Source organism: Streptomyces jumonjinensis (assembly GCF_009600885.1).
Lineage (GTDB): Bacteria > Actinomycetota > Actinomycetes > Streptomycetales > Streptomycetaceae > Streptomyces > Streptomyces jumonjinensis.
The window spans coordinates 59,592-116,135 of the sequence record NZ_VCLA01000197.1; the positions used below are offsets into that span (position 1 = coordinate 59,592).

56 protein-coding genes, 1 tRNA gene and 1 pseudogene (2 of these 58 running past the window's edge) are annotated in these 56,544 nt (G+C 69.0%); 28 read left to right on the forward strand and 30 right to left on the reverse strand.

The features are described from left to right. Positions 1–446, reverse strand: the 5' portion of a protein-coding gene (locus tag FF041_RS39725) for an HTTM domain-containing protein (RefSeq protein WP_228388817.1). It extends 871 nt beyond the left edge of the window; only the first 446 of its 1,317 coding nucleotides appear in the window; its start codon is at positions 444–446; the stop codon falls past the left edge of the window. After that, complete coding sequence (locus tag FF041_RS33875; protein ID WP_194292283.1) at positions 443–1,306, reverse strand: DUF5819 family protein; 864 nt, start codon at positions 1,304–1,306, stop codon at positions 443–445. The genes FF041_RS39725 and FF041_RS33875 overlap by 4 nt, the downstream gene beginning before the upstream one ends. 112 nt (positions 1,307–1,418) lie before the next feature. Between FF041_RS33875 and paaA the strand changes: the two genes are divergently transcribed. The 6 genes from paaA to FF041_RS33905 all read left to right on the forward strand — a co-directional run bounded on the left by paaA (position 1,419) and on the right by FF041_RS33905 (position 6,526). Then, positions 1,419–2,405: a 1,2-phenylacetyl-CoA epoxidase subunit PaaA gene (paaA, locus tag FF041_RS33880; protein ID WP_153526280.1), complete on the forward strand. Its 987-nt coding sequence runs from the start codon at positions 1,419–1,421 to the stop codon at positions 2,403–2,405. Continuing rightward, positions 2,402–2,692, forward strand: coding sequence for a 1,2-phenylacetyl-CoA epoxidase subunit PaaB (gene paaB, locus FF041_RS33885; RefSeq protein ID WP_153481767.1), 291 nt, complete (start codon positions 2,402–2,404; stop codon positions 2,690–2,692). The genes paaA and paaB overlap by 4 nt, the downstream gene beginning before the upstream one ends. Beyond that, entirely contained in the window at positions 2,689–3,405 is a 717-nt protein-coding gene (gene paaC / locus FF041_RS33890; RefSeq protein ID WP_323371254.1) for a 1,2-phenylacetyl-CoA epoxidase subunit PaaC, read from the forward strand. The genes paaB and paaC overlap by 4 nt, the downstream gene beginning before the upstream one ends. A gap of 122 nt (positions 3,406–3,527) precedes the next feature. Then, positions 3,528–4,052 (forward strand): 1,2-phenylacetyl-CoA epoxidase subunit PaaD, encoded by a 525-nt coding sequence (gene paaD / locus FF041_RS33895; RefSeq protein ID WP_323393567.1) that lies wholly within the window; start codon positions 3,528–3,530, stop codon positions 4,050–4,052. After that, complete coding sequence (locus FF041_RS33900; protein ID WP_153526282.1) at positions 4,053–5,108, forward strand: 2Fe-2S iron-sulfur cluster-binding protein; 1,056 nt, start codon at positions 4,053–4,055, stop codon at positions 5,106–5,108. It abuts the gene before it with no gap. 263 nt (positions 5,109–5,371) lie between these two features. After that, a complete protein-coding gene (locus FF041_RS33905) occupies positions 5,372–6,526 on the forward strand; it encodes an acyl-CoA dehydrogenase family protein (protein ID WP_323393499.1) in 1,155 nt (384 codons plus the stop codon). A 194-nt stretch (positions 6,527–6,720) separates the two neighbouring features. Here the strand turns inward: FF041_RS33905 and FF041_RS33910 are convergent, their stop codons facing one another. The 6 genes from FF041_RS33910 to FF041_RS33935 all read right to left on the reverse strand — a co-directional run bounded on the left by FF041_RS33910 (position 6,721) and on the right by FF041_RS33935 (position 12,713). After that, positions 6,721–7,065 (reverse strand): rhodanese-like domain-containing protein, encoded by a 345-nt coding sequence (locus tag FF041_RS33910; protein WP_153481762.1) that lies wholly within the window; start codon positions 7,063–7,065, stop codon positions 6,721–6,723. Between the two features lie 155 nt (positions 7,066–7,220). Then, a complete protein-coding gene (locus FF041_RS33915; RefSeq protein ID WP_323393501.1) occupies positions 7,221–8,054 on the reverse strand; it encodes a J domain-containing protein in 834 nt (277 codons plus the stop codon). Positions 8,055–8,087: 33 nt separating this feature from the next. After that, on the reverse strand, positions 8,088–9,545 hold the full coding sequence (locus FF041_RS33920) for a DUF2252 domain-containing protein (protein WP_153526370.1): 1,458 nt from the start codon (positions 9,543–9,545) through the stop codon (positions 8,088–8,090). 300 nt (positions 9,546–9,845) lie between these two features. Next, entirely contained in the window at positions 9,846–10,511 is a 666-nt protein-coding gene (locus FF041_RS33925; protein WP_153526283.1) for a response regulator, read from the reverse strand. 83 nt (positions 10,512–10,594) lie between these two features. Next, on the reverse strand, positions 10,595–12,349 hold the full coding sequence (locus FF041_RS33930) for a sensor histidine kinase (protein ID WP_323393503.1): 1,755 nt from the start codon (positions 12,347–12,349) through the stop codon (positions 10,595–10,597). 280 nt (positions 12,350–12,629) lie between these two features. Next, positions 12,630–12,713, reverse strand: a tRNA-Leu gene (locus FF041_RS33935). 588 nt (positions 12,714–13,301) lie between these two features. Between FF041_RS33935 and FF041_RS33940 the strand changes: the two genes are divergently transcribed. The 6 genes from FF041_RS33940 (at position 13,302) to pknB (ending at position 22,020) form a co-directional block, all read left to right on the forward strand. Further along, entirely contained in the window at positions 13,302–14,147 is an 846-nt protein-coding gene (locus FF041_RS33940; RefSeq protein WP_153526284.1) for an FhaA domain-containing protein, read from the forward strand. Positions 14,148–14,157: 10 nt separating this feature from the next. Then, complete coding sequence (locus FF041_RS33945; protein WP_153485132.1) at positions 14,158–14,682, forward strand: FHA domain-containing protein FhaB/FipA; 525 nt, start codon at positions 14,158–14,160, stop codon at positions 14,680–14,682. Positions 14,683–14,814: 132 nt separating this feature from the next. Next, positions 14,815–16,422, forward strand: coding sequence for a PP2C family protein-serine/threonine phosphatase (locus FF041_RS33950; RefSeq protein WP_153526372.1), 1,608 nt, complete (start codon positions 14,815–14,817; stop codon positions 16,420–16,422). 25 nt (positions 16,423–16,447) lie between these two features. Beyond that, entirely contained in the window at positions 16,448–17,857 is a 1,410-nt protein-coding gene (locus FF041_RS33955; protein WP_153526285.1) for an FtsW/RodA/SpoVE family cell cycle protein, read from the forward strand. Positions 17,858–17,983: 126 nt separating this feature from the next. After that, complete coding sequence (locus FF041_RS33960) at positions 17,984–19,444, forward strand: peptidoglycan D,D-transpeptidase FtsI family protein (protein ID WP_323393506.1); 1,461 nt, start codon at positions 17,984–17,986, stop codon at positions 19,442–19,444. A 539-nt stretch (positions 19,445–19,983) separates the two neighbouring features. Then, positions 19,984–22,020: a Stk1 family PASTA domain-containing Ser/Thr kinase gene (pknB, locus tag FF041_RS33965; protein ID WP_153526286.1), complete on the forward strand. Its 2,037-nt coding sequence runs from the start codon at positions 19,984–19,986 to the stop codon at positions 22,018–22,020. A 122-nt stretch (positions 22,021–22,142) separates the two neighbouring features. Here the strand turns inward: pknB and FF041_RS33970 are convergent, their stop codons facing one another. The 6 genes from FF041_RS33970 to FF041_RS33995 form a co-directional block, all read right to left on the reverse strand. Continuing rightward, positions 22,143–22,832, reverse strand: coding sequence for a class E sortase (locus FF041_RS33970; RefSeq protein ID WP_323393508.1), 690 nt, complete (start codon positions 22,830–22,832; stop codon positions 22,143–22,145). Between the two features lie 63 nt (positions 22,833–22,895). After that, a complete protein-coding gene (locus tag FF041_RS33975) occupies positions 22,896–24,086 on the reverse strand; it encodes a class E sortase (protein ID WP_153526287.1) in 1,191 nt (396 codons plus the stop codon). Further along, a complete protein-coding gene (locus tag FF041_RS33980; protein ID WP_153485137.1) occupies positions 23,981–24,643 on the reverse strand; it encodes an aminodeoxychorismate/anthranilate synthase component II in 663 nt (220 codons plus the stop codon). The genes FF041_RS33975 and FF041_RS33980 overlap by 106 nt, the downstream gene beginning before the upstream one ends. Continuing rightward, positions 24,640–24,843: a hypothetical protein gene (locus tag FF041_RS33985; protein WP_153526288.1), complete on the reverse strand. Its 204-nt coding sequence runs from the start codon at positions 24,841–24,843 to the stop codon at positions 24,640–24,642. The genes FF041_RS33980 and FF041_RS33985 overlap by 4 nt, the downstream gene beginning before the upstream one ends. Before the next feature lie 57 nt (positions 24,844–24,900). Continuing rightward, positions 24,901–25,740, reverse strand: coding sequence for a class E sortase (locus FF041_RS33990; protein WP_153526289.1), 840 nt, complete (start codon positions 25,738–25,740; stop codon positions 24,901–24,903). A gap of 24 nt (positions 25,741–25,764) precedes the next feature. Next, the gene (locus FF041_RS33995; RefSeq protein WP_194292284.1) at positions 25,765–26,532 is read right to left on the reverse strand and encodes a DUF881 domain-containing protein; all 768 of its coding nucleotides are present in this window, start codon (positions 26,530–26,532) and stop codon (positions 25,765–25,767) included. A gap of 140 nt (positions 26,533–26,672) precedes the next feature. Here FF041_RS33995 and crgA point away from each other — a divergent pair, with 140 nt between their 5' ends. After that, positions 26,673–26,930, forward strand: coding sequence for a cell division protein CrgA (gene crgA / locus FF041_RS39730; protein ID WP_323371974.1), 258 nt, complete (start codon positions 26,673–26,675; stop codon positions 26,928–26,930). Positions 26,931–27,346: 416 nt separating this feature from the next. Here crgA and FF041_RS34005 read toward each other — a convergent pair whose 3' ends face one another. Continuing rightward, positions 27,347–28,255, reverse strand: coding sequence for a rhomboid family intramembrane serine protease (locus tag FF041_RS34005; RefSeq protein WP_153526291.1), 909 nt, complete (start codon positions 28,253–28,255; stop codon positions 27,347–27,349). Positions 28,256–28,378: 123 nt separating this feature from the next. Next, positions 28,379–28,912, reverse strand: a complete 534-nt coding sequence (locus FF041_RS34010; protein ID WP_323393510.1) for a peptidylprolyl isomerase — start codon at positions 28,910–28,912, stop codon at positions 28,379–28,381. Between the two features lie 327 nt (positions 28,913–29,239). Here FF041_RS34010 and FF041_RS34015 point away from each other — a divergent pair, with 327 nt between their 5' ends. After that, the gene (locus tag FF041_RS34015; RefSeq protein WP_323393512.1) at positions 29,240–29,932 is read left to right on the forward strand and encodes a DUF5324 family protein; all 693 of its coding nucleotides are present in this window, start codon (positions 29,240–29,242) and stop codon (positions 29,930–29,932) included. A gap of 103 nt (positions 29,933–30,035) precedes the next feature. On the opposite strand, the gene FF041_RS40475 is transcribed toward FF041_RS34015, so the two are convergent. Continuing rightward, a complete protein-coding gene (locus FF041_RS40475) occupies positions 30,036–30,263 on the reverse strand; it encodes a DUF6344 domain-containing protein (RefSeq protein ID WP_153526292.1) in 228 nt (75 codons plus the stop codon). A 991-nt stretch (positions 30,264–31,254) separates the two neighbouring features. Here FF041_RS40475 and FF041_RS34025 point away from each other — a divergent pair. Next, complete coding sequence (locus tag FF041_RS34025; protein WP_153526377.1) at positions 31,255–33,156, forward strand: protein-arginine deiminase domain-containing protein; 1,902 nt, start codon at positions 31,255–31,257, stop codon at positions 33,154–33,156. 160 nt (positions 33,157–33,316) lie between these two features. Here the strand turns inward: FF041_RS34025 and FF041_RS34030 are convergent, their stop codons facing one another. The 5 genes from FF041_RS34030 to FF041_RS34050 all read right to left on the reverse strand — a co-directional run bounded on the left by FF041_RS34030 (position 33,317) and on the right by FF041_RS34050 (position 38,191). Further along, the gene (locus FF041_RS34030) at positions 33,317–34,330 is read right to left on the reverse strand and encodes a CU044_5270 family protein (protein WP_153526293.1); all 1,014 of its coding nucleotides are present in this window, start codon (positions 34,328–34,330) and stop codon (positions 33,317–33,319) included. After that, complete coding sequence (locus FF041_RS34035; RefSeq protein ID WP_323393518.1) at positions 34,327–35,025, reverse strand: RNA polymerase sigma factor; 699 nt, start codon at positions 35,023–35,025, stop codon at positions 34,327–34,329. The genes FF041_RS34030 and FF041_RS34035 overlap by 4 nt, the downstream gene beginning before the upstream one ends. 78 nt (positions 35,026–35,103) lie before the next feature. Continuing rightward, positions 35,104–36,024, reverse strand: a complete 921-nt coding sequence (locus FF041_RS34040) for an alpha/beta hydrolase (protein ID WP_153526294.1) — start codon at positions 36,022–36,024, stop codon at positions 35,104–35,106. A gap of 191 nt (positions 36,025–36,215) precedes the next feature. After that, positions 36,216–37,406, reverse strand: coding sequence for an isoaspartyl peptidase/L-asparaginase family protein (locus tag FF041_RS34045; protein ID WP_228388818.1), 1,191 nt, complete (start codon positions 37,404–37,406; stop codon positions 36,216–36,218). Positions 37,407–37,543: 137 nt separating this feature from the next. Then, positions 37,544–38,191 (reverse strand): LysE family translocator, encoded by a 648-nt coding sequence (locus FF041_RS34050; protein WP_153526295.1) that lies wholly within the window; start codon positions 38,189–38,191, stop codon positions 37,544–37,546. Positions 38,192–38,446: 255 nt separating this feature from the next. Between FF041_RS34050 and FF041_RS34055 the strand changes: the two genes are divergently transcribed. Then, complete coding sequence (locus FF041_RS34055; protein WP_323393521.1) at positions 38,447–39,784, forward strand: aminotransferase-like domain-containing protein; 1,338 nt, start codon at positions 38,447–38,449, stop codon at positions 39,782–39,784. Here the strand turns inward: FF041_RS34055 and FF041_RS34060 are convergent. Then, positions 39,774–39,965 (reverse strand): hypothetical protein, encoded by a 192-nt coding sequence (locus FF041_RS34060; protein ID WP_323393523.1) that lies wholly within the window; start codon positions 39,963–39,965, stop codon positions 39,774–39,776. The genes FF041_RS34055 and FF041_RS34060 overlap by 11 nt on opposite strands. 120 nt (positions 39,966–40,085) lie before the next feature. Here FF041_RS34060 and FF041_RS34065 point away from each other — a divergent pair, with 120 nt between their 5' ends. Further along, the gene (locus FF041_RS34065; protein WP_153526297.1) at positions 40,086–40,574 is read left to right on the forward strand and encodes a hypothetical protein; all 489 of its coding nucleotides are present in this window, start codon (positions 40,086–40,088) and stop codon (positions 40,572–40,574) included. 65 nt (positions 40,575–40,639) lie between these two features. Here the strand turns inward: FF041_RS34065 and FF041_RS34070 are convergent, their stop codons facing one another. The 4 genes from FF041_RS34070 to FF041_RS34085 form a co-directional block, all read right to left on the reverse strand. Then, positions 40,640–41,173: a hypothetical protein gene (locus FF041_RS34070; RefSeq protein WP_153526298.1), complete on the reverse strand. Its 534-nt coding sequence runs from the start codon at positions 41,171–41,173 to the stop codon at positions 40,640–40,642. Between the two features lie 16 nt (positions 41,174–41,189). Continuing rightward, positions 41,190–42,467 carry a NucA/NucB deoxyribonuclease domain-containing protein gene (locus FF041_RS34075; protein ID WP_153526299.1) on the reverse strand — a complete coding sequence of 426 codons (1,278 nt, stop codon included), beginning with the start codon at positions 42,465–42,467 and terminating at the stop codon, positions 41,190–41,192. 52 nt (positions 42,468–42,519) lie between these two features. Next, positions 42,520–43,863, reverse strand: a complete 1,344-nt coding sequence (locus tag FF041_RS34080; RefSeq protein ID WP_228388819.1) for a hypothetical protein — start codon at positions 43,861–43,863, stop codon at positions 42,520–42,522. A gap of 162 nt (positions 43,864–44,025) precedes the next feature. Further along, entirely contained in the window at positions 44,026–45,231 is a 1,206-nt protein-coding gene (locus FF041_RS34085; protein ID WP_153526300.1) for a hypothetical protein, read from the reverse strand. A gap of 741 nt (positions 45,232–45,972) precedes the next feature. Between FF041_RS34085 and FF041_RS34090 the strand changes: the two genes are divergently transcribed. Next, complete coding sequence (locus tag FF041_RS34090; protein ID WP_153526301.1) at positions 45,973–46,884, forward strand: hypothetical protein; 912 nt, start codon at positions 45,973–45,975, stop codon at positions 46,882–46,884. A 924-nt stretch (positions 46,885–47,808) separates the two neighbouring features. Here the strand turns inward: FF041_RS34090 and FF041_RS34095 are convergent. Beyond that, on the reverse strand, positions 47,809–48,618 hold the full coding sequence (locus FF041_RS34095; protein WP_194292285.1) for a helix-turn-helix domain-containing protein: 810 nt from the start codon (positions 48,616–48,618) through the stop codon (positions 47,809–47,811). Positions 48,619–49,162: 544 nt separating this feature from the next. Here FF041_RS34095 and FF041_RS39740 point away from each other — a divergent pair. The 3 genes and pseudogenes from FF041_RS39740 to FF041_RS40660 form a co-directional block, all read left to right on the forward strand. Continuing rightward, entirely contained in the window at positions 49,163–49,456 is a 294-nt protein-coding gene (locus FF041_RS39740) for a hypothetical protein (RefSeq protein WP_228388820.1), read from the forward strand. Further along, positions 49,447–50,598 carry an MAB_1171c family putative transporter gene (locus tag FF041_RS34105; protein WP_194292286.1) on the forward strand — a complete coding sequence of 384 codons (1,152 nt, stop codon included), beginning with the start codon at positions 49,447–49,449 and terminating at the stop codon, positions 50,596–50,598. Before FF041_RS39740 ends, FF041_RS34105 begins: the two co-directional genes overlap by 10 nt. Then, a pseudogene (locus tag FF041_RS40660) lies at positions 50,582–50,677 on the forward strand (hypothetical protein); the annotation flags it as partial. The gene FF041_RS34105 and the pseudogene FF041_RS40660, both read left to right, overlap by 17 nt. A 9-nt stretch (positions 50,678–50,686) precedes the next feature. On the opposite strand, the gene FF041_RS40480 reads toward FF041_RS40660, so the two are convergent. Continuing rightward, on the reverse strand, positions 50,687–50,866 hold the full coding sequence (locus FF041_RS40480; protein WP_323393526.1) for a hypothetical protein: 180 nt from the start codon (positions 50,864–50,866) through the stop codon (positions 50,687–50,689). Positions 50,867–50,874: 8 nt separating this feature from the next. Here FF041_RS40480 and FF041_RS34110 point away from each other — a divergent pair, with 8 nt between their 5' ends. Next, a complete protein-coding gene (locus FF041_RS34110; protein ID WP_323393570.1) occupies positions 50,875–51,771 on the forward strand; it encodes an amidohydrolase family protein in 897 nt (298 codons plus the stop codon). Positions 51,772–51,798: 27 nt separating this feature from the next. On the opposite strand, the gene FF041_RS34115 is transcribed toward FF041_RS34110, so the two are convergent. Then, entirely contained in the window at positions 51,799–52,677 is an 879-nt protein-coding gene (locus FF041_RS34115; protein ID WP_153526304.1) for a helix-turn-helix transcriptional regulator, read from the reverse strand. Positions 52,678–53,039: 362 nt separating this feature from the next. Between FF041_RS34115 and FF041_RS34120 the strand changes: the two genes are divergently transcribed. From FF041_RS34120 to FF041_RS34145, 6 genes are all read left to right on the forward strand, one after another. Then, complete coding sequence (locus FF041_RS34120) at positions 53,040–53,348, forward strand: transcriptional regulator (RefSeq protein ID WP_153526305.1); 309 nt, start codon at positions 53,040–53,042, stop codon at positions 53,346–53,348. After that, on the forward strand, positions 53,348–53,746 hold the full coding sequence (locus FF041_RS34125; protein ID WP_153526306.1) for a MerR family transcriptional regulator: 399 nt from the start codon (positions 53,348–53,350) through the stop codon (positions 53,744–53,746). The genes FF041_RS34120 and FF041_RS34125 overlap by 1 nt, the downstream gene beginning before the upstream one ends. Before the next feature lie 92 nt (positions 53,747–53,838). After that, positions 53,839–54,348 (forward strand): WhiB family transcriptional regulator, encoded by a 510-nt coding sequence (locus FF041_RS34130; RefSeq protein WP_228388836.1) that lies wholly within the window; start codon positions 53,839–53,841, stop codon positions 54,346–54,348. 410 nt (positions 54,349–54,758) lie between these two features. Next, the gene (locus FF041_RS38355; protein ID WP_194292288.1) at positions 54,759–55,595 is read left to right on the forward strand and encodes a hypothetical protein; all 837 of its coding nucleotides are present in this window, start codon (positions 54,759–54,761) and stop codon (positions 55,593–55,595) included. Positions 55,596–55,656: 61 nt separating this feature from the next. Beyond that, on the forward strand, positions 55,657–56,316 hold the full coding sequence (locus FF041_RS34140; protein ID WP_323393530.1) for an ATP-binding protein: 660 nt from the start codon (positions 55,657–55,659) through the stop codon (positions 56,314–56,316). Further along, positions 56,316–56,544, forward strand: the 5' portion of a protein-coding gene (locus FF041_RS34145) for a DUF4326 domain-containing protein (protein ID WP_153526309.1). Its footprint extends 101 nt past the window's final position; the window shows 229 of its 330 coding nt (coding positions 1–229); the start codon lies at positions 56,316–56,318; its stop codon lies off the right edge, out of view. The genes FF041_RS34140 and FF041_RS34145 overlap by 1 nt, the downstream gene beginning before the upstream one ends.

The window sequence follows — 56,544 nt, forward strand, 5'->3', positions numbered from 1 at the left end:
ACCCGGCCGCAGCGGGTCATGACCAGATAGATCGCCATCAGATGGATGACGTTGTCGCCGCCGTCCCCCATGAATATCGAGCGGTTCTGGAGAGAGAGCACCCCGACCATGAAGACCACCGACATGGCGCGGGTCCGCCAGCCGAGCATCAGCAGCACGCTGGAGAGCACCGAAACGAGGTAGACCGTCTCGAACCAGAGACCGCTGTCGGTCCACATCAGCACGGTGAAGGAATCGTTCCTGGCGATGAGCCGGCGGCCCAGCTCCCAGCTCCACGGGCCCTCGGGCCCGTACAGCTCATGGCGGTGGGGGAACTCGCGCAGCAGGAAGAAGAGCCAGGTGCCCGCGAAGCCGATCCGTACGACGGCACTCTGGTAGCGGCCCAGGGGCGCGGCGGTGATCCGCTGCAGGGCGTCGGCGGCCCTGCCGCCTCGGGTCGCGGTCATCGCGCCGCCTCCGTACGGTCCGCGGCGGTGGGGCCGCCGTCCCCGGCCCCGCCGGGCCGGTCGGCCTCGGTGACGGGCCACCACGGCAGCACCCGGGGGACGGGGCGGGTGTCGGTCTTCTCCTGGCTCCACGGCGGAGGCTCGATCACCTGGGTGACGGATCTGAACTGGACGCGCTCCACGACGCCGCCGAGATCCCGGGAGTCCAGGCGCAGCATCGCGATCCGGCGCAGATAGCTCTCCGAGAGCGCGCCGCGGTGTCCGGTCGAGCGGTCCTTGTCGTCGTGGGAGCCGGTGTAGAAGTCCCAGGCGCGGCGGAGGGTGTTCTGCTGGACATGGCTGGGCAGGGGGTTGCCGCGGATCGCGGCGGCGTCCTCGGCGGTCAGATCGATCCAGTCGGTGGTCTCGCGGCCTCCGGCATGGGTCCTGATCTCGGCTTTCACCTGTACGGAGACGTTCTGCTGCAACGGGTTGGGGGCGAAGAGCTTCCAGTTCTGTTCGAACTCTGGGTACACCCAGGCGTCGATCGCCTTGCCGTACTTCTTGGTCACCGTGTTGGACGGGGCGACATGGAGGAAGACCATCGCGGCATGGACGCAGACCACGGCGGCGATGAGCGCGAGCGCGGCTCCGGCGGCCATCCGGTAGGGCGTCGAGAGCGCCAGAAGGCCGCGCACCTCCTCGCCCGATGGGGCGTCCCCGGCGAGCGAGGGCGGTCGGCCGCTCGGGGGCGGCGAGCCGTCCGGCTCGGGCCCTCGCTGTTCAGGAGGGTGATCCAGGGTGCGGGCCGACCGGCCGGACGCCCGGTTCGGCTCCGTTCCTCCGGCGTGCTCGACGCCCTCGTCCTGATGCGAGCCCATCCCGCCCCGATCCCCACGGCACCACTCGGTTATCCACAGGGTTGACACCCTAAGGGCCGACGACCCACCATTGAAGCCAATGAACCGAACGATCGGTCGGTAGGGGGCCCGGATGACGGCGGTGACCGTGGACACGACGGCGCGTTACGAGGCGGTCTTCGACGCCACCGTCGCGGCCGACGAGCGCATCGAGCCGCGCGACTGGATGCCGGACGCGTACCGGGCGACGCTGATCCGCCAGATGGCCCAGCACGCCCACTCCGAGATCATCGGCATGCAGCCCGAGGCGAACTGGATCACGCGCGCCCCCTCGCTGCGCCGCAAGGCGATCCTGATGGCCAAGGTCCAGGACGAGGCGGGCCATGGCCTCTATCTCTACAGCGCGGCCGAGACCCTGGGCACCAGCCGCGAGGAGCTGCTCGACAAGCTGCACGCGGGCCGCCAGCGATACTCCTCGATCTTTAACTACCCCACGCTGACCTGGGCCGACGTCGGTGCGATCGGCTGGCTGGTGGACGGCGCCGCGATCACCAACCAGGTGCCGCTGTGCCGCTGCTCCTACGGCCCGTACGCCCGCGCGATGGTCCGGATCTGCAAGGAGGAGTCCTTCCACCAGCGCCAGGGGTACGAGCTGCTGCTCACCCTCTCCCGGGGCACCCCGGCGCAGCACGAGATGGCCCAGGACGCGGTGAACCGCTGGTGGTGGCCCTCGCTGATGATGTTCGGCCCCCCGGACGACGAATCCGCCCACTCGGCCCAGTCCATGGCCTGGAAGATCAAGCGCCATTCGAACGACGAGCTGCGGCGGCGCTTCGTGGACATCTGCGTCCCCCAGGCGAAGGTGCTGGGCCTGACCCTCCCCGACCCCGATCTGCGGTGGAACGAGGAGCGGGGTCACCATGACTTCGGCCCGATCGACTGGACCGAGTTCCAGGAGGTCCTCAAGGGCAACGGGCCGTGCAACGAGCAGCGGCTCGCCCAGCGCCGGAGCGCGCATGAGGAGGGCGCCTGGGTCAGGGATGCCGCCGCTGCCTACGCGGAGAAGCACCGGGCCGAGGAGCGGTCCGGGCATCAGGACCCCCAGGAGGCGACGGCATGAGCAGCTCGACCGACTGGCCGCTGTGGGAGGTCTTCGTCCGCTCCCGCCGCGGACTGTCCCACACCCACGCCGGCAGTCTCCACGCCCCGGACGCGGAGATGGCCCTGCGCAATGCCCGCGATCTCTACACCCGGCGGAGCGAGGGCGTGTCCATCTGGGTGGTGCCCTCCACCGCGGTCACCGCCTCCTCGCCGGACGAGAAGGATCCGTTCTTCGAGCCCGCCGCCGACAAGCCCTACCGCCATCCGACGTTCTACGAGATCCCGGACGGGGTGAAGCACCTGTGACCACCACGGCGAACGCGGCGGCCCTCGCCCTCGGCGACGACGCGCTGGTGCTCTCCCACCGGCTGGGGGAGTGGGCAGGCCATGCCCCCGTGCTGGAGGAGGAGGTCGCGCTCGCCAATATCGCGCTCGATCTGCTGGGGCAGGCGCGTGTGCTGCTCTCCCTCGCCGGGGACGAGGACGAGCTCGCCTATCTGCGCGAGGAGCGGTCCTTCCGCAATCTCCAGCTGGTCGAGCAGCCGGGCGGCGACTTCGCCCGGACCATCGTCCGCCAGCTCTTCTTCTCCGTCTATCAGCGGCTGCTGTACGGGGAGCTGGCGACCGGCTCCGGCCCGTTCGCCGCGCTCGCGGCGAAGGCGGTCAAGGAGGTCGCCTACCACGTGGACCATGCCGAGCACTGGACTCTCCGCCTGGGCGACGGCACGGAGGAGAGCCATCGCCGGATGAGCCGGGCGTGCGAGGAGCTCTGGCGGTTCACGGGCGAGATGTTCCAGCCCGTCGACGGCCTCGACCTGGACTGGCGGGCCCTGGAGCGGGAGTGGCTGGAGTCGGTGACAGGGGTGCTGGAGCGGGCGACGCTGACCGTTCCGGAGGGGCCGCGCTCCGGTGCGTGGACGGCGGGCGCGGGACGCCAGGGAGTGCATACCGAGCCGTTCGGCCGGATGCTCGCCGAGATGCAGCATCTGCACCGCAGCCACCCGGGGGCGTCATGGTGACCGGCGCCCGGCGCACGGATGAGCTCCGGACGGCGGACGCGCCCCCCGGAGCGGGAGACCGGCCCGTCTCCACCGGGCCGCCGGACACCGTCTCCACCGGGCCGCCGGGCCCCGACAGCCCGGTGGACGCCGGTGGCCCCCGGGCCGGGAAGCCCGTCGACACCCCTCTGGAGGCTCGGCTGCGGGAGCTCGCGGGCGCCGTGCCCGACCCGGAGCTTCCGGTGCTGACACTGGCCGAGCTGGGGGTGCTGCGCGGGGTCCGCGGGCTCGGCCCCGGCAGCGTCGTGGTGGAGCTGACCCCGACCTACACCGGCTGCCCCGCGCTGGAGACGATGGCCGCGGACATCGAGCGGGTGCTCCATGACCACGGCATACCGGACGTCTCGGTCGTCACCGTGCTCTCCCCCGCCTGGTCCACGGACGACATCAGCGCGGAAGGGCGGCGCAAGCTCGCCGAGTTCGGAATAGCCCCGCCGCGCCCTCACACGGCAGGGTCCGGACCCGTCCCGCTCGCTCTCTCCGTTCGCTGCCCGCACTGTGGATCCACCGAGACCGAGCTGCTGAGCAGGTTCTCCTCCACCGCCTGCAAGGCGCTGCGGCGCTGTGTCTCCTGCCGTGAACCCTTCGACCACTTCAAGGAGTTGTAGATGTTCCATCCGCTCCGGGTCAGCTCGGTCGAAGAGCTCACGGACGACTCGGTGGCCGTCACCCTCGATGTGCCGCCGGAGCTCCGGGAGATCTTCCGGCACACCCCCGGCCAGCATCTCGCGCTGCGCAGAACGGCCGGCGGCGAGGAGATCCGCCGCACCTACTCGATCTGCTCCCCGGCCGCCCCGCCCGGGAGGGATCCGGTGCTGCGGATCGGCATCCGGCTGGTCGAGGGCGGCGAGTTCTCCACCTACGCCCTCAAGGAGCTGACGGCCGGAGCCACCGTCGAGGCGATGGCCCCGATGGGCCGCTTCCGGCTGGAGCCACGGCCGGGGTATTTCGCGGCGATCGTCGGCGGCAGCGGGATCACCCCGGTGCTGTCCATGGCCGCGACCCTGCTGGAGCGGGAGCCGAAGGCCCGGTTCTGTCTGATACGGAGCGACCGGACCGTGGCGTCCACCATGTTCCTGGACGAGGTCGCGGACCTCAAGGACCGGTACCCGGACCGGTTCCAGCTGATCACCGCGCTCTCCCGGGAGGAGCGGCAGTCAGGACTGCCGACCGGGCGGCTGGACCAGGAGCGGCTGACCGGACTGCTGCCCGCCGTGCTCACGCTCGCGGAGGTGGACGGCTGGTTTCTCTGCGGACCCTTCGGCCTGGTCACCGGTGCCGACCGGGCGCTGCGGGAGCTCGGTGTGGACCGGAGCCGTATCCATCAGGAGATCTTCCATGTCGACGACGGCTCTTCGCCCGCCCCCGCCCCCGTGCGGGCGCCGGCCCATGCCTCGCTGACGGCGACCCTCGCCGGGCGCTCCGGCAGCTGGCCGGTGCGCGAAGGCGAGTCCCTGCTCGAAACGGTGCTGCGCAGCCGGTCCGACGCGCCTTATGCCTGCAAGGGCGGGGTCTGCGGGACCTGTAGGGCCTTCCTGGTCTCCGGCGAGGTGCGGATGGACCGCAACTACGCCCTGGAGCCGGAGGAGACCGGGGCGGGCTATGTGCTGGCCTGTCAGTCCCATCCGGCCACAGCCGAGGTGGAGCTGGACTTCGACCGCTGATCCCCGCCGCCCTGCCGTCCCGCCGTTCTGCTGCCCCTCCGCCCTGCCACCCGCCGCACACCGGCGCGCACCACCGCCTGTTCCGGAGCCGGGCGGACGCCGGGGCCAGGGGCCGGTTCCGCGCTGTGTTCATTTTCAGGAACCTGTTCTATCTTGACGGACCGTCAGATATGCGGGTTCCGGAGCGGGATACGGCTCGGAGAGCGGCGTGAACGGCGTGGGCGACGGCGCGGCGTGCCACCGGGCGTTGGGAGGACAGGTCAGTGGACTTCACCTTCACCGAGGAGCAGCAGGCGGCGGTCGAGGCGGCGAAAGCGGTCTTCGCCGGGGTCGCACCCGATGGGGTGCCCAGCCCGGCGCTCACCCGGGGCGCGGTCGCCGCGGAGTTCGACCGTCCGCTGTGGGCCAGGCTCGCGGCCTCCGATCTGCTGAGCCTGGTGCTGTCACCGAAGCACGGCGGAGCCGGTCTCGACGCCATCGCGCTCTGTCTGGTGCTCCGGGAGTCGGCCGCGGTGCTGGCGCGGGTGCCGCTGCTGGAGACCAGTGCGGTCGCGATGGCCGTGGAGCGTTATGGAAGCGCCGAGTTGTGCGCCGGGCTGCTGCCCCGGGTCGGCCGTGGCGAACTGGCCCTCACCGTCGCGGCCCATGGCCGCACCGGCCATGATCCGGCCGAGCTCGCCGTCGAGGCCCGCCGGGACGGGGACACGGGACAGTGGGTGCTCGACGGTGTGCAGACCGGGGTGGCCTGGGCGCACTCCGCGGATCTGATCGCCGTGCCCGCGCATCCCGGTGAGGGGCGCTCCCTGCTGGCCCTGATCCCCCGGGACCGCCAAGGGCTCTCCCTCGCGGAGCAGATCTCCACCAGCGGGGAGCGATTCGCCGAAGTCCGTCTGGACACCGTGCGGCTGGACGCCCGGGAGCTGATCGACGCCGAGGGCGCCTGGGACTGGCTGCGTCAGCTGCTGGCCACCGGGACCTGTGCGCTGGCGCTCGGCCTGGGCGAGCGGGTGCTCGCGATGACGAGCGACTACACCGGAAAGCGCGAACAGTTCGGCTTCCCGGTGGCGACCTTCCAGGCGGTCGCCGTGCAGGCGGCCGACCGTTATATCGATCTCCGGGCCATGGCGGCCACCCTGTGGCAGGCCGCCTGGCGGCTGACGCCGCCCCGGGGAAGCGCCGGTGTCGGCGGGCCGCTGCCGGTGGCCGCCGATGTCGCCGTGGCGAAGATCTGGGCCTCGGACGGTGTGCGCCGTGTGGTGCAGACCGCCCAGCATCTGCACGGCGGATTCGGCGCCGACACCGACTACCCGCTGCACCGCTATCACGCCTGGGCCAAACAGCTTGAGCTCTCCCTGGGCCCCGCAGCCGCCCATGAGGAGGCCCTGGGCGATCTGCTGGCCGCGCATCCGCTCGGCTGACACCCGGCGGCGCACGGAGCCCGGCCGCAGCCGGGGAGCGGCGGCCTGGGCTCTTCCGTCCGGATCGGGCTCGACGGGTGAGGGCCGCAGCCGGATCAGGTGGCCCGGAGCAGGCCGTCCGGATCAGGCTCGGCCGGTGAGGGGCCGCCGCCGGGGCAGGAGAGCCCGGCCTGGTCCGAGCGCGGGACCCCGGTTCAGATGACGGAGGCCGGACCGCCGCCGTCGGTGATCATCGGACGCCCGGCCGCATCCCAGGCGAGCATGCCGCCGTCGATGTTCACGGCGTCGATCCCCTGCTGCACCAGATACTGGGTGACCTGCGCGGACCGCCCGCCCACCCGGCACATCACAAAGGCCCGGCGGCCGTCCGCGACCGCCTCGGTCACCTCGCCGAACCGGGCCACGAACTCGCTCATCGGAAGATGCAGCGCGCCCTCCACATGCCCGGCCGCCCATTCATCGGCCTCCCGGACATCCAGTACCAGGGCGTCGGACGGCACCGCCGCGGCTTCCACCGAGGGCAGCGGGGCGAAGTTCATGGATCTTGCCTTCCTGTGTGGGGCAGTGGGGGCGGACACGTTCGGATGATCACGTGCGCGCGGCGGGGCCTCCGGATGGGGCGGCCCCGCCACCGGCGCGAGGACTCCCGGCACCGGTGCGAGCGGCCCATGGGATCCGGGCCGCTTCTGAAAACCTACTCGACGAGCCGGGACAGCTCCGTCTCCCGCTCGGCGACCTGGGCGAGCAACTGCTCGGCGATCTCCTCCAGCAGCCGGTCCGGATCATCGGGCGCCAGCCTCAGCATCGACCCGATCGCGCTCTCCTCCAGCTCCTTGGCGACAACCGTCAGCAGCTCCTTCCGCTGAGCCAGCCACTCCAGCCGGGCATACAGCTCCTCGGCCTCGCCGAGCCACTGCCCGGCGGGCGCGGGACCGGCCTCCCACTCACCGGCCAGCGCCTTCAGCTCATCGATGTCACCGAGGGCGTAGGCGGCGTTCACCCGGGTGATGAACTCCTCACGGCGCAGCCGTTCCGACTCGTCCTGCACCAGATCCGGGTGCACCTTACGGGCCAGCTCACGGTAGAGCTTGCGGGCCTCCTCGCTCGGCCGCACCCGCTGCGGCACCCGCACCGGCTGACCGCCCAGCATCGCCGCGGCCTCGGGGAAGAGCCCCTCCGAGTCCATCCAGCCGTGGAACAGCTCATCGACCCCGGGCATCGGCATCACGGCCGCCCGCGCCTCCCGGGCCCGGCGCAGATCCTCCGGATCCGCGGTACGCGCGGCCCGCGCCTCCGCGATCCGGGCGTCCAGCTCATCCAGCCGCGCGTACATCGGACCGAGCTTCTGGTGGTGGAGCCGGGAGAAATTCTCGACCTCCACCCGGAACGTCTCCAGCGCGATCTCGAACTCGATCAGCGCCCGCTCGGCCGCGCGCACCGCCTGCTCCAGCCGGGCTTCCGGCCGCATCGGCGCGTCCTGCTCGTCGTCGTTCCGGGTCGTCGGCCCACCGGGCACATCCTGGGTCACCCGACCAGCCTAAGGGCGCTGTCGACTCCCCCGTCACACCCCATGCTCGGCGGCCAGCCGTCCGCTCCTGACCGCCTTCAGCAATGCGGCGTGATCGGCTTCCGTACGGTCCGCGTACAGCATCGCGAAACGGGCCAGGGCCTCATCCAGCTCCTCGCTCTTGCCGCAGTACCCCGCGAGCAACAGCGGATCGGCGCTATGGGCATGGGCGCGGGCCAGCAGCGCCCCGGTCATCCGGCCGTAGTCGTCCAGCTGATCGGGGGTGAGCGCCGCAGGGTCCACACTGCCCTTGCGGTTTCTGAACTGCCGCACCTGGAACGGCCGGCCGTCGACCGTGGTCCAGCCGAGCAGAATGTCGCTGACGACCTGCATCCGCTTCTGTCCGAGCACCACCCGGCGGCCCTCGTGCGCCACCTCCGGGACCTGGAAACCGGACGCGGCCAGATACGGCAGCAGCGCCGAGGCCCGGGCCTCCTTCACCTGGAGCACCAGTGCGTCGCCCCGGTGGTCGAGCAGCAGCACCACATACGAGCGGGTGCCGACGCTGCCCGTGCCCACCACCCGGAACGCCACATCATGGATCTCGTACCGGGCCAGCAGCGGGAGACGGTCCTCGGACACCGTGCCCAGATACTCCTGGAGCGACCGGGCGACGGCCGCCGCCTCCCGGTCGGGCACCCGGCGCAGCACCGGAGGCGCGTCCACGAAGCGGCGTCCCTCGCCCATGCCGTCGGAGTAGATCTCCGTCGCCTTGGCGGCGAACCGCGCGCTGGTGTTGCTGCGGGCCTTCCGGGAGACCTGTTCCAGGGTGCCGAGCAGATCGCGCGCGTCGGTGTGGGAGACCAGTTCCTCGTCCGCGATGGCGTTCCAGGCGTCCAGGGCGGGCAGCCGTGCCAGCAGCCGCATGGTGCGCCGGTAGGCCCCCATGGCGTCGAAGGCTGCCGCATGGCAGACGCCGTCGTCGGCGCCCGCCGCCCGGCCCGCCAGCACCAGCGAGACCGCGAGTCGCTTGACGTCCCACTCCCAGGGGCCGACGACGGTCTCGTCGAAGTCGTTGAGGTCGATGACGAGCCCGCCGCGGGCGTCACCGTAGAGCCCGAAGTTGGCGGCGTGCGCGTCGCCGCATATCTGGGCGCTCACCCCGGTGACCGGGGTGCCGACCAGATCATGGGCCATCAGACCGGCCGAGCCGCGCAGAAAGGCGAACGGGGAGGCGGCCATCCGCCCCACCCGTATCGGCGCCAGCTCGGGCACTCTGCCCCGGCTCGACTCCTCGACCGCCTGGGCCGCGCCGGGCCGCCCCACCGCGAGCACGAGCGAGTCATGCGACGACCGCGGCACTCTCTCCCGCAGCGTCTTGCCCTCCTGCTTCCGCGACCGCGCGACCCGGCCGTCTCCGCCGCCGCGGCCGTCCCTGCGGCGGGCGAAGCCCGGCACCGCCGGAATGCGCCCTCCGCCGTGCCCGGTCCCCTCGCGCTCCGTCCGGTGCATCACCACCGTTTCGGCTTCGCTCACGATGTGCGGCCTCCCCCGTCGTCCCTGTGCGCTCTCGGTGGGCATGACCGTACCGCCGCTCCCGGACGGCGGTCACCGCCGGACCGCCCCAACGCACCCCCGCCCCACCGGAGCGGGAGGGCCCCATGAACACCCCAGCCGCGCCAGGGACGTTTCACGTGAAACAGCCGGCACCGCCCGGCATCGCACCGCAAGGCAACACCCCGGCACCGCACCACAAGACGACAGCATCCCCGGCACCGCACCGTGAGCCGACACCCCGGCACGGCCCCGCGCTCAGTCGCCCAGCCCCGCGTCCCGGGCCAGCAGAGCGGCCTGCACCCGGTTGTCGCACTCCAGTTTCGCGAGGATCCGGCTCACATAGGTCTTCACGGTGGCCTCGCTCATATGCAGCCGTCTGCCCGCGTCCGCGTTGGAGAGCCCCTCGCCCAGCAGCGAGAGAACGTCCCGCTCCCGGGCGCTGAGCTGCGCCACCCGGGAGCGCGCCACCTCGCTGCGCGCCGCGGCCCGTCCCGACGTGAACTGGTCCACCACATGCCGGGTCGCCGCGGGGGAGAGATACGCGTCCCCCGCAGCGGCGGCCCGTACGGCCCCGATCAGCTCCGCGGGCGCGGTGTCCTTCAGCAGAAAGCCCGCCCCGCCGGACTCCAGGGCCCGCAGAACGTTCTCGCGTTCACCGAAGGTCGTCAGGATGACGACCCGGGCCGAGGGCATCGCCCTGCGCAGCTCCCGCATCGCCGTGAGCCCGTCCATCACCGGCATCTGAATGTCCAGCAGCACCACATCGGCCCCGTGCGCCCTGACGAGCTCGATGGCCTCGCGTCCGTTCGACGCCTCCGCGACCACCTCGATCTGCCGGTCAGAGGTGAGGATCATCCGGATCCCGGCTCTGATCAGCGGTTCGTCGTCGGCGATGACGACCCGGATCGGCGCCCCCGTCATGTCCACCCTCACTCACCCGTGTCCGCCGGCGGCGCCGCTGCCCCGTCCGGCCCCGCACCCCGCCGGCGCCCGGTGCCGTGCGGCTACCGCTTCACTTCATACGACTTCTTCTCGATCAGCTTGCCGTCCCGGAAGCAGAACCGGAACACCGGCTCGCTCTCGAAGCTGTCCGAGATCTCCGACGACATCAGCACCAGACACTCCGAGCCCTCGGGCTCCTTCGGGCCCTTCCCGCTCAATCCGCTGATGAACACGGTGTCCCCGCCCGGCAGCCGGTCGCGTACCCCCTCCTCGCTCTCGCCGATCTTCACCCGCTGGTACTCGTCCTGGTCGATCATGCCCTCGTCCACCGAGTCGACCAGGAAGAACAGTCCGGCCACGACCGCCGCGACCACCAGCAGCAGCGTGCCCGCGGCTATTGCGCAGCCGAGGCCGACGCCGCCGGCCCGGCTCCTGCGCCTGCTCGCGTCCAGCTCGCCCATGGCCGCCGTCCGCCCGGGAGCACTCCAGTCCATGGCCGGGGGCCCGTACGCACCGGCGGACCCGTACGACTGCCGAGGGAGGTCACCGGCCGGCGCGGCGACCGGCGCGGCCTCCCCCGTTCCGTACGGCAGCACCCCGGCCACCTGGAAGCCCCCGCCGTCGACGACCCCGGCGTGCACCATCCCGCCGACCAGCCGGGCCCGCTCCCGCAGCCCGGTCAGCCCCTGCCCGCCGCTGACGACCTCGCCCTTGCCCACCGTCGCGGTGCCGCTGACGATCTCGACGACGAAGGAGTCCGGCTCATAGCGCAGCTCCACCCCGATCGACGCGCCCGGGGCGTGCTTGTAGGCATTGGTCAGGGCCTCCTGAACGATGCGGTAGGCGGCGTGATCGGCGGCCGGAGCGAGGGGTCGGGCCTCCCCCGTACACCGCAGCTCCACCATGTTGCCCGCAGCCCGCGCCGCGTCTGTCAGCGACTCGATACCGGCCGTTCCGCGCGCCGCGCGGCCCGTCTCGTCGACCACCGGCGCGGACGGCGCCTCGACCCCGTCCCGCAGAATCCCGACGACCTCGCGGAGCTCGTGCATCGCGGTCACCGAGGCGTTCCGCAGCACGCCGACCGCCTCCCGCTGCCGCCCGGTCAGCTCGGGGTCCACCTCCAGCGCCCCGGTGTGCACGGCGATCAGCGCCAGCTGATGCCCGAGGCTGTCGTGCATGTCCTGGGCTATCCGCTGCCGCTCCATGAGGCGTGCCTGGCCCGCGACCATCCGGCTCTCCCAGAGCAGCTGCGCGTTGCGCTCCTGGAGCGCGTGCAGCAGCGTCTGCCGCTGGCTCCAGTAGCGGCTGACCAGACCGGGGATGACCACCATCGCCCGAAAGACGAGCGGGAGCACCAGCGACATCATCAGCGTCAGCCGGCTGTCCTCCGCCCGGGCGATCAGCACCGAGCCGACCGCGTAGGCGATGTACGCGCCGGTGAACGCCACCAGCGCCCGGGAGAAGCCGACGATCCTGCGGCCCGCCGACCAGCCCGCCACGATCTGCAGGGCGAAGAACCCGCCGAGCCACGACATCAGCCCGCAGACGACGATCAGCACCGGAATGGGGAGCCGCCGCCGCAGCAGTGAGAGAACTGCCGCGCCGACGCCCGCGACGAGAACCCGATGACCGGCGGAGCCCATCAGCTCCTCGGTCCCCGCGGCCACCAGAGCCAGCACCAGCGCGAGCACCAGCTCGACGCCGGGCCCGCGCCTGGGGAGCACCGGAGGCCGCTGGTCCCCCGGCCGGGGCTCGGCCACCGCCAGCCACTCCCAGCCCGCTCGCAGCCCGGCCGGGATTCTCGATACGACGTTCACCTCGGCACCCTAGGCGAGGGGTCCCCTGGGCGACCGCCGACTTTCGTCCCCTCCTGGAACGACGAAGGTCTCGCCCGACCCGGCCCTCGTCCGAGGTCCCGCCGGAAGAATCCCTGCAAAGCCCTGCCGGAAGAAGTCCTGCCGGAAGAGGCCCTGGCGCGACAGGGCAGACAGGGCAGACAGGGCAGACACACCGCGCGACACGCGACACGACACGCGACAGGACATACAAGAACGCGAAAGCCCCGTAGGTCGATGACCTACGGGGCTTTCGATCTTGTGCGCGAGGGGGGAGTTGAACCCCCACGCCCTTTCGGGCACTGGAACCTGAATCCAGCGCGTCTGCCTATTCCGCCACCCGCGCATTGGGTGTTGCCGCTGGGGTTTCTCACCGGTTTCGGTGCGTCCGCCTGGCGACATGCAGAAGATTAGCACGCTGCCCAGGGTGGAATCACATCCGTTTGTTCGGGGCCCCCGGGCAGGGAACGGACCGCCGGACGGGGAACGGACCCCCGGCCGGGGAGCCGGAGCGGGACACCCGCCGGACGCCGAGCGGAGGACGCCGTTCACAGAGCGGCCCGTGGCAGAGGGTGACAGGGCGGGAAGAGGGAAGCGGAAGAGGGAAGACGGAACGGAGAACCGGACGGGAAGCCGACCGGGACGACGAGGGAGGACAGACGGCGCACAGAGCGGCGGGAGCGGCAGGCAAAGGGCACACAAGGGACAGGGGCGGCAGGCGGCCCGCCCCGGCTCGCCCGGCGCCCGCGTCCGGCTCGCCCCCACTCCTGCCCGACGCCCCCCGGGTGCGGGACACTGTCATAAGGCCGCCTCTACGATCCGTGTGAGAGGTGACACTCATCGACGGGGCAGACAAGGGGAACCAGCCGATTTCCCGACGCGTGGATACGATCAGTAAGCAGTATCAGGACGGCAGCAACGGAGGAGGTGCCCGATGGGAGTCCTGAAGCGTTTCGAGCAGCGTCTCGAAGGCCTGGTCAACGGCACCTTCGCCAAGGTGTTCAAGTCCGAGGTCCAGCCTGTCGAGATCGCCGGCGCCCTCCAGCGCGAGTGCGACAACAACGCGACGATCTGGAACCGCGAGCGGACCGTCGTCCCCAATGACTTCATCGTCGAGCTCAGCGCGCCCGACTACGAGCGGCTGAGCCCCTACTCGGGGCAGCTCGGCGACGAGCTGGCGGGGCTCGTCCGCGACTACGCCAAGCAGCAGCGCTATACCTTCATGGGCCCCATCAAGGTCCATCTGGAGAAGGCCGACGACCTCGACACCGGTCTCTACCGGGTGCGCAGCCGCACCCTCGCGTCGAGTACGTCACAGACTCCCGGCTCGGGTCCGCAAGGGTCCGACGCACCGGCGCCCGCGGCCCGCGGCGGCTACGGCCAGCCGCCGGCCGCCGCGCCGCCGATGCCGTCCGCGCCGCCTCCGGGCGGCCGGCCCGGACTGTCGGCCGTGCCGGACCGCAGTACCGCTGGGGCACCCGGCCCGATGCCGGGCGCCCAGGTGAGGCGCTGGATCGAGATCAACGGCACCCGCCATCAGATCTCCCGCCCGACGCTGGTGCTGGGGCGCAGCACCGACGCCGATGTGCGGATCGACGACCCCGGCGTATCCCGCCGGCACTGTGAGATCCGGACCGGAACGCCCTCGACGATCCAGGATCTCGGGTCCACCAACGGCATCGTGGTGGACGGGCAGCACACCACCCGCGCTACGCTCCGCGACGGCTCGCGGATCGTCGTGGGCAGTACCACCATCGTTTACCGGCAAGCCGAAGGGTGAAGCGGGGGCAATGTCAGAGCTGACCCTGACGGTCATGCGGCTGGGTTTCCTAGCCGTTCTGTGGCTGTTCGTCATCGTGGCCGTCCAGGTCATCCGCAGTGATCTGTTCGGCACACGCGTCACCCAACGCGGCTCGCGCCGCAGCGGTGACACGCGTCCCCAGCAGACGCGCCAGGCCGCCGCGCCACCGCAGCAGCGGCAGCAGCAGCGCCAGCAGTCCGGCGGCCGACAGCGGCGCGGAGCGCCGACCAAGCTGGTGGTGTCGGAGGGCACCCTCACCGGCACCACGGTGGCGCTCCAGGGCCAGACCATCACCCTGGGCCGCGCACACGACTCCACGATCGTGCTGGACGACGACTACGCGTCCAGCAGGCATGCCAGGATCTACCCGGACCGTGACGGCCAGTGGATCGTCGAGGATCTCGGGTCCACCAACGGCACATATCTCGACCGGACCCGTCTCACCACCCCGACACCGATTCCGCTGGGCGCGCCGATCCGCATCGGCAAGACCGTCATCGAGCTGCGGAAGTAGTACGACAATGAGCGAGCGGAGCGAGCGAGCCACAGCGGTCCCGACAGCGGACCGGGACCGGCTCCCGACCGGAGGGTGGGCAGTGTGGCTCGACGAGACCGGCTGTACCCCGAGCCGACGGGCGAGGTGCGCATGAGTCTGTCCCTGCGTTTCGCCGCCGGATCGCACAAAGGCATGATCCGGGAAGGCAACGAGGACTCCGGCTACGCCGGTCCACGGCTGCTGGCCATCGCCGACGGCATGGGCGGCCAGGCGGCGGGCGAGGTCGCCTCGTCGGAGGTCATCTCGACCCTGGTCCAGCTCGACGACGATGTGCCCGGCTCGGACATCATCACCTCGCTCGGCACGGCCGTGCAGCGCGCCAATGACCAGCTGCGGCTGATGGTCGAGGAGGATCCCCAGCTCGAAGGCATGGGCACCACCCTCACCGCGCTGCTCTGGACCGGTCAGCGGCTCGGTCTGGTCCATGTCGGCGACTCCCGCGCCTATCTGCTGCGCGACGGAGTGCTGACCCAGATCACCCAGGACCACACCTGGGTGCAGCGTCTGGTGGACGAGGGCCGGATCACCGAGGAAGAGGCCACCACCCATCCGCAGCGCTCCCTGCTGATGCGCGCGCTGGGCAGCGGCGACCATGTCGAGCCCGATCTCTCCATCCGGGAGGTCCGGGCCGGGGACCGCTATCTGATCTGCTCGGACGGTCTCTCCGGAGTGGTCTCCCACCAGACGATGGAGGAGACCCTCGCCGGCTATCAGGGCCCGCAGGAGACCATCCAGAACCTGATCCAGCTCGCGCTGCGCGGCGGCGGTCCCGACAACATCACCTGCATCGTCGCCGATGTGCTGGACACCGACACCGACGACACCCTCGCCGGTCAGCTCAGCGACACTCCGGTGGTCGTCGGCGCGGTCGCCGAGAACCAGCTCCAGCTGAACGACGGCGGCGCGATGCAGACCCCGGCGGGGCGCGCGGCCGGTCTCGGCCGCCCCGCACCGCAGCGGAACGACGGCTTCGGCTCGCCCGGAGGCGGCGACGGCTACGACGGGATGCCGCCCGAGGGCAGCTTCGACTCGTACACCGACGACGACTTCGTCAAGCCGGGCGGCGGTCGCGGATGGCTGAAGGGGACCTTCATCTTCGTGCTCGCCCTCGCCGTCGTCGGCGGCGGTCTGTACGGCGGCTACCGCTGGACGCAGACCCAGTACTACGTCGGCACCAAGGGCAGCCATGTCGCCCTGTACCAGGGCATCAGCCAGGATCTGGCGTGGATCTCGCTCTCCAAGGTGGAGAAGGACCATCCCGAGATCAAGCTCAAGCATCTCCCGCCGTACCAGCGCAAGCAGGTCGAGGCCACCATCGCGCAGAAGAGCCTCGGCAAGGCCCAGGACAAGATCGGCGAGCTCGCCACCCAGGCGTCCGCGTGCGAGAAGCAGGAACAGCGCCGTGAAGCAGCCGACCGCCAGGCGGCCTCGCCGCCGAGCAAGAGCCAGGCAGGCAAGGGCCAGGCGGGCGGGGGCCAGGCAGCCGAAAGTCAGGCACCCGAGAGCCAGACGGGCAGCACCGTCGGCGCACCCGCCTCGGCGCACAACGCGCACGACACCCAGATCAGCCGGACCATCCAGATCGACGACAAGAACGACGGCAAGAAGAAGCCGACCGCAGCCTCTCCGTCTTCTCCTCCGGGTCCCGTCCTCTCGGAGGAAGAGCAGAAGCTGGCCTCGAACTGCGGTAAGCAGTAATCAGCCGTAGGGGGCTTCTCCATCCATGAGCGTTGTCACCAACACCACCACGATCGGCGCGATCGAGGCACCGAGCCGCCGCAACACCGAGCTGATGATGCTCGCCTTCGCGGTCGCCGTGCCGGTGTTCGCGTACATCAATGTGGGGCTCGCCATCGACGGCAAGCTCCCCACCGGGGTACTCGGCTATGCCCTGGGACTCGGGCTGCTGGCCGCCGTGGCGCATCTGGTGGTGCGGAAGTTCGCCAAGTACGCCGATCCGCTGCTGCTGCCGCTGGCGGTGCTGCTCAACGGCCTCGGGCTGGTGATGATCTGGCGGCTGGACCAGTCGCCCCGGCTGATCCAGCGCGCCGAGGCCCAGTGGGGCGCGTTCACACCCGACGCGCCCAAGCAGATGCTGTACTCGGCGATCGGCATCGCGCTCTTCGTCGGCGTACTGCTGCTGCTGAAGGACCATCGCATCCTCCAGCGCTACACCTACATCTCGATGGTGACGGCGCTGGTCCTGCTGATCCTGCCGATGTTCTTCCCGGCCCGTAACGGCGCGAAGATCTGGATCAATCTGGGCCCCATCAACATCCAGCCCGGCGAGTTCGCCAAGATCATCATCGCGATCTTCTTCTCCGGCTATCTGATGGTGAAACGCGATGCCCTCGCGCTCGCCAGCCGCCGGGTGATGGGCCTGTATCTGCCGCGCGGACGCGACCTCGGCCCGATCCTGGTCGTCTGGGCGATGTCGATCCTGATCCTGGTCTTCGAGACCGACCTCGGCACCTCGCTGCTGTTCTTCGGCCTCTTCGTGATCATGCTCTATGTGGCCACCGAGCGGACGAGCTGGATCGTCTTCGGTCTGCTGATGTCGGCCGTGGGCGCGGTCGGCGTCGCCACCTTCGAGCCGCATGTGCAGCAGCGCGTGGAGTTCTGGCTGAACCCCTTCGCCGAGGAGACCTGGGCGCAGAGCGAGCAGATCGGCCAGGCGCTGATGTCGTTCGGCGCGGGCGGCACGCTCGGCACCGGCCTCGGCCAGGGCAACTCCGACCTGATCATGTTCGCCGCGAACTCCGACTTCATCCTCTCCAGCTTCGGCGAGGAGCTCGGCCTCGCCGGGATGATGGCCTTCCTGATGATCTACGGGCTGATCGTGGAGCGCGGTGTGCGCACCGCGCTCGCCGCCCGTGACCCCTTCGGCAAGCTGCTCGCGGTCGGCCTCTCCGGAGCCTTCGCCATCCAGGTCTTCGTGGTCTCCGGCGGTGTGATGGGTCTGATCCCGCTGACCGGTATGACGATGCCGTTCGTCGCGGCCGGCGGTTCATCGGTGATCGCCAACTGGGCGCTGATCGCCATCCTCATCCGTATCAGCGACACCGCGCGCCGTCCCGCCCCCGCCCCGGCACCGTCTCCCGACGCGGAGATGACCCAGGTGGTGCGCCCGTGAAGACGGCCCAGGCGGTACGCACGTGAAAATGACCCAGGCAGTACGCGCGTGAAGACGATCCAGGCGGTACGCCCGTGAAGACGGTCCAGGCGGTACGCCCGTGATGACGCCCCAGGCAGTACGCCCGTGAACAAACCGCTCCGTCGGATCGCGATCTTCTGCGGCATTCTGGTGCTCGCCCTGCTGGTACGGACCAACTGGCTCCAGTACGTCGAGGCGGACGAGCTCAACGAGAACGACCGCAACCGTCGCATCCAGGTCGAGCGGTACGCGAGCGAGCGCGGCGACATCATCGTGGACGGCAAGCCGATCACCGGCTCCGTCCGGACCGAGAGCACCCTCTACGCCTATAAGCGGACCTATGCCGACGGCCCCATGTGGGCGCCGGTGACGGGATACGCCTCGCAGGCGTTCGACGCCAACCAGATCGAGAAGCTCCAGGACGGCATCCTGACGGGCAACTCGGACCAGCTCTTCTTCGACCGCACGATGGCGATGCTCACCGGCGAGGAGAAGAAGGGCGGCAATGTCGTCACCACCCTGAGCGCCGCCGCCCAGAAGGCCGCCTGGCAGAGCCTCGGCGACAAGAAGGGCGCGGTCGCGGCCATCGAGCCGAAGACCGGCAGAATTCTGGCGCTCGCCTCCACCCCGTCCTACGACCCCGCCTCCTTCGCCGGGGCGGAGCTCTCCGACGCCAGGGCGTGGAAGTCGCTGGAGCGGGACAAGGACAAGCCGATGCTCAACCGGGCGCTGCGCGAGGTCTACCCGCCGGGATCCGCCTTCAAGGTGGTCACCGCCGCCGCCGCGCTGGAGAACGGCCTGGTCAAGGACATCGACGCGGCCACGGACACCCCCGAGCCGTATAAGATCCCGCTCTCCGCCCGGCCGCTGAAGAACCACGCGAGCGGCTGTGCGGACGCCAGCCTCAACCGGGCGATGGAGGTCTCCTGCAACTCGGTCTTCGCCAAGCTCGGCGATGAGGTGTCGCGGGACCGGATGGTGGAGACGGCCGAGAAATTCGGTTTCAACGACCCCGGAATCGATGTCCCGGTACGGGCCGCCGCCTCGGTCTACGACAAGGCGATGGACCGCGGCGGAAACGCGCTCTCCGCCATCGGCCAGTTCAACACCGCCGCCACCCCGCTCCAGATGGCCATGGTCACCGCCGCGATCGCCAACGACGGCAGGCTGATGAAGCCGTACATGATCGATCAGCTCGAAGCGCCCAATCTCGATGTGGTCGAGAAGACCGAGCCCGAGGAGATGAGCCGCCCGGTCTCCCCGGAGAACGCCCGGCTTCTCCAGACGATGATGGAGAACGTCGTCGAGAAGGGCACCGGCGGCAAGGCCCGGATCGACGGGGTCACGGTCGGCGGCAAGACCGGTACGGCGGAGAACGGCTTCGGCAACACCGGCACCCCGTACGCCTGGTTCATCTCCTACGCCAAGGACGGCGACGGCTCCCCGGTCGCCGTCGCGGTCGTGGTCGAGGACAGCGACGCGACCGGCGGCGATATCAGCGGGGGCGGTCTGGCCGCGCCGATCGCCAAGGTCGTGATGAACGCGGTGCTGAACAGCGGCGGATAACCCGTGGCACCCGTGGCCCGCCGGGCCCCGGACGCTCAGGAATCTATGATTCCGCTTTATCTCCCGATTGTGATCAGTGGGCTATCTCACAACCCCACAGGCAACCATTGATCAAATGTTCCCTTTACCCCTTCCCGGCGCGCGCCAGGAAGGATCACCGAGTCGGTCCCGCGAGATGGGCATTCACCGCGGGCGACGGGCCGGGAGGAATACGACCCGCCCTCGCGGATCGCGATATCGGGGAGGTTTCACGGCCGCGCCCCGAATGCCGGGGGCGCAGAAAAGGCCATGAAATACCAGGAGAGACCAGGTGAACATAAGAAAGACAAACCAGACGGCGCTTAAGGCGGGCACGTCGATCCAACGGGCTCTCAGCCCTCCCCGGATTCGGACTCCGCCGCCGGTATCGGGGGCCGCCGATCCGTACCCCTTGTATTCCGGTCGGATATCGGCTGCCGGGCGGGGCCGAGATGCACCTGGTGCTACGGGTACCGTATCCCAGGCAGCACAACTGACGGTACAGGGAGAGGTTCACCGCTATGGAAGAGCCGCGTCGCCTCGGCGGCCGGTACGAGCTGGGCTCGGTGCTCGGCCGTGGTGGCATGGCCGAGGTCTACCTCGCCCACGACACCCGGCTCGGCCGCACCGTCGCTGTGAAGACGCTGCGGGCAGATCTCGCCCGCGATCCGTCTTTCCAGGCCCGGTTCCGCCGTGAGGCCCAGTCGGCCGCCTCGCTCAACCATCCTGCGATCGTCGCGGTCTACGACACCGGCGAAGACTATGTCGACGGGGTCTCCATCCCGTACATCGTGATGGAGTACGTCGACGGCTCCACGCTCAGAGAGCTGCTGCACTCCGGGCGCAAGCTGCTGCCCGAGCGCACCCTGGAGATGACCACCGGCATCCTCCAGGCCCTGGAGTACTCCCACCGCAACGGCATCGTCCACCGCGACATCAAGCCGGCGAACGTCATGCTGACGCGCACCGGCCAGGTCAAGGTCATGGACTTCGGCATCGCGCGCGCCATGGGCGACGCCGGGATGACGATGACGCAGACCTCGGCCGTCATCGGCACCGCCCAGTACCTCTCCCCGGAGCAGGCCAAGGGCGAGCAGGTCGACGCGCGCTCCGATCTCTACTCCACCGGCTGTCTGCTCTACGAACTGCTCACCGTCCGTCCGCCGTTCATCGGCGACTCCCCGGTGGCCGTCGCGTATCAGCATGTCCGCGAGGAGCCGCAGTCGCCGTCCTCCTTCGATCCCGAGATCACGCCGGAGATGGACGCCATCGTCCTCAAGGCGCTGGTCAAGGACCCCGACTACCGCTATCAGTCCGCGGACGAGATGCGCGCGGACATCGAGGCATGTCTCGACGGCCAGCCGGTCGCCGCGGCCACGGCGGCGATGGGCGCGGTCGGCTACGGCGGCTACCCCCCGGAGGAGCAGCCCACCACGGCGCTGCGGCAGAACGATCCCGCCGTGGCCCAGACCTCGATGCTCCCGCCGATCAATCCGGACGACGGGGGCTTCGGCGCTTATGACGACGGACGGGGACGCCGCCGGCCGGAGCGCAAGTCCAGCACCTCGACGGTGCTGCTGGTGGTCGCGGGCGTGCTGGTGCTGATCGGCGCGGTGCTGATCGGCCGGTCCGTCTTCGGCGACGACCCCGACACCGGGGAGGTCCCGGTCCCCACGATCGTGGGCATGACGGTGGAGCAGGCGCAGGAGCATGCCACCAACGCGGGCATCGAGATCCAGGAGTCCGGCTCGGAGCGCTGCGACGAGCCGGAGGGCAAGATCTGCAGCCAGTCCCCCGCGGACGGGAACATCGCGCAGGGCGAGACCGTCACCTATGTGCTCTCCGAGGGACTGAGCCAGATCGAGGTCCCCGATGTCACCGAGAAGTCGCTGGAGAGCGCCAAGGAGGCGCTGACCCGTAAGGACTTCAAGGTCGAGGTCAAGGAGGTCGAGTCCACCCAGGAGGACCCCGGAACCGTCATCGAGCAGAACCCCGAGGGCAACAGCATGGCCGACCGGAACGCGACGGTCACCCTCACGGTGGCCAAGCAGGTCCTGGAGACGGTGCCCCGGGTCATCGGCAACCCGCTCTCCAGCGCGCAGTCCCAGCTCCAGACGCTGCTCTTCCAGGTGAACACGGAGTACGTGGACTCCGATGAGCCCAAGGACCAGGTCATCGGCCAGGACCCGGCGGAGGGCACCAAGGCGGCCCAGAACAGCACGGTGACCCTCAAGGTCTCCAAGGGCCCTGAGGAGGAAGAGACCGTCCAGGTCCCCAACCTGGTCGGCCGTACCCTCGCCGACGCACAGGCCCTGCTGGAGCAGGCGGGTCTTGAGCTCGGCGACATCGAGGGCTCGGACGAGGACACCGCCCGGATCACGCAGCAGGAACCGCAGGCCGGCTCCCAGGCCGCGGCCGAGCAGGAGATCAAGGTGACGACCGCCGACTTCGGCGAGGGCAATGGGAACAACGGCGACGGGAACGGCAACGGGAACGGCGGCGAGAGCGGCGGAGACGGCGACGGGGGCCTGTTCGGCGGCTCCTTCGGCAGGGACTGACCGCCCGGTCGACGCATGAGAGCCCCGGCCCCCGGAGAAGGGCGGCCGGGGCTCTGTCGTACCCGCCGGGCCCGCGAACAGGTCAGGCCGTAAAGGAACGGAGCTGAGCTGAGCCGAGCGGATCAGCGCAGCTCGGCCGGCTTGGTGCGGTCCCGGTCGACCTTGACCTCGCGCACCAGCTCACCCCAGACGATATAGCGGTAGTTGGAGGTGAAGACCGGGGTACAGGTCGTCAGCGTGATGTAGCGGCCCGCCTCGGTCTTCCCCGACTGCTCGGGGACCGGCTTCAACACGTTCACGTTGTACTTCGACGTCTCCGGAAGGGTCTCGTAGACCTTGTAGACGTACCAGGTGTCCCGCGTCTCGAAGACGATCGGGTCACCCTCCTTTATCTTGTGGATGTTGTGGAACTTCGCGCCATGGCCGTCGCGGTGCGCCGCCAGGGTGAAATTGCCCTTCGCGTTCCACGGGAGCGCGGACTTGATCGGCTTGGTGTAGTACCCGGCGATGCCGTCGTTGAGGTCCTTGGGCTCGGTGCCCTTCTTCACCAGCACCTCGTCATCGCCCATGGCGGGCACATGGAGGAAGCCGATGCCGTCCTTGGTGTCGAGCGCCCCGGGGCCGCCCGCGCCGCCCTCCGCCCAGCCGTCGCGCATCCGCTCGCTCTGGCGGGACGCCTCGCGGTCCGCGAGGACATTCGTCCACCAGAGCGAGTAGACGACGAAGAGTCCCAGCAGAACGCCCGCGGTGATCAGCAGTTCGCCGAAGACACTGATGACACCGGCGATCCGGCTGCGCGCACGTGACGACACTGCATCTCTTCCCGTCTGGACTCATGGCTCCGAGGCTCCCTGGCCGCGGGGCGATCCGCCGTCCTAGCCTACGAGCGCGTCCGGTCTGCCCTTGCTGCGCGGCCGTTCCTCGACCATCTTGCCCCACACGATCATCCGGTAGGTACTCGTGAACTCGGGGGTGCAGGTGGTGAGGGTGATGTACCGGCCGGGCCCGGTGAAGCCGGAGCCGGGCGGGACCGGACCGATCACCTGGACGTTGGACGGCGAGGTCTGGGGCAGGATGCTCGCCATTTCATAGGTGTAGTACGCGTTCTGAGTCTCGACCACGATCGGGTCGCCCGGCTTGAGGCGGTTGATGTACCGGAACGGCTCGCCATGGGTGTTGCGATGGCCCGCGACGGCGAAATTGCCCGGCTTGTCGGACGGCAGCGCGGTCTTGAGCTTGCCCTCGCTGTAGTGGCCGACCATGCCCCGGTCGAGGACCTTCTCCTTGTCGATGCTCGCGGCGACCGGGACGACCACATCGAGCTTGGGGATGTGCATGATGGCGAAGCCCTGCCCCGGCTCGAACGTGCCCGGCTCACGGCCCTTCGCCCAGGCTTCCTGGATCTTGTCGGTCTCCCGGTCGACCTCCTGCCCGGCCCGGACATTGGTCCACCAGAGCTGGTAGGTCACGAAGAGCAGCATCAGCACGCCGAAGGTGATGAACAGTTCGCCCAGGGCACGGCTGGCGATCACGGCCGGGCTGTCCTTGGCGGCCTTGGCGGCGCGTCGGGCCTCCACCCTGGTCAGCGGCCTGCCGGGGGCGCCGGGGTCCCGGGAGGGGGCGGCGGGCGGCGGCGCGGAACGGGAGCGCTGACGGCCCCGGCCCTTGGCGGCTCTTCGCCGCTCGGCCCGGCCGGGCCCGCTGAGCCCCTGTGGCCCTGGTGCCGACTGTGGTCCATGCGTCGGCTGCGGTCCATGCGTCGGCTGCGGTCCATGCGTCGGCTGCGGCCCCCGGGGAGGCTGCGGATTCCAGCCCGTGGCGCCGTACGCCCCCGAGTGCCCCGGTCCCCCCGGTTCGCTCCCCGGGTACGTCCACGGGCCGCCGGCGGAGGCGTCCCCGGGGGACGGCCCGGGACCGGAGCCGGTCATCGGGTCGCGCTCCTCGCCAGGACGCCCGGCTCTCACGCCAGAGCCTTGCCCACAGCCTTGCCCGCAGTTTTGCCGACCACCGGGGCCAGACCCTCCGAACGCTCGACCGCGCCGGTGTCGCCGCACTGCTCCAGCCAGTTGGCGAGCATCAGATGCCCGTACTCGGTGAGCACCGACTCGGGGTGGAACTGCACCCCCTCGACGGCCAGCTCACGGTGGCGCAGCCCCATGATGATGCCGTCCGCCGTACGGGCCGTCACCTCCAGCTCCGCGGGCAGCGCGGCCGGCTCCGCGGCCAGCGAGTGGTAGCGGGTCGCGGTGAACGGCGAGGGCAGCCGGGCGAAGACGCCCTTGCCCCCATGGCTGACCAGCGATGTCTTGCCGTGCAGCAGTTCGGGGGCGCGGTCCACGACACCGCCGTACGCCACCGCCATCGACTGCATCCCGAGGCAGACCCCGAAGACGGGAACCCCGGTGGCCGCGCAGTGACGCACCATCTCGACGCAGACGCCGGCCTGCTCGGGCGTGCCCGGCCCGGGGGAGAGCAGTACGCCGTCGAAGCCGTCCTGGGCGTGGGAGAGGGCGACCTCGTCGTTCCGTACGACCTCGCACTCCGCGCCGAGCTGATACAGGTACTGGACCAGATTGAAGACAAAGCTGTCGTAGTTGTCGACGACCAGAATGCGCGCGCTCATCGGGCTGCTCCCTCTTCCCTGCCGGCGCCCGCTCCGGCGCTCGCTCCATCGACGGTGACGTCACCGAACGGAAGCAGCGGCTCCGCCCAGGGGAAGACGTACTGGAACAGCACGTAGACGACGGCGAGGATCAGCACGAGCGAGATGACCGCCCGCACCCATGCGTTCCCCGGCAGACGCCGCCAGATCCAGCCGTACATTGCCGTCCCTTTCCGTTCGTGACCGCTCCAGACTAAAGGTCGCGGCGGGCCCGCGGGTCAGCTGCGCAAAGCCGGCGGCTTGCCGTCCGTCACCGGGCGGGTGGCTTCCAGACGCGCCCAGACGATCAGACGGTGGCTGCTGCCCCACTCCGGCTCGCAGGTGGTCAGGGTCAGATACCGGCCGGGAACGCGGAACCCGGACTTCTCCGGTACGGGGTCGATCACCCCGATGTCGGTGGGTACGGTCCGGTAGGCCCTCCGGTCGACGCGGTAGGTGAACCAGCTCGCGCCGTCGGTGAGGACGACGGCGTCCCCGGGGCGGAGCAGCGGAACGTCCTTGAAGGGGTCGCCGTAGGTGCGGCGGTGTCCGGCGACCGCGAAGTTGCCCCGGCCGCCGAGCGCGGCGGTGCCCGGGTAGTGGCCGAGGCCCTTCTTGAGCGTGTTCACCCCGGTGCCTTCGAGGACGGGCCAGTCCCAGGCGCGGCCGAAGCGGGGGACGTACATGACGGCGAAGGGCTTTCCGTCGCGGTACGCGGGGGGTCGCGCGGCCGGCGCCGTGCTCCTGGCGGGCCGTCGCGCGGGCTCCGTCCCGGCGGAGGCGGCCGGCGCGGACCGCGTCGTCGGCGCCGTCGGCGCACCGCGCGTGGCCTGGGGTGCCTGGGATTTCTGGGGTTCCTGGGTAGCGTCCGGCGGGGCGGCGGACGCCGTCGCCCCCGGGGCCGGAAGCTCGATCCGGCCCCTGGACCACTGGTCCTGGAGCCGGTGGATCTCCCCGTCGGAGGCGTCGGCCGCCTTGACCCCGGTCCAGTACAGGACGTACACGACGAAGAGCACGATCACGGCGCCGACGGTGATGCAGAGTTCGCTGAAGGTCCTGATGACGAGCCGTACCGGCATCGAATCGCCCCCCGGCCTCAGGCGTTACCCCGCGGGCTTCGCGTAGTGGAGATCCACTGTGCCCGAGTAACCGGGAAGAGTCACCGCATCGTGCTCATCGACTTTCCAGCCGAGCCCGTACGCCTTCACATACAGCTGATAGTTCTGGAGCGAGGGTGACGCGTCGAGCGCCTCCTCCAGCCGGTCCCGGTCGCCCACGGCAGTGATCTTGTACGGCGGAGAGTAGACGCGCCCCTGGAGGATGAGGGTGTTGCCGACGCACCGCACCGCGCTGGTGGAGATCAGCCGCTGGTCCATCACCCGGATGCCCTCGGCCCCGCCCGCCCACAGGGCGTTGACCACGGCCTGGAGATCCTGCTGGTGGATCACCAGGTCATTGGCCTGGGGCTCGGGGTAGCCGGGGGCGGCCTGGACCCCCTGCGGGGCGTCGTCGAGGGTGACGGTGAGCGCCTGGCCGCTGACCTTCCGGGTCCCCGCGGCAGCCGCCAGCGCGCCGAAGCGCTCGTCCTCGGCCCTGGTGGAGCCGTCGTCGCGGTCGGCGAGGGCGTCGACATCCCCGCGCAGTGACGCGGTGGACTCGTCGAGCCCGCCGTTCTTGGCATTGCGCTGCTGGATCAGGTCGGAGAGCTTCAGCAGGGAGTCGTCGGTGCGGAGGTCCGTGCCCTTCGCGGTGTTGAAGCTGGTGACGAAGATCAGCCCGGCGAGGGCGAAGACGGCAGCCGTCAGCACCCGGCCAGTTCTCTTTTTCAGCATGTGAACCGGCCCTGGCCTGGAGTTGGCGGAATTACTCAACGTACCCTTATCTCCTCAGGCGCCGCGGAAGCACTACGCTAACGGACGCCCGGGGGAGGCAGTGGTCCCCGTCGCTCCAGCCCCGGACGCCAGCCAAGTTCCCTGCGCGGTCACGCAGCGCATCGACAGGAGAGTCCCTCGTGCCGAAGTCACGTATCCGCAAGAAGGCCGACTTCACGCCGCCGGCGGCGTCCAAGCAGGCGACCAGCATCAAGCTGACCAATCGCAGCTGGGTAGCGCCGGTCATGCTCGCGCTGTTCCTGATCGGACTGGCCTGGATCGTCCTCTTCTACGTCACCGAGGGGTCACTGCCCCTCGAATCGATGGGGGACTGGAACATCGTCGTGGGCTTCGGCTTCATCGCCGCGGGCTTCGGCGTCTCCACCCAGTGGAAGTAGCCGGCCGGTAAGCGAACTCCGGAGACTGACTCTCCGGAGTCCTCCGGCTGCCGTGCGTCAGCCCATACCCCATGTTATCCACAGCGTTGTCCACAGTGGGGAAAAGGTCAGACGATCTGTGGATAACCTTCAATGTGTTGACGCCGGTGTGACTGCGTCACCCATCTCGGTGACATGCCGTGTCCCTTGTCCCCACAGGGAAAACCCCCTGCGGCGACAGGGGGCGCGCGCCTTCCGCACGGCCTGTGCGGGAGCTGCCGCTCGCTGTGGACAACCATGGGGAAAGCCGCAGCTCAGCCGCTGATCGGGGCCTTCGCGCACCGCGGGTGCCGGGGGGCGCGAAGCTCCCCGGCGGCTGGCTCCCCAGCGGCCGATTCCCCGGCGGCTCAGGTCAGGGCGGCTCGGATCAGAGCGGCTCAGGTCAGGGCCGCGGTTCTGACCGCCACCGTCACGACGATGGCCAGCAGCACCGCCGCGCTGACCGCGATCTGAACCGGCAGCCGGCGCTCACGCGGTGCGTACACCATCCCGAGGGTGAGCAGAACGCCCGTCACCAGACCGCCGATATGCCCCTCCCAGGAGATGCCCGGGCGGGCGAAGGTGAGCACCAGGCTGATCGCCAGGATGATCGCGACCGGGCGCATATCGAGGTTCGAGCGCCGGGCGAGGACCACGAAGGCCCCCATCAGACCGAAGATCGCCCCCGAAGCCCCGAGCGAGGGCTGGTTCGGCGCGGCGAGCAGATACGCCAGCGCGCTGCCGCCGAGGCCGGAGAGCAGATAGAGGGCGATGAAGCGGCTGCGGCCGAGCGCCGGCTCCACGATTCTGCCGAGGAACCAGAGCCCGAGCAGATTGAAGAGGATGTGCGGCAGCTCCTCATGCAGGAAGACCGCGGTGATCAGCCGGTACCACTGGCCGTCGGCGACCCCGACGACCTCGAACCCCAGCTGGGGATTGCGCGCGAGTCCGATCAGCTCGATCTGGGCGACGAAGCGCTCGCCGAGCACCAGCACCAGGGCGAACACCGCGATATTGATCCCGATGAGCACCTTGGTGACCAGAAAGGCGTCGTCGGCGATGGTGCCGCCCGCGATGGTGCGCGGCCGGTTGGCGCCCGGCGCGTGCCCGGTGCCGGAGCCGTCCCGTACGCACTCCGGGCACTGGAAGCCGACCGAGGCGCTGACCATGCACTCCGGACAGATGGGCCGCTCGCAGCGGGTGCAGCTGATGCCCGTCTCCCGGCCCGGATGCCGGTAGCAGCTGGGCAGTCCGGGCGCACCCGGTGACCCCTGCGGCTCCTGCGGACTGCCTGGCGCCTGGTCCATGAGATCCCTCGATCCTCCCGAAGCAACACTCCGCCCCGTCCATCCAGACGGATGGACGGGGCGCGTTTGTTCCCCGATGGCCGCTGCCCGCCCGTGGGCGGGCGGTTTCGGCCGGTCCGGTTGTCAGCCCTCGCGGGACTCGATCACCACGGACTCGATGACGACATCCTGAACGGGACGGTCGGTGCGCGGGTTGGTCTGGGCAGCCGCGATGGCGTCCACGACCTTCTTGCCCGCGTCGGTGGTGACCTCGCCGAAGATGGTGTGCTTGCCGGTCAGCCAGGCGGTGGGCGACACGGTGATGAAGAACTGCGAGCCGTTGGTGCCCGGGCCCGCGTTGGCCATGGCCAGCAGATACGGCTTGCTGAACGCCAGCTCGGGGTGGAACTCGTCGGCGAACTCGTAACCCGGGCCGCCGGTGCCGTTGCCCAGCGGGTCACCGCCCTGGATCATGAAACCGCTGATCACCCGGTGGAAGACCGTTCCGTCGTACAGCCGGTCGGTGGACCGCTTACCGGTCGCGGGGTTGGTCCACTCGCGCTCGCCCTGGGCCAGCTCGACGAAGTTCTTGACCGTCTTGGGCGCGTGGTTCGGCAGCAGCCGGATCTCGATGTCGCCTTGGTTGGTCTTCAGGGTGGCGTAAAGCTGCTCGGCCACGATCCTGCCTTTCCGTGAGACTTCTCTGGGACGTATGTGAACGTCACGATCCTCGCACGGAAGGGCAGCGCACACAGAAAAGCCTCCGCACCGGACCGTGCGAAGGCGCGCTGAAGCTCCAGTCGTGGCATGGTCGACCAGAGGGCTCCCTATATGAACTATTTATCCGCCATGACCCGGATGCCCGTTACGCATGCCGGGGCAGCGGTCGGCGGGCATGATGTGCCAGCAGACGGAAAGGCGAAAGGCACTGAACCGGGAATGCCCGGGGAATGCCCGTCGGGGCGGTGCCCCGCAACCAGAACGCCACCGAGGAGGAGGATCCCCGTGACCCGCATGGACAGCGTGCGCGCCGCGACCGATTCGGCGAAGGAGAGCGTGCTGCACGCCGCGGAAGTGGTGGCGCCATACGCCGGTACGGCCCGTGATCAGGCCGCGCGCTACGCCCACGAGACGCGCGTACGGCTCGCGCCGAAGGTCTCCGATGCCGCTCACCGGGCGCGGACCCAGGCCCGTGTCCAGTACGTCGCCCATGTGGCGCCGCATGTGCCGCCCGCGGTGGACGATGCCGCTCACCGTGCCGCCGTGCAGGCCCGCAGGACCGCTCGGCAGGCGGCGGACTACACCAGACCACGGGTCGAACACGCGGTCGCCGCCGCTGGGCCCGTACGGGAGGAGGCCGTCGCCCGCTCCGCCGCCGCGCTGGCCGCCCTGCGCGGACAGGTGACACCGAAGGAGATCCGCAAGCTGGTGCGCAAGCACGAGCGGCGCTCGAAGGCCGGCCGTCTCCTCAAGGGGTTCGCCGTCGTCGGCGTGGTGGCCGGCGGAGTCTTCGCCCTATGGAAGTGGTGGGACCGGCAGGCCAACCCCGACTGGCTGGTGGAGCCGCCCGCCGCCACCGAGGTCGGCGGCCGGGAACGGCTGTCGTCGGTCGACGGCAGTCCCGAGGCGCGGGATACCGGGACACGGGCCGAGCAGACCGGGACGGAGCCGCGGGAGGACCGCGACGACCGGCGCTGACCTGTGTGTTGGCCCGTGCGCTGACCTGCGCGTTGACCTGCGCGTTGACCCGTGCGTTGACCCGTGCGGGGAGCGTCCGGGGGACGGAAGTCCTCCTGGCGCTTCATGCCGCCGCCGCCAGCGCCGCACGGTCGGCTGCCGCCTCGGGGGCCTCGGCTCCCCGGGAGCCGAGACAGACGGTGCCGGAGTCCAGGGACACGGGGTCCAGGGCGGGCAGCTTGCGCACGGACGGCGACGCGTTGTGGGCCTCGGCCCTGATGCGCTGCTTGATGGTGGGCGGCAGCGACCGGGTGCCCGAGCCGGGGGTCCACCGGGTGCTCTGCGCGGGCACCCTCGCCCGTACGGCCCTGAGGGAGCGGTCCGCGCGGCTGTCGCGGCGTACCTGCGCGACGGGCGCCGTACGGCCGCGGTGACCCGTTCGGCCGGACCGGGCCCCATGGGCCGGCCAGACGCGGTGACCGGACCCGTGACCGGATCCGTGGCCGGACCGGTCGTCCGGTCTGCCGCCCGACCGGTGACCGCCGCCGCGGCCGACCCGTTGTGCGGACCGGGCTGCGACCCGTTGTGCGGACCGGTGCGCGGACCGGTGTCCGGTTCCGCGATCGGCTCTCCGGCCGGACCCGCGGTCGCCGGGGCCGGAGCAGGGTCCCAGAGTCCGCTGTCCCGGGAGTCCCGCCGGGACTTCCCTCCTTCCCCCTCCCTCCTGGGAGCCGGAGCCTCCCGAGCACGCAGGGGACTCGGGGGACGGCAGGGATGCGGATGCGGATGAAGCCAGGGCGGTCGGGCGCTCCGGCGTCCCCGGGGCGATCCGCAGGGCGGCAGCGGCGGCGCGCGGCAGCCCCATCGAGGTGAACAGCGCGGCGAGAGCGGTGATGAAGGCGGTCCAGAGACTGGTGATCGTGACGACCTTGGCGGCAGCCATGACCCCTCGCTTTCGGGTTGGGCGATCTATATACCTTTCTCATGATGTGTACGCATCTCGAGTTGCGAAGGACCGACGCAGCCGCTACGCAGTTCTTCTGATGAACACCACCCGTACGGCCCACTCCGGGGTGCGAAAACCCGTCCGCTATGCCGTGCCATGCCACCTCATGGGCGGCTTCACCCGATATCGACGCCCCTGAGGGCCTCGGCGATATCAGCCGCTTTAGCGAAATCAAGACAATCGCTGAGAGATTCAGACAATCTTCAGATGACTCACTGAACCCGATCAACCCTCCCGCCCCTCCCTGCGCTCCTTCCCCATGACAGACCGGAAGCGAGCGAACGAGGAGTGCCCCTTGCGTATCCAGGGCTGGAGAAGTGCCGCCGTGGCCACGGGTATGGCCAGTGTGCTGATCGGTACGGCGGGAATGCAGGCGATCGCCGCGCCGGTCGCGCCGAAGGCCGATCTGCGGGCGGACGTCGACCGCGACGGCAGCGTCGATGTCACGGGCGACTCCGACACCGCCGGCGAGAACGCCTGGACCCGGCTGCGGGGCGCGGTGCTGCTGCCGAACATCGACGACGACACCAAGCGCTGCCCCGTACGGGACGCCGCCGGCAAGCGCCTGTCCGACGCCCAGCTCGCCAAGTGCCATGACGCGGCGGACACCGTGCTCAACGGGGCGAGCGACGCGGCCGACCTGGCGCGGCTGAAGACCGTCCCCGCGCCCGAGGTCTCCGACCGGGCCACCGGCACGGTCGCGGTCGTGGGCAAGGACAAGGACAAGGCGCGGCTCTTCATCCAGCGCGCCGGGGTCTGGAAGCATCTGAAGCCGTCCGACAAGCTCACCGCGGCCGAGCTGCGCTCCGGGGTGGAGCTGGGCATCGAGGCCACCGACGTGGTGCGGGACGCCGGTAAGTGGGACGGTACGGTCCGGGTCCGCTTCAGCGTCGCCGACGGCAGCGGCGGCACGACCACGGACGACGTACGGCTGAAGACCGCGCCGGTCCTCACCCATCACCACCGGCAGAAGGCCCAGGAAGTCCTGGTGACCAAGATGAAGCCGTTCGACGAGCTGGACGGGTACGCCGAGGAACAGAACAAGTTCGTCAAGAACCTGGAGCGCGAGGTGAAGGCCGCGGGCATCACCAAGCCCGTGAAGAAGTTCACCGGTTACCAGGACCCGTGGGCGCAGGACTTCGTCGAGCCCGGCTATGTGAGCATGACGGGACCCGGCGGCAAGACGCACGCCATGCGGGTGATGATCCGCTCGGCCCAGGACCGCCCGGCGGGACGTGAGCTCTTCGAGAAGCTGCGCGGCAAGAACGTCGGTGTGGTGCAGGTCGGCAAGGGCAAGCAGGACGAGTCCGCGACCCTCAACTCCATGGGCAACCTGGAGACCATTCCGCCCTACTCCCACAAGGGCGAGGAGTATCCGGCCGGCCGGATCATCATGGGCGAGCAGCCCGACTTCAAGCACAAGCCGGCGAAGGAGATGCGGACGTTTCTCTCCTCGCAGGGCATGCAGTCGCCGCTGCTGCTGGACACGGCCTGGCTGGGGGTGGGCCATGTGGACGAGTTCGTGCAGTTCCTGCCCGCCGACACCGAGCGCGGCTGGCGGATCGGCCTCGCCGACCCGGAGGCGGGGCTCGAACTGCTCCGTGAGGCCAAGGCGGACGGGCACGGGAAGAAGCGGATGTTCTCCGTGCCGGACAAGTTCATGCCCGCGCCGAAGGAGACCATCGACCAGGCGCTGGCCAGCAAGAAGTTCCTGGCCGACAACAAGCTGGCGGCGAAGCGCATCAAGGCCAATCTGGACATCCTGAAGGCCGAGACGGGCATCACGGACGCCGAGGTCATACGGGTGCCGGGGCTGTACAGCCGTGGCGATCTGGGCTCCCAGGGGCTGACCGGCCCGGCCAAGCTGAGCAAGCTCGGCGGGAATGTGCTCGACACGCTCGGGCGGAACGGCGCGAAGAGCCCGTTCACGGCCGGGAAGGAAGCCAGGCTTGAAGCGGGGAAGCAGGGCAAGCGGCCCATCCAGCAGACCGGCGCGTACATCCCGGGCGCGGTCAACGGCGTGGTGCTGAGCGACTCCCGCTATCTGGCCGCCAAGCAGTGGGGGCCCGTCATCGACGGCAAGGACGTCTTCGGCGAGGCGGTGAGCGCGGCGTACGCGACGGCGGGCTTCACCACCGCGTACATCGACGACTGGTACTCGTACCACATCGGCAGCGGCGAGGTGCACTGCGGCACCAACACGCTCCGTGACACCTCACAGCCGTGGTGGAAGAGCTGAGTCTCTTCCCGCCAGGCTGCGAGCCGAGCCACCCGGGACCCCCGCGCCGTGCGGTGCGGGGGTCCCGTCATGTGCGCGTCCGTACGGCCCGGTGCGGAGGTCCCGTCATGAGCGCCCCCGGACCGGGGAAGCGGAGGCGGGGAGCGCCGCCCCGAGGGGCTCAGCCCTTCTTGTCGCCGGGGCGCTCGTGCTTGGCGTCCACCACGGCGCTCTCCAGGACGGCGCTGTTGCCGGTGACGGTGCCGGCCTCGACGCCGAAGGCGTCCTTGAGCTGTACGGTGCGCTCGCCGAGATAGGCATGGCTCTTCCGGTCGAAGATCCACTCGGTACGGCTGACCTCCCGCTCGTCGTTCCGGGCGATGGCCATGCCGTCGCGGCCCGCCGCGTCCTTGGCGTGCTCCAGCACGACGACGCCGGGGATCTTCCCGGCGGCGCGGTAGAGCGCGGCGGACAGCTTGGCCGGGGCGATCTGCTCCCGCAGCAGATCGCCGATGGTGGTGAAGGCCTGCCCGTCCGGGCTGTTGCCCTGCCCCTTGGTGTCCTTGTAGATCTTCTTCAGCAGGGTGCCGGGGTCGGTCGGGAGCGTCTTGAGGTAGTCGTAGCTGGGGGAGCTCACATTCGGCCGCGCCTTGGGGTCGTCCAGGGACAGGTCGTCCGAGCCGGGCGCGCCCGGCTCGATGAGATGGCCCTTCGTGCCGTCGGGGGAGCGCCAGGTCTCCCGCTTGCGCGGCGGCATCACCTCGGCACCGCCCGAAGAGCTGCTCGACAGATGCGACACCGTGCTCTTCATATAGATGTACTGACCGGGGCGCGGCTCCGGGACCTTCCGCTGCTCGGCGGCGGTGGAGATCCGGGAGATGGCGGCGGCCACCTTCTCCGTGCTGCCGAGGTCGACGGCGGAGCCCGGGTCGTCTCCGTTCAGAACGCCGGTCAGCAGGGCTCCCACCAGGGCCGCGGCGGTGAGCGGCACACCGGCGTACAGCGCCCGCCGCACCGGGCGGACACGGGGGTCGGCGGCTGTTCCGGGGTTCTGCTGGATCTCGCGCATCAGCTGCTCCTCAAGGAGTCGTCGGCGGTCGTCCGGTAGATCCGGGTCACCGGGCGCGGGCAGCAGACGGGCCAGTTCCGCGTGGTCGAGCGGCTCCGGGGTCCCTCGCCAGGGGGTTCGGTTCATCGGGTGTTCTCCTCGTGCGACCGGGCCGCGTCCATGCGGCCACCCTGTACTTGTCCATGGCCCCGGGCGGGTTCCACCGTATTGCCATCTTTTTTCCACCCCGGTCGCCGCTCCACAGCAGGACCGACAGCAGGACCGGCAGCGGCGGGGCCGCGCAGTTCCTCCTCGGCGAGCGCGCGCAGCCGCTTACGGGCGCGGGAGAGCCGGGAGCGCACGGTGCCCACGGGCACCCCGAGCGCCTCGGCGGCCTCCGCGTACCCGAGGCCGGACCAGACGCAGAGCGTGAAGACCTCCCGGTCGCCACGGCGTAATCGCTTCAGCGCGCGCTGCGCGGCGGCGAGCTGGGCGGCGTCGCTGAGCCGTCCGACGAGCTCGTCGGCGAAGTCGGGCACGGTCTCACGGGCCGGGATCCGCCGCAGTGCGGCCTGGTGACGGCGGCCGGCCCGGGTGGTGTTGCGGAGCACGTTGACGGCGATCCCCATCAGCCAGGGCCGGGGGCTGTCCCCCTCGTCCCGCAGCTTCCGGCGGAGCCGCCACGCCTCCAGGAAGGTCAGCGATACGACGTCCTCGGCCGCCGCCCAGTCACCGGTGGTCCGTACCGCATGCCGGTAGACGAGCGGGGCATGGGCCGCGAACAGCTCCCGGAACGCGGCCGGGTCTCCGTCGCGTATGCGGGCATGCATCGAATAGTCCACATGAGGGTTTGTCCGCGGGCCGCGCGGCAGTTCCCGTGATCCACCTCACATGACGGCCGCTCGGGTGCACACGGACGGCTACGGATTCACCGGCCGGGGCTGTAGACACTCCTCCAGAAAGCCGAGCGCCCGCAGATGGTAGGAGCGGGCCGCCCATCCCAGACTGATGTTGTGACCGGCGGCCGGCTGATGCTCCACCAGCAGCCGTGGCGCGGTGAGCAGTCCGGTCAGCTCGCTCACCGCCTCGGCGTCATGCCGCCACCATGCTTCATGCTCGGCGAAGGTCAGCCGGACCGGCACCCGCACACCGGCGGCCACCTCGGGGAAGACCTGCTCCCAGCGCGCCGCCTCCGTCGCCTCCCAGGCGGGCATCCCGGCCACCACGGAGGCGGCCAGGGTGAAGGTGTTCGGCGGATACAGCCTGAGCGGGCCCCAGTTCAGCCGGGGGTTCCCCGACCCGCTGAGGCCGGGGTCCAGGGTGGGCGGCGCGGTCGCGTAACGATGACCGCACCCCGAGACGTCCACCCCGATCAGCTCGTCGTGCAGCCCCCGCGCCGCGGCGGTCAGGGCGAGCTTCCCGCCGTAGGAGTGCGCCAGCAGAAACACCCCCGCGCCGAGCGGATGGCCCGAGGCGAAGTCCCGGAGGGCCAGCCGCAGCGCCTCGGCCTGCTCGACGAGCTTCTGCCCGTCGGGCAGCTTCTGGGCGGAGTCGCCGTACCCGGGGCGGTCCACGGCCAGGACCGTATAGCCCAGACCGGCGGCCAGGGTGAGCAGGGAGAGCGAAGAGTGCGCCTGCCCGTCGAAGTAGCTCGCGTTCATGCCGCCGCCGTGCAGGGCGACGATCGTCGCCCGGGGCGGACCGGGGGCCCCGGGCGGCTCGGCGAGCAGTGCGGAGAGCGTCAGCCCGCCCGCGTCCAGCGCGATCCGGCGGACTCCTGGTGAGTGCAGTGGACGGGACAGGGCTCCTCCTCGGCGACAACCGGCGAAAGGGCCGGGCATCCGCGGACACTCAGCGTACGGTGACGGGCGGCCGGACCCGGGGCGTACGACGGCGCGTTCCGCTCCGGGATCGGCAGGGCTTCCCGGCCGCCCGGCGCGGCCGGGAATCAGGCGCCGTCAGAAAGCAGACGCCGCCGGGAATCAGGCGCCGTCAGAAAGCAGCCGCCGCCGGGAAACACGGATCGGCGGAATCAGGAATCGGCGGGCGACTCATCGGGAAAAATCTTGGTGATCAGCTCGCCGTCCCCGGTCAGATAGCCGTGCAGCATCCCGGGGCTGCTGTGCGGCGCGTCGAAGTCCCCGCCCGGCCCAAGGGCGATCACCCCGCCCTGCCCGCCGAGCCCGGGCAGCCGTTTCACGACCACCTCGTACGCGGCCGGGGCCACACCCAGCCCCTTGAACTCGATCAGATTCGAGACGGTCGAGGCCGCCGCGCCCCGGATGAACACCTCACCGGCCCCGGTGGCGCTCACGGCGACCGTGCCGTTCTTGGCGTAGGTGCCCGCTCCGATCACGGGCGAGTCGCCCACCCGGCCCGGGAGCTTATTGGTCATACCGCCGGTGGAGGTGGCCGCCGCCAGATCTCGGTCGCGGTCCCGCGCCACCGCGCCCACCGTCCCCATGGACTGCGCGTCGGCGAGGGCCTCGGGCGAGCGCGCGGCCCTCCCCTTCCCGGCCTCGGTCTCCTTGGCCCGCATCAGGGCGTCCCAGCGGGCCTGTGTCCAGTAGTAGTCCTGGGTGACGGTCCGCAGTCCGTGCCGCGCGCCGAAGTCATCGGCGCCTTCGCCCGAGAGCATCACATGCTTCGACTTCTCCATCACCAGCCGCGCCCCCTCGATGGGATTGCGCAGACTGCGCACCCCGGCGACCGCGCCCGCCGCCAGATCGGAGCCGCGCATGATCGAGGCGTCCAGCTCGTGCTGCGCGTCGGCGTTGAACACCGCTCCCTTGCCCGCGTTGAACAGGGGGTTGTCCTCCAGCCTCCGGACGGCGGCCTCGACCGCGTCCAGGCTGCTCCCGCCGGAGTCGAGCACCTTCCCGCCGGCCCGCAGCGCCTCCGCGAGCCCGTCCCGGTACGCCTTCTCCCGCTCCGGAGTCGTCGTCTCCCGGTCCAGCGCCGCCCCGGCGCCGCCATGGACGGCGAGCACCACATCGCGGGCGTCCGGCCGCGGCTTTCCCTTCCGTACGCCCTCGGTCTTTCCTGCGGCTCGCTCGGCCAAGACGGGGTCCAGCGCCCGGGCGGGCCCCTGGTCCGGGCCGGGCCCGGCCTCCGTCAGTCGCGGTACGACGACGAGAGCGGCGGTGACCGCGGTGACGGCCAGTGCCGAGGGGGCCAGCCAGGCCGCCGCGCGGCGTGAACGCGTACGCGTACGCATGGGCATCGGACGCTCCTCGGTAGGGGACCGATGACTCTACTGACATGCCCATGCCCTATCTAGACCGCGCGAGCCCGGCGGTACGGACCCACACCCCGGGCCCCGCCCGTCAGTTCGCCACGCCCGTCAGTTCGCCATGGCCGTCAGTTCGCCACGGCCGGGACCGAGGTGTCGACGGCCAGCGAGACGGCCAGCCCGCCGAGCACCGCCCCCATCAGATAGCGCTGCACCTTCAGCCAGGAGGGACGGCGGGCGAGAAAGACGGCTACGGTCCCCGCCGCCAGCAGGATCGCCAGATTGACACTGGTGCCCACCACGACCTGGACGGAGCCGAGCAGCAGCCCCTGCGCCAGGACGTTCCCCGCCTCCAGATCGACGAACTGCGGGATGAGCGAGAGATACATGACAGCGATCTTCGGATTGAGCAGACTGGTCATCAGCCCCATCGTGAAGAGCCTGCGCGGGGAGTCGTGCGGCACCTCCTGGGGAGCGAAGACGGACACACCGCCGGGCCTCAGCGCGCACCAGGCGAGATAGCCGAGATAGACCGCGCCGGCCAGCTTGATCGCGACGTAGAGACCAGGCACGGCGGCGAAGACGACCGACAGGCCCAGATTGGTGGCCAGCAGATAGATCAGGAAGCCGAGGGCGACACCGCCGAGGGAGACGACTCCGGCACGCCGCCCCTGGGTGATGCTGCGGGAGACGAGATAGATCATGTTCGGCCCCGGGGTGAGCACCATCCCGAGGGCCACCGTCAGAACACCGAGGACCGCGCTCATCTCGACCATGACTGTGCCTCTCTCCACTGCTTCTCGGCAGATGACGCCTCCCGATTGCACCGACATGAGAATCAATCAACTCAGTGCAATAAAAAGGCTCGTCACTTCTCCCAGAACCCGTACTTCACCTGCGAAATCCCAGCTCTCCGCCGGAAGTGATCCCGAGTGTAGGCAGCTATCGCACTCAGCTCAATATCAATATTGCACTCGGTGCAATATCCTGGTGAGGACAGAAGCACCGAACAGGCGTGGGAGGAACGGACCGTGAAGGACTATCAGCGCGTCGCCGACGCGGTGGCCGCGGAGATCGCGGCGGGCCGCATCGGACCGGGCGACCGGCTTCCGCCGCAGCGGGAGTTCGCCCGGCGACACGGCATCGCGGCCTCCACCGCGACCCGCGTCTACGGGGAGCTCGCACGCCGCGGCCTGACCGTCGGCGAGGTCGGGCGCGGCACCTTCGTACGGGCCGCGCCCCGCCCGTCCGCCCCCGCGCTCACCGAACCCACCGGGACCCGGGTCGACCTGGAGCTCAACTACCCGGTGGCGCCCGAGCAGGCCGGGCTGCTCGCCGGCGGGCTCGGCGCGCTGCTGCGCCCCCAGACGCTGGAGTCCGCGATGCGGCCGTCCGGAGCGGACGGCACCCCCGCCGTCCGCGAGGCCGCGGCGGATCTGCTCGTCCGCGGCGGCTGGCGGCCCGACCCGTCCCGGGTGCTGTTCGCGGGGAACGGCCGACAGACGATCTCGGCCGTCATCAGCGCGCTGGTGCCGCCGGGCGGCCGGCTGGGGGCCGAGGAACTGACCTATCCCGTGCTCAAATCCATCGCCGCCCGGCTCGGAGTCACTCTCGTACCGCTGGCCATGGACTCAGAGGGAGTCGTTCCGGAAGCCGTCGAGGAGGCCCACCGGGACGGCCCGCTGCACGCCGTCTACGTACAGCCGACCCTGCACAACCCGCTGTCGATCACCATGACCGCGTCCCGCGCGGGCCGGCTGGCCGATGTGCTGGACCGGTCGGGGATCTTCGCGATCGAGGACACCATCTGGGCCTTTCTCCGGGACGATCTGCCGCCGTTCGCCGCGCTCGCCCCCGAACGGACGGTGCTCGTCGACAGCCTGTCCAAGCGGGTCTCCCCCGGACTGACCCTCGGGTTCGCGGTGGCCCCCGCCGCCGTGCTCGGAAGCATCGCCGCCGCACTGCGCTCGGGCGGTCTGAACCCCCTGCGCTTCGCACTGGAGGCGGCGGCCCGCTGGCAGACGGACGGCGCCGTCCGCACCCTCGTCCGGGCCAAACAGCGGGAGGCCGCCGTACGACAGGACATGGTCCGGCGGCAGCTGGGCGACTTCGCGGTACGGAGCGGCCACCGCTCGTATTACTGCTGGTGGGAGCTGCCGCGCCCCTGGCGTGCCGACACCTTCGTCGCCGCCGCGGCCCGCCGGGGCATCGGAGTGACCCCGGCGGCGGCGTTCGCCGTGGGCCAGGGCCGCGCCCCGAACGCGGTACGGGTGGGCCTGGCCTCCCCGCCGGCCGCCGTCCTGTCCGATGCCCTCGCCACCCTCGCCGAGCTGGCCCGGACCGCCCCGGACGACCTGGTCATCGACTGACGCCGGAGCCGGGGGCCGCCCCTGGCAGCACGATCAGATCCGCCCGCTCCGGGGACAGCCTGCCGGTGGCCCGCAGCGCCAGCGGCGGGGTGCCGCTGGGCACCTCCCGGGCGCCTTCGGCGCTCACCAGCTCGACGGTCAGCTCGCCCTCGGTGAACAGCCTCCCCCCGGCGAAGAGCACCTCATAGGGCTCCCAGCGCGTCCAGCGGGTCGAAGCCGTCGAAAAGAACTGTCTGAGCCAGCATGTCGCGCAACTCCCTGGGATTTCACGGCGGATGTGCGGCGTTCTCACCGCAAAGCCATGTCCGCCCCGCGCGGTCCCGGCAGTGGCGAAAATGCCGCACATCAACGGGTTCTGGCCGGTCCCCGCGGACGGCACGGGCGAGCGTCCCGCACGGCCGCCGGCTCGGCCGCCGCCCCGGCCGCCGCACGGCAGGTCGGCCTTGCCCGGCGCGTCGATGTACGCGAGGACATCGCCACCCTCACCGTCCCGACCCTCGTCGTCGTCACCACCGCCGACGCGATGGTCCCCCCTGCCCTCCAGCGGCAGCTGGCCGCCGCGATCGGCGACGACAGGGGAGCGGCCGTGTTCGGCACGTTCACCCTTCGATCGGTGAGACTGGGGAAGGCCGCCACCTCCCCCTTCGCGGTCCTCTCCCGAGTCCACGACGGCCGGATCGCCTATATGCAGTACATGGAGGACACATTCGCCACCGCACTCACCTTCCGCAGCGGCGGCGCCTGGACGATCGAGGCCGATCCCGACACCGATGAACGCATCGAGGTCTGAAGGGCCTTCAGCGACCGCTCACCGATTGAGATCGAACACGGGAACGCCGCACCCCTCGTAGCCTTCTAGTCCTCCTCGTCCTCGTCCTCGTCCTCCGACTCTCGTACGAAGTGCAGGTCAAGGACGTACTGCTCATGACCCGCGCTATCGGCGAACGCTTGGCGCAGGGCGTCGTCGGCGCTGTCCTCCTCGGTGAGGCGGACCAGGGCGGTCTCGTAGCGCTTGAGGGTGGACTCGCGGTTGATCCACCAGGCGTGCCCGGCGTAGACGCCGGGCCGGGGGAGTTCCATCATTCCTGCGGGGCCGAGGGAGAGCTGGTTGACCACGAGGGTTCCGGTGATGGATTCGAGGTCGACGGGGACACTGCCCTCGGCGTGTGCAGGTGGCCGGTGGGGCTGGTCCCAGACCCGGATGGTGATGGTGACCTCGATATCGGGCTGGAGGCTCTTGAAGTACAGGTGGTAGCCGTTTCCGGCTACCACCTGTACCTCGGCGGCCCGCATGGCCGCCGTGTCACCGAGGTATGCGTCCGCGTCATAAACCTGCACGATGCAGCGGTCCGGCCGGGCCTCGACGTGGTACTCGGTGAGCGGGTCCATGCGGGTCCTTGTCGAACTAGGAGGTGATCTTGACGTAGAAGGGATCGCCGTCGAGTACCCGGTTGAGGGTAAACATCGAGTTGAGCATGTTTCCGCCTGCTCCGTTGTCGGTTCCCTCGATCAGGCGCACGGAGTACTTGTTGTCTCCCTTGGTGGACCCTTCCTGGGTGCTGGCGAACGGGTACTCGTCACATTCGAGGCGAGTCCCCGAGTAGTCCCCCCAGATGCTGTTGCACATCTTGATCGACTTTTCCCGGTTCTTCCTCTGCTTCTCGGGGTCGACGAGCCTGTGCAGGGGCTTCTTCTCGCCGGGGATGAGCTTGCCGAGGAAGGAGGGGAAGGTGCGCGAGGGACGCTTGATGGCGTCGTAGATGTGCAGGGCACTCTCGTTGACGGCGGGATCCTTCCGGCTCATGACCAGCTTGACCCTGGCGTCGGAGAAGACCGTGCCCTTGTGCTTGCCCGCGACAGGTCCGGCGTAGTCGAAACGGATCCGCGAACGGTAGGCGTCCACCTCCGAGTGGGACGTGGCGTTCGGCGAGTCCACGAAGAGATCGAGGTGGATCATCGCAGCGACGCGCTGCTGATTGCCCGTGCTGTGCTGAGGGCCGTTGTCCGGTGAGGTGTAAGTGAGGTACCAGTGCGGTGTGGTGTCCCAGACCCCGAGGAGCTCTTCGCGCTTGATGGTCGCGGGATCGGTGACCTGAGGGTTCGGGTCGCTGGTGTCGGTGTGGACAGCGGTGCGGTAGGACTGGCCGATGGTCCACTTCGTGGCGTCCTCGTCGCCGACCGTCTGAACGTGGATGTTCTCGATGCTGGAGACGTAGTCGACGCGGCGGCTCCCGTCGTACGCGAAGCCGAGTATCCACTGGTCGAACCAGAGACGGCCGATGGTCTCCGTGCCGTTCTTGTCTCGGATCACGAGGTCGTAGGGCCTCTTCTGGCAGCTCTCGAAGCGGCTCTTGATCCATCCCTGGACGGTCTTGGCCGCTGCCTCCTGCTGCGCGCATTCGGTACGCAGGTCCAAGGCGCCTGCCGACTGCCGGCGGGCAGGTGGCGCCGGTGGCTGCACTGTCCGGGCGTGTGCGGGCCGGTAGGCGCTGAGCGGTACGGGATCGCTGAGCTTCCGCAGTTGCTCGGCGGGGACGTTCGCGGCCTCGGTGAAGGTGAACTCGGTTGCGCGGCTGCCATGTTCGGGGGCGGCTGCGGCGGCACCGCCCGTGGCCACGAGGAGGAGGGAGCAGGCCGCTGCGGCGGCGCGTATCAGTCGGAGGACCTTTATGCGACGGTACATGGTGTTATTCCCCGTGAGGCAGTGGTCGGACACGGCTCGGTGGTGAAGGGCTTCACTGGAAAGCGGGGGGCGTCGAGGTGGTGTCGTCGCACAGACGGCCCCAGCACGCTTCGAGGAGCTGTCCGGTTGAGGCCGCGTAGGTCGCCTGGAATCCCTCGAAGCGCAGTCCACGGCGCTCCAGCCCTGCGGTCGTGGCGGACGACCGTGCCACCCACGTTCCACCGTCCACTGCGGACAATTGCCGTGCCGCAGGGCCGGACGTCACGGCCACCTGTCCCTCGGAGACGCCGAAGGCGGTCGCCGCACGCTGACGGATCGATTCTGCCGGCTCGGCCGGAACAGGGGATGCGGCCGTGGGCCGGGCCTGCTGCTGCGGCCTCTGCGTGAGACCGGCCGCGTTGCAGACACCGATGGTGCGGACGCACTCCGCCAAGCCCGGGACGGAGGAGAGACACGCCTCGGGGTCCTGCCCCAGACAAGACTGCAGGGCGGCTTGGTCGACCCCGTTCAAGACGGCCGGCACCCGCACGCCCGTCCCCCACGCGGTACCGGTCCCCGCGGGTGCCTGGCCCGTGGGTGCGGCCGTGGTGGCGGTGCGCGGCTTGCTGACGGACCACTGAGCGAAGGACTTTTTGTCCGTCAGCTTGGTCTTGAAGCAATTGGGGGGCTTGACGGTTGCGCTACAAGCAGGCAGGGTCACCACCTTTGCCGTGTTCTTCGTGAGAACGCGCAGCCATGTGCGGTTCTCGTCCATGAACTGCATTCGGTTGGCGATCTCGGGGAGTTTTATGTATCTGCCTCCCATCATTTCCACACCGATGTCTATACGGTTTGGGATTCCCCGGGGGACTTTGAGTTGCTCTTTCGTGCTGCCGACGGTGTTGAAGTCGTACAGCACATCCCACTGGTCTCCGGTGTCCTTACGGAGAAGCATGTAGGTATGATTGCGCCTGTCCGGCTTGGTCGGGTTCACTCCGGCCGTGATGGCTTTCGTCTTACCGCCGGTTGACCCCATTTCGGTCCATCGAGGGCCGTACGACTGGGTCGTCCTACCAGTTTTCTCTGCGTACAACCCGATCTCGATGTTGTTCTCAAACGGAGACGCCTCGGTGTTGGGCGTGAGCCGCAGGTAGTTCGAGACCTGCACTGTCTTGCCGGCCGTGTTCACCGCATCGAAGGTGACCGGTACATTCCGCCAGGTGGCGAAGCCGCCTATCATCGGCTGCCCGGGCTGGCTACAGGTCATGGCGTAGGAGACGATGTTGCCGCCGTAGACCAGCCCGCACGCCTCTTTCGGCGGAGCGGCCTGGGCCTGCTGGCTGGCGACGAGCGGGGATAACGTGACAGCTGCGGTTGCGACCGCGAGGCCCATCAGGACCTTTTGCGAAACACTCATAGAATTCTCGCGACTCCTCGAAGAAATAGATGAAGCACAGGGGAAAACAGCTGGCTGCCGTTCCCTCGAAAGGGCGGCATTAGACCGAGAACACCCCTCCGCAGTTCCTCATGGACATGATCAAAATAGGCCACCTATCATGTTCACGCAGGCGACTTGATGTCAAGGCGCCTTCAAGGCAGATGCATTCACCCTGCGCTGTTTGCCAGTGAAGAATCGGCCAAGATTTCCTCCATGAAGTACCTGGTGGATCCATACGAAATCACGGCGTGATTGGCGATCGGCATAGCAATCTTTTTCCGCCAATTTCTTGCGAGATAACATGCCGCAGGTGGTGAGATCAAGGCAGACCGTTACAGTGGGCCTTACGGACTTCTCCCCCGATACCTGCCCGCAGTAATCACCTGGCGATGCAGACCGGCTATCGGGCGTCTGACAGCGGGCGGCTCCGGCCGCCACGGCAGCCCACGCGGGATCCACCGCCTGCTGGATGGTCCGCCCAGTCTCTGTATTGATACGTCGGACGGTATCGAGACACCGCATGTGCCAACCGCACGAGCGGGACCCCATGAGCCGATACTGCGCAGCAGGTCGAGACACGGGGTCTGCCCGCGCACCTCCCGCGCCTGCGTGCACGCCTCCTCGAATGTCCGGGAGACGGCCTCCTTGTTGATCCCCCCGGGCGTACGCCTCCGTGCGCGCGTCCGGACCCGGCCGGAACTCCGTACGCATCTGGGCGGCCTTGGCCGTGTAGAAGTCGGTCTCAAACTCCCAGACCCACAGACTGCTCAAAGGCTCGGGCTCGTAGGCCAGGGTGCCGTCCGGGTACGCCACCTGGTGGTGGACGAACTGGCGGGCCGGCCTCCGGGTCCAGGCGCCTCCCCCACCCGCCGGTCTCTCGCGTTCCTCCGGTCCGACTGCACGGACCCGATTGCCCTCGTCCTCCGTCCAGCCAGCCTCTATCAGTTTTGTGATCGTCTCCGCGCGGTCGTCGTTCCACTGCTTGGCGACGTCCTGGGCGTGCTGACGCCGGGCAAAGAAGACTTCCCGGGCCGCCACGGTGACCAGTTTCCGATGCTTCGCCTTGGTGTCGCCCTGGACTCCGGTGAGCCGGTCGATGAATGTCAGGGCGTACGGCTCGAACACGGTCTCCGCCCGGCGTTGGTCGGCGACAAACCCTTGGCCACGGATCCAGCCCGGCGGCCAATGTTGACCGTCGCCATTCACCAGATCACGGAACCGCTCGGCAGCCGTCAGGTCCTCAAAGGTCTCGGACTCGCGTCGTCCCGTCCGTGCCCCGCCGGCTCGCCACCGCACGATGTACGAGGACTCTCCAGCGGTTCGCTCTCCGGTTTCGATGCATGCCACACAGAGACCGCAATCGAGCCGGTGTGCCCACTGCGTGCCCGCCAGGAATGACGAAAGACCCCCTCTGGCCCACGTTCACGCAGGTCAGAGGGGGTCTGATCTTGTGGAGCCTAGGGGAGTCGAACCCAAAATCGTTACCCTCCTGACCTGCGAAAACGCCCGGGAACCCGGACATACACCCCCGTTGGATCCTCCTGGATCCCGCTCGATCCCTCTCGGCCACGGACCCGTGTGGACGTGTCCACACGGGTCCGCAGTCGTTCGCAACCGCCAATCCCGTGCCGTAGCGAGGGCTCAAACGCCCCCAGATTATGGCTCCTACTGCCCGTCTGGCGGCGCAAAGCTGCAAACCATCAGCCTGCGGAGGTCTAGCCAGGTGCACGAGGAGAATTCTCCGAACTCAGGGCCGCTCAGATACGGTCAAGGCGATCGTTTAGAGCACCTTCAGCAAGAAGCTGACCGCAGCAGCAGTCGCGGTGCCCACAGCAGCTCCCGCGCTGACCTTGAACAGGTCCACGATCGCCTGCCTCCGGGGAGCTGACCGCCGAGGCTCAGGGCGTCGTCGCCGGATTGGACGGCGCGTACGGTGATACACGAAACCTCCTAGGGGTATCAGCCCTCACACCGCCGACTCCGCCAGAAGGTGCGGTGTGAGGGTCCTCTTCTGTCCTCCTCACTCTGTGCCAGCCGGGTCGGGAAATCCCGTCCGGAGAGGACCGATCCCGGTGTAAGTTCCAGGCCATGACGGACTGGCAGGACGGGTGGCCGGCTGGCACGGCTGACGACCTGGTGGATGACGCCCGTGCGCTGGGCATCAGCTACACGAGGCGCGCGATCACCGACTATGTGGAAGTCGGGCTGCTCGCCTCCCCGGTCCACAGGAAGTCAACCCAGCGGGGCAGCGACGCCCGTATCTTCCCGCCAGCCCAGCGACGCCTGTTCTACGAGCTGAACCGCGCTCGGCTTCGTTCCGCGCTACCCCGGGTCCCCCGTCACACCATGATCCCGATCGTGTTGTTCATGTGGTGCACCGACGACACGGTGGTCACGGACTCACAGGCCCGGCGAGCGCTTCGTACTTACGCCCGGAGTGCCGGCGTCGGATCCGATGGGCGTCGGCGGGAAACCGCGCGGAAGGTCGTGGAGCAGTTCGCACACCCCCTGGCGACCCCCGGCCAGCGGCAAGTGGCTGCGGCCTGGATCCGGGCCGGAGAAAAGTCGCGGAACCCCCGCTGGGACCCCTTGGCCGATGCCCTCAGCACCGTGGCCAGCCCGTGGCGGTCTCGGGGCCTGGCCGAGATCGTCCGCGGAGTCGGCCCGGCCGCCGCACCGATGACGACGGACCAGGTGGTCGCCATGTGGGAACTGGCCTTCGAGGTCAACCAGCGGTTGGCGATCGAGTCGGTCGATGAAGCAGTGCTGCGGCATGCCCGGGAGGAGCACCGGCGGAACTGGGAGGGCTATCAAGCGGTCCGCCTCGACTGGAAGGCCCAGGCCGGACCCCTGGCCGACATCTTCGAGATGCCCGACGACCAAGAGCAGGCCGCTCGGCAACACGTGCGCGGCTTCGAGTCCGTCTTGGGTAACACGCTGGGCCTGGCCAGACCGGCGTTTCAGCGGGCAGAGGCGCGGGCACGAGCCCGGCTACGGTGAGCATTTTCGGCAACCATCGTCGCCAAGCGACCGGAACACAGCTAGTGCCTTGCGATGACAGCGGCCAGCACCGAGAAGAATGGCGAGGATGCGGCTGCTGATCGCACAGCATTCGTCACGCTAAGCCATCGACTCACATGATCGACCGCTAGAGGTCACCGATATTACTGACGGGCCTGTGACCTGCGCTTTCAGGAATCCGTTAAAGGATATGCGCGCCAAATCTGGTACCGTTCTAGATGTTGGGAGGGGTCAGCCCTTCTGGAACCGAGAAGACCCGAATCAGGGACCACTGATCCGGGCCTCTCGTGCGGTCAACAGGCCCGGTCGATCATCCATAGACCGGGCCTTCCGCATATGCGGAGTAAGTCCGGTCCCTCCGGTTCTGTCGTGCTCGCCGTCAGATCATCTGAACGACTTGCACCGCAAACGCGGCAGCACCAAAGACGGCGGCAACCACAGCAACCCGTAACCCCCACTTCTCGGGTGGGGTCCACTTGTGTCGCCCGTCGTCATCCTGTTCCACCACTGCTTCCTTCCCCTCACCGGCACCTCCGAGCGGGCCGGAGACGGAGTCCCCAACAGCCGTGACTGCTGGGGATCATGAGGGTGCGTCAGCGCACAACATCCTACGCGATGGAACTCGCGCTCCGCACACTCAGAACGTTGCCACCTGAAACCCAATACACAAGTCCATTGAATATTCCGCAGTCGCACGACTACTCTGAGTTTGGGCGACTACTCTGTGTTGGGAAATCGTTCAGGCAGTCGGTAGCGGACAGAGTTCCACCCTGCACCGTCAGAATTCCCAAGATGCGGCTCCAACTGTCCAGATGCCACATCGAATCGGCAACGGCTTATTTACTCACCAGAGAATCCCGGGGCAAGTGAATTACCATCGAACCATCCCCTGCAATTCTACGGCTAGACGAGCAAGAGGATAACGAGCCGCAAGTCGCAGTTGGCGAGCGGGGAGAAAGCCGTGATACGCACCTCCGCCTCCCGGCCCGGATGTTCGGGGGACCTTAGACGGCGAACGTCCCCGTAGGGATGGGCCCGGTTTCGCTGGCTGCTCCACAGCTCTCGGGCCTCGGGGCTGCCGTCTAGGATCTCGTCGCGGAGCTGCTGGAGCTCGACAGATTCAGGGTGCGCGATGATGGCGAAGCGGATCTGGGCGAGGGAAGGTGCTGCCCAGTCCTTTTCCCAGTTGACGAGAATCTCTCGCGCTTCTGGATACAGAAAGGCAAAGCGCATGAAATTGCGCTCGTAGCCAACCCAGAAAAACCAGTCGTCCTCCGCCGGGCTGTTGTGGGCAAGCACATCCCAGACGAGATTCGAGACGTAGGCGGGAGACGGCAGCATTCGGTCGATGATGGTTCTAAGGTCCTCGCCGATGGGCCCCTGGGGAGCCGTTAGCCACGGCGTAGGGGTGTTCCCGGCCAGGCGGAACAGCGCGGAACGCTCGTCCGCGTCGAGCCGAAGGACCCCAGCGAGCTTGTGCAGGAACTCGTCAGAGAAACGCCGCTCGCTCCCGCTCTCCAGTTCTCGGTACCACGCACTACTGACCCCTGCGAGCTGAGCGGTCTCGTTCTGCGTCAGCCCGGGTTTAAGGCGTCTACGGCCGCCATCGATCCCAGGGATACGCCGGTGGTCCATCCGAGCCCGCCAGTGTGCGAGAAAGATCCCCAGGTCATTAGCGCCTGAACCGTTTGCCCTGTGGTGTTGATCACTCATCAGACCCCGCCTATCTCGCATTCCGGCACGAGTTTGGATAGACATGTCCCAGTATCAACATCTTCGGCCCGTACGCGATGCACGAGGGCCAATCGAGCGTCAAGACCTTCAAGTTAATCAACGTTCAACTAGTGCCACGGAAAGTGGCACTAGTGGCTGGGCAAGATGGCCCGGCAATTGACCATGATCACCCCCGAGGACTTACCCAGTCATGTGGTGGCGAAAAAGCGATCCAAAGCTGTCTCCTGGCATAGCGAGGAAACCCCTCGCGTCCCGGCGAGAAGCCCTCCGTACAAGCGGGACCATCCCGAACAGCAAACGACGCGTCAGAGAGCGCATGCTGGAGCAACGAATTCGGCTCCTGCTCCGCTCCCTAGATGTCCAACCTCCCCTGAGTGTCCCGTCGTTCTGTGCGGCACTTTCGCGGATTCGGGGACGGCACATCGAACTTCGGGCGGTCGCATTGCCGACGCCCGGCCCCCTTGGTCTTTGGTGCGAGACGCCTAGAGCAGACCTGATCGTCTTCCAGAAGGAGACGACCCCGTTGCACCAGGACCACATCGTCCTCCACGAGGTCGGCCACATCCTGGCCAACCATCAAGGCCCGGGACTGTCAGCTCAGCTCGAAACGGCCCTGCCGGGCCTGAAGCCGTCGGCGGTACGCCGGGTGCTCCAGCGGTGCTCGTACGACTCGGACCAGGAACGGGAAGCGGAACTCGTGGCGACGATCATCATGGAGTGGGCCTCGGTCCTCGATGAGGTGTCCACACCTCCTTCCGAAGACCCCTCGGTCCAGCGGATTCACGCGGCGCTCGGCGATCGGCAGGGGTGGCTGTAACCGTGGTGATCGTCTTTCTCTCCGCGCTCGGGGCGGCTGTCGCCTGGAAGGCGTACCAGCTCTCGCGGGCTCCGGGCGACAGGCCGCTGCGGGCCATCACCGCGTGCCTGGTGTCGGCGGCGGCTTCGTACCCCTTTGCCATGCCAGGCGGTGCATCCGGCTTCGACGGGATCGCCGGGCACGGCATGGCCAAGCTGATGCAGAACTTGTTGCTGCTGGCCACGGTCTACTTCCTGATGCTCTTCTACCTCGACTCCGCGGCCAACGAAGCGGTCAGCCGTCGGCGAGCGAAGCGGGAAGCCGTCGTGGTCCTGGTCGTCGCCGCGACGATGACCGTTGCCGCGAAGACGGTGGACCACACGGCTCTCGCTGGGAGCTTCTCCACCCTGGACATGACCATTCCGCAGGTCGCCGTCTTCTACTTCGCGGGCGGCTTCTATCTCGCGTACGCGCTGGCGGTGGCCGGCGTATGGACCCGGCGGTATGCCCGGGTCTCCAAACGTCCACATTCCACCGGGCTGTGGATGGCTGCGATCGGAATGTTCGCCATGGCGGCCTCGTCGCTGGTCCGGATGGGCTTCGTGGTCATCCGGTCGCAGGGCGGGCATGTCCCGCTGGACCTAATGAACGTGGTGGCCCGTGTCCTGATGGTGTCGATCTTCCTCTTCTTCATCGGCGTCACCTACCCCGGGGTACGCACCCGGGCGTCGGCATGCCGCCTGTGGTTCGTCCAGCGGCGGGCGTACGGGCGACTGGAGCCCTTGTGGACGCTGATCGCCGAGGCGTTCCCGCACCTGGTGCTCGACGGCGGAACCCCGTCGTGGGGTGAGCGCCGAGGGCTCCGCGGTGTCCGCCGTCGCTACTACCGGCGGGTCGTGGAATGCCGGGACGGGCTGGTCCACCTGGCCCCGTATATGGCGGCCGATGGCGCCGATGGCACCTCCGATCCGGCGGTGAAGAGGGCGGCGGCTGTGCTTCGGCAGGCAGTCGCCGACCAAGGCGGAGAACCTGGTGCTCTGCTGGAGATCGTGCGGGATCGAGATCGCACGGCCGACCGCGGGCAGCTCTGCCTGCTGTCGGATGCCGTGCGGAAGGTGCCCCGTACCCGGGAAGAGGTTGCCGAGCATGTTGGTCAGCGCTGACCAGGTCCTCATTGGGCCTGCTGGAGAGACCGTTCCGGACGGCGCGGTCCTCGTCCGTGGTTCCACGATCGTCGCCGTAGGCCCTCGATCAGAAGTCGAGCCACTTGCTCCGGAAAGCGCCCGGCGTCTGTCCTTCCCGGGCGGGACGCTGCTGCCGGGCCTCATCGACGCACACGTTCACCTGTGCTTCGACGGTGGTCCGGAGCCGGTCGCCAGCCTCCAGAACCAGGTGGATGACGAGCTGCTGGGTGCCATGGGGAGCGGGCACTCTGCCTGCTGGACGCCGGTGTCACCACGGCGCGGGACCTCGGGGACCGGAACGGTCTCGCGCTCCGGCTGGCGGCAGAGATCGCGGAGGGTTCCGCCCGCGGGCCTCGGATCGTCTCCGCCAGCGCCCCGATCACCCCGCCGGGCGGTCACTGCTGGTTCCTCGGCGGCGAGGCGTCCGGGGCCGATGAGATTCGGCGCCAGGTGCGGCGCAATGCCGCGGCCGGGGCGCGGGTCATCAAGGTGATGGTCTCGGGCGGCGGACTGACCCCGGGCGGACCCCGCCCCTGGGAGACACAGTTCTCGACGGCGGAGCTGGAGGTCGTGGTGGAGGTGGCCCGTGCGGCGGGCCTCCCGGTCGCGGCCCACGCCCATGGGACCGAGGGCATCATCGCGGCGGTGAACGCGGGCGTGGACACCATCGAGCACTGCACCTGGATGTCCGAGGACGGCACGATCAAGGTCCGGGACGATGTGCTGACCACGATCATCGATCGCGGCATCCGGGTCTGCCCGACCGTCAGCCCACACTGGCGGATGCTCCCGCAGCTCTTCGGCGCGGAGAGAGCGGAAGCCATGATCGCCGGTATCCGGTACATGGCGGAGGCCGGGGTCCGACTGATCGCCGGTACTGATGCCGGGGTGCAGAGGTCAGGGTTCGACGGCCTGGTGTCGAGCCTCGGCTTCTACGATCACCTGGGCCTGTCCGCGGACCGTGTCATCGCCATGGCGACCGCGGAAGCAGCCGATGCTCTCGGCCTCGGCGGGCACACGGGGCGGCTGGCCCCGGGCTACAGCGCCGATCTCCTGGTGGTGGACGGCGATCCTCTCGATGACCTAGGCCGGCTCGGTGACGTACGGACGGTGGTCGCCGCTGGGCGACATCACCACCCGGCACAGTCGTAGGAGATCCGTTGAGCTGCCCGGGACCTTCTAGGTTCCGGGCAGCTCTTTCTCCTCCAGTTCCTCCACCACCTGGTTGAGGAAGGCGAGCACCTCCTCCGGGATCCCTTCCGGTCCCAGACCTCTGGCGCCCACTCGGAGCACGTTCCCCTTGCGAGCTGCCGCCAGGAACCGCAGGCCCTCGATCACCTGCCTTGCCACAGCCTCGTCGGACTGGAAGTAGAGGTCCTCCACCCCGAAGAGGTCGGCGAGCCCCTCGCGCACGATCGGCGTCACGGTCTCCGTGGCATCGGAGCGGAGGTCGTCCACGTCTCCTTCAGAGAGGACCGTCGCACCGGCGTAGGCGTTGACCGCCTGGGCGATCTCGGCGTTCCCTGGCGGCTTCTGATCGCCGGGGTACGAGTGCTCCAGCAGATAGTTGATCTTCTCGCCGAGGGTGGCTGGCAGATCGGTACCGGGCGAGGGGGACGGCGGCGCTGGGGCCGGCACGTCGTTCCCGAAGGAGCGCTCCTGAGCGGCGAGCAACTCGATCGCGCTCACGCCATACGCCTCCGCCAGCGGCTGGACGAACCCTGAACTGAGGGGCCGCTTACCCCGCTCCGCGTTCGCAACAGGGCCGGCGCTCTTGGTGCCGATCAGCTTCTTCGTCTCGTACTGGGAGTATCCGGCGTCGCACCGGAGGTCAGCGAGATCTGGCAGGCCCTCCCGGGGGAACAGCTCGTCCAGGCCCCGCTGGAGAACCGCGGCCAGCGCGGGCAGCTTCTCTCCGTCGGGGGCCGATTGCCCCGTCTCCCAACCCGCAACGGTTGCGTCAGCCACCCCCATCCTCGTCGCCAGGGCGCTCTGCGTGAGGTTGGCGGCGCGGCGGACCTCGCGCACGCGGTGTCCGTCGAAGCTGCGAGGAGCCATTGGCCCGAACCTCGATCCGTGTTGTCTAAGCCAAGGAAACTTCAGTTTGTTGACCGGTTTCCGAAAATGGGATAGCTTCATTTTAGCGAACGAAGGGGCGCTTAGCACCCGCTCCCTCTTCGACCTCGTACGTGTTTTCGCCCGGCCTATTGGGCGTCGCGGGCGGACGGGGCGGCGGTGGCCACCGGTAGCGCGGCGGTCTCGCCCCAAACAGCATTCAGCGCCCGGGAGTTAGCCGCTCTCGGGCGCCGAACAGCACAACGATCGCCAGCTCCAGCAGAGCGCGGCGACCGATCGATCCAGCCACTCCGGGCCTTAGCAGGGGCGTATCCGGAGCGGCTACTACGCACGGAGAGTTTCGCATGTCCCATGCGGTCCATGACAAATCGATCGACGAAGAGCCGTCGATCCGATCCCAGCGCCTCGCGGCCCAGCTGTCCAGCATGTTCCCCTGCGCGGAGACCATGAAGGTGCGGCTCCTCGGCCCCCGGAGCCTCTGGCCCCACCTCAAGCTCACGGCCGTGGACAAGGCCGGGCGAGCGGTCCCGATCACCAGGGCCGGTGCCCTCGCTGCCGCCCGATGGATCATCCGGACCTACCCGGACGCCGGTTGGCAGAGTCCGCGCACCTTCAACCTGCGCACCGGCCACCTGAGCGGGGAGAGCGCGTGATGGCTACCGCGCTCTCCGCCGACTCCCTTGCCGCCGATCTCGGCGCAGGCTCATCTGAACTTCGCGGCCTGGCCGCCCTCTTGCGCCTGCTCGGTGACCCGGAGAAGCTCGGACAGCTCCTGGGGGCCCTGCCCGGGGCGGAGACGCCCGAGCCCCGCCTTCACGTCGGTTATGAAGAAGCAGCCCGGAGACTGAACATCCCGGAGAAGTGGCTCCGCGAGCGAATTTCTACGCTACCGCACAGGAAACTCGGAAAATTCGTCCAGTTCACAGAGGACGACCTTAACTCGATTTCCAGAATGCATTTCGTAGGCCCTCAAGAGCAAGACAACAGGGCTTCTGATTCATCTTGGAATGAGACGTTGAAGCCGTCGCCTCGCTCGCGCCGCCGAAGCTGAGTAGTCCTTCCGTGAAAATGAACCCTGACATACGCAATCTCACGAATTCAGCTCGGCAGGACGACTGGGCTCCCCTGCTTCGGCAGGCGGCCATGGCCCCTGGAAAGCATTGGGCTGACGGGGCCCGGTGCGTGGGAGAGAACCCGGAATTCTTCGTCCTGCCCAGTGATGACATGACCCAGAATCCGGACTATGTGCGGCACGCCGAGGGAGAAGCGGCCCGTCGCTCTCTGAGAATCTGTTCGGCCTGCCCCCTGCCGGTGGCTGCGCGGTGCTTGGTCGATTCGCTCAAACACGACGAGCGGCACGGCATCCGGGCGGGGCTGCTGGCAGCGGAACGCGAAGGGCTCCGCAAAGCGTGGTCTCGGCGCATCGATCCTGCGGCGGTCTCAGCGGTACTGAGCGGCACCTACAAGCCTCTCGGCAAGCACGAGCGCCGCGAGGTCATCGCCCGGTTCGCAGGTGATCGATCTCTGGACCCAGAGGTCGTAGCGCGTGGACTCGGAGTCCCCCGCGACTACCTGCTCAAGCTCGCCCGCATGCACCGGAAGAAGCACGGGATGGAAGTGCCATCCTCCGTTTCCTCTTCCCCCGCCGGCTGACCCTGCCGCCCCGGACACTCTCTTACTTCTTTTTCGGGAAGCCTCACCATGCCTCAAAACAGCCCCATAAGGCCGCCTTCCTCAAGGATTTGCTTGGCCCTCCGAGAGCTCGCACCGGCTGCCGTCCTGGCTCGGATAACACCGTATGGCCCCATCAGCAGCACACGACTCTTCGGCAGTGATTTCTACCGCCTGCATGTTGACCAGGAGGCGGATATAAAAGTCGCTCGCATGCTTCGTAGTCACTTTCATGATGTCGCCGACTGGCGACGCGCCCACGACTTTCACATGCCGTCAGAAAGCCTCTACCGGACCCCGGAACCGACACAGCGCGGGTACGTACCCGAAGACGATCGAACCTTCGGTCTCTCCCCCGAGCGCTTCATATCAACGGCCGGGGAGGCAACCCGATGAGCACTGCCGCGACCGACAGCGTGTGGAGTCTCTCAAGATCCAACGGTGGTGCCCGCCTGGTCCGCCTGGCCCTGGCACGCGAAGCCGACGACAACGGCCGAGCAATCCTCCCGGTACACAAGATCGCAGAACTTACCAGGCTTACCGGCCGCGCAATCGCAAAATGCCTGAAAGACCTTATCGGGCTGGGCGAGATCACCTACCGGAGGGGCGGCGGCCCCGCCAATCCAAACAGTTACTCGATTCTATTGATCGCTTCGGGTGACCATGAGGCTACGGAACCTGGATCCTCAAGCAGCTTTGACGGAACAGAGTTCCCTGAATCTGCTTCCCACATTGAAGGTCCGAATACGGATAGTCGGAACTCAGTTCAGGGAACCACGAGGTCCTCACGCGCACGCGTTGTTGATACTCCCTACGGGAGTATCAACAACCCCAAGCAAGCTAGCTCGCTAGCTGACTCGTCAGCCGGTCAGCGATCGAGCGCACCGAAGCAGGACGGACCAGTGAACATTCCTGCCGGTGCTCAAGAGCTTGTAGCGGCGCTCACGAACGCCGGGATGCTCGTGAGCTGGCGGCTCTCGGACGCCGAATGGGATCGGGTAACAGCTCTCTCGGCTCATTGGGGGCCGGAGCCCCTGGTGGATCTGGCCGCTCGGCGCTGGAACTCGGCACAGCCTCCGCGCTCGGCCCGGTACCTGCTGCGCGTCTGGGACGACTTGCCCGTCCGGCTGTCGGGCGTGGCCAGCAATGTGATTCCGCTCCGGCCCGACGGCGGGCGTCGGACCTACCGGAATCCGGTGAACTCCAGCGTCTACGAGAACGGGTTCTGAGATGGCTGCTCTGCATCGAGTGGGTGAGGCCGGTGCCATGCGGTCCATGGAGCGGGTTCTGGTGTCTCGCGGAATCCGGCTGGAGTCGGTGTCGGATACGGCTCCGGACGCGGGCCCGGGTGACCCTCAGTGGCACCGGGAGGCTCGTGTCCAGTACGCCCTGAACCGGTGGGCCGCCGCAGCCCCTCGTCGGTTCGAGGCGGCGGACATCTCGGTCCCCGAGGCCGCCGCGTGGGCGGACAGGGTGCTTGCGGAGCCGGAGACCGCGGGGGCCTTGTTGCTGGTCGGCGAGACCGGCACCGGGAAGACCAGGGAAGCCTACGGAGCGCTCCGCCGGATCGCCCTCGGCGGGCCTCAGCGGTTCGAGGTGATCGCCGTGACCAGTGCGGATATGTACGGGAGCCTGCGTCCGTCGCCAACGTCCGGGGCCTCGGAGCGGGAGCTGAAGCGCCTGTGCGAGGTGCAGCTTCTCCTGCTGGACGACCTGGGCACCACCCGGGTCACGGAGTGGACGGAGGAGATCACGTACCGGCTGCTCAACCACCGCTACAACCAGTGCCTCCCGACCATCATCACCTCGAACCTGCCAGCACGGAGCGATGACGGGCCTGACCTGACCGACTTCGTCGGGGACCGGGTCGCCAGCCGACTCGCCGAGATGGTGACGGCGCTTGTCCCCATGGTGGGACCCGATCGGCGTCGAGTCCGGAGAGCCGCCTGATGCCGAAACGCCTCTGCGGAGCCTCCGGACTCGCCGGGCGGTCGGTATTCGTCGGGCACGGCACGCGGTACGACAACCCGTTCCGGCCCGGCTTCCCCAGCCCGTCAACACAGCGGTTCCTGACCGCGCGGGATGCCGTGGACCTCTTCGCCGCCACCCTGCGTGGGCCGATCGGCCAGCGGTACGCGGCCGACTTCGCGGCCACCCTCCGTGGGCTCGACCTGGTGT

What these genes read in the sequence shown, in the direction of transcription:
- FF041_RS33875 (WP_194292283.1), bottom strand. Translation starts at nt 1,306, where the DNA reads ATGGGCTCGCATCAGGACGAGGGCGTCGAGCACGCCGGAGGAACGGAG.
- paaA (WP_153526280.1), top strand. Translation starts at nt 1,419, where the DNA reads ATGACGGCGGTGACCGTGGACACGACGGCGCGTTACGAGGCGGTCTTC.
- paaB (WP_153481767.1), top strand. Translation starts at nt 2,402, where the DNA reads ATGAGCAGCTCGACCGACTGGCCGCTGTGGGAGGTCTTCGTCCGCTCC.
- FF041_RS33900 (WP_153526282.1), top strand. Translation starts at nt 4,053, where the DNA reads ATGTTCCATCCGCTCCGGGTCAGCTCGGTCGAAGAGCTCACGGACGAC.
- FF041_RS33910 (WP_153481762.1), bottom strand. Translation starts at nt 7,065, where the DNA reads ATGAACTTCGCCCCGCTGCCCTCGGTGGAAGCCGCGGCGGTGCCGTCC.
- FF041_RS33920 (WP_153526370.1), bottom strand. Translation starts at nt 9,545, where the DNA reads ATGCACCGGACGGAGCGCGAGGGGACCGGGCACGGCGGAGGGCGCATT.
- FF041_RS33925 (WP_153526283.1), bottom strand. Translation starts at nt 10,511, where the DNA reads ATGACGGGGGCGCCGATCCGGGTCGTCATCGCCGACGACGAACCGCTG.
- FF041_RS33940 (WP_153526284.1), top strand. Translation starts at nt 13,302, where the DNA reads ATGGGAGTCCTGAAGCGTTTCGAGCAGCGTCTCGAAGGCCTGGTCAAC.
- FF041_RS33945 (WP_153485132.1), top strand. Translation starts at nt 14,158, where the DNA reads ATGTCAGAGCTGACCCTGACGGTCATGCGGCTGGGTTTCCTAGCCGTT.
- FF041_RS33950 (WP_153526372.1), top strand. Translation starts at nt 14,815, where the DNA reads ATGAGTCTGTCCCTGCGTTTCGCCGCCGGATCGCACAAAGGCATGATC.
- FF041_RS33955 (WP_153526285.1), top strand. Translation starts at nt 16,448, where the DNA reads ATGAGCGTTGTCACCAACACCACCACGATCGGCGCGATCGAGGCACCG.
- pknB (WP_153526286.1), top strand. Translation starts at nt 19,984, where the DNA reads ATGGAAGAGCCGCGTCGCCTCGGCGGCCGGTACGAGCTGGGCTCGGTG.
- FF041_RS33980 (WP_153485137.1), bottom strand. Translation starts at nt 24,643, where the DNA reads ATGAGCGCGCGCATTCTGGTCGTCGACAACTACGACAGCTTTGTCTTC.
- FF041_RS33985 (WP_153526288.1), bottom strand. Translation starts at nt 24,843, where the DNA reads ATGTACGGCTGGATCTGGCGGCGTCTGCCGGGGAACGCATGGGTGCGG.
- FF041_RS33990 (WP_153526289.1), bottom strand. Translation starts at nt 25,740, where the DNA reads ATGCCGGTACGGCTCGTCATCAGGACCTTCAGCGAACTCTGCATCACC.
- FF041_RS34005 (WP_153526291.1), bottom strand. Translation starts at nt 28,255, where the DNA reads ATGGACCAGGCGCCAGGCAGTCCGCAGGAGCCGCAGGGGTCACCGGGT.
- FF041_RS34025 (WP_153526377.1), top strand. Translation starts at nt 31,255, where the DNA reads ATGGCCAGTGTGCTGATCGGTACGGCGGGAATGCAGGCGATCGCCGCG.
- FF041_RS34030 (WP_153526293.1), bottom strand. Translation starts at nt 34,330, where the DNA reads ATGAACCGAACCCCCTGGCGAGGGACCCCGGAGCCGCTCGACCACGCG.
- FF041_RS34040 (WP_153526294.1), bottom strand. Translation starts at nt 36,024, where the DNA reads ATGCCCGGCCCTTTCGCCGGTTGTCGCCGAGGAGGAGCCCTGTCCCGT.
- FF041_RS34045 (WP_228388818.1), bottom strand. Translation starts at nt 37,406, where the DNA reads ATGCCCATGCGTACGCGTACGCGTTCACGCCGCGCGGCGGCCTGGCTG.
- FF041_RS34050 (WP_153526295.1), bottom strand. Translation starts at nt 38,191, where the DNA reads ATGGTCGAGATGAGCGCGGTCCTCGGTGTTCTGACGGTGGCCCTCGGG.
- FF041_RS34065 (WP_153526297.1), top strand. Translation starts at nt 40,086, where the DNA reads ATGTCCGCCCCGCGCGGTCCCGGCAGTGGCGAAAATGCCGCACATCAA.
- FF041_RS34070 (WP_153526298.1), bottom strand. Translation starts at nt 41,173, where the DNA reads ATGGACCCGCTCACCGAGTACCACGTCGAGGCCCGGCCGGACCGCTGC.
- FF041_RS34075 (WP_153526299.1), bottom strand. Translation starts at nt 42,467, where the DNA reads ATGTACCGTCGCATAAAGGTCCTCCGACTGATACGCGCCGCCGCAGCG.
- FF041_RS34080 (WP_228388819.1), bottom strand. Translation starts at nt 43,863, where the DNA reads ATGAGTGTTTCGCAAAAGGTCCTGATGGGCCTCGCGGTCGCAACCGCA.
- FF041_RS34090 (WP_153526301.1), top strand. Translation starts at nt 45,973, where the DNA reads ATGACGGACTGGCAGGACGGGTGGCCGGCTGGCACGGCTGACGACCTG.
- FF041_RS34095 (WP_194292285.1), bottom strand. Translation starts at nt 48,618, where the DNA reads ATGAGTGATCAACACCACAGGGCAAACGGTTCAGGCGCTAATGACCTG.
- FF041_RS34115 (WP_153526304.1), bottom strand. Translation starts at nt 52,677, where the DNA reads ATGGCTCCTCGCAGCTTCGACGGACACCGCGTGCGCGAGGTCCGCCGC.
- FF041_RS34120 (WP_153526305.1), top strand. Translation starts at nt 53,040, where the DNA reads ATGTCCCATGCGGTCCATGACAAATCGATCGACGAAGAGCCGTCGATC.
- FF041_RS34125 (WP_153526306.1), top strand. Translation starts at nt 53,348, where the DNA reads ATGGCTACCGCGCTCTCCGCCGACTCCCTTGCCGCCGATCTCGGCGCA.
- FF041_RS34130 (WP_228388836.1), top strand. Translation starts at nt 53,839, where the DNA reads ATGGCCCCTGGAAAGCATTGGGCTGACGGGGCCCGGTGCGTGGGAGAG.
- FF041_RS38355 (WP_194292288.1), top strand. Translation starts at nt 54,759, where the DNA reads ATGAGCACTGCCGCGACCGACAGCGTGTGGAGTCTCTCAAGATCCAAC.